The sequence below is a fragment of the Amycolatopsis sp. H20-H5 genome, from assembly GCF_035828755.1.
GTDB lineage: Bacteria > Actinomycetota > Actinomycetes > Mycobacteriales > Pseudonocardiaceae > Amycolatopsis.
This window is the reverse complement of sequence record NZ_JAYMZS010000051.1, coordinates 7,003-60,559: the sequence shown is the minus strand read 5'-3', so window position 1 is coordinate 60,559 and position 53,557 is coordinate 7,003. Positions and strand designations below refer to the sequence as shown.

The following is a 53,557-nucleotide window of genomic DNA, read 5'->3' as shown; positions in this document are numbered from 1 at the left end:
AAGGGTTCGGGAGCGTTCCGGCCGGTGAGCACCCGGCCGGACCACCCACGCGTCCGAGCGGGTTCCGTCGGTGCGCCGCGGCATCTGCCACGGGTTGTTCTCGCGCAGCGGCTCGGGCAGCAGCGCGTCGGGGAAGCCCTGCCACGCCACCGGGCGCAGGAAGCGCTCGATCGCCGAGGTGCCGACCGAGGTGGTCGCCGGGGCGGTGGTGGCCGGGTACGGGCCGCCGTGCTGCTGGGCCCAGCTGACCGTCACCCCGGTCGGCCAGTCGTTCCACAGCAGCCGTCCGGCCAGCTTGGCCAGCGACGGCAGCAGGTTGCGGACCAGTTCGGTCTCGTCCTCCTCGCCCTGCACGGTGGCGGTCAGGCCGGGCTCGAGTCCCTCAAGGACGTCGACGAGCTCGGCTTGGTCGGTGTAGGTGACTACCAGCGACGCGGGGCCGAAGCACTCCTCGCGCACCTTCTCGTCGCTCTGCGCGAAATCCTTCGCCGTGGTGGCCAGCAGGGTCGGCGTGAACACCGGCCCGTCCGGCTTGCCGTCGGCCAGCACCTCGACGCCCGGGGCCGCCGACAGCTCGGACAGCCGCCGGGTGAAGCCCGCGGCGATCTTCTCGTTGAGCATCGGCTGACCGGCCACGCCGGTCACCGCCTCGCGCAGGGTGTCCTCGAGGCCGTGGCCCTCGGGCAGGAACAGCAGGCCCGGCTTGGTGCAGAACTGCCCGGCGCCGAGGCTGAACGAGCCCGCGTAGGCCTTGGCGATCGCCTCGCCGCGCGCGGCGAGCGCACCCGGCGTGACGACCACGGGGTTGACGCTGCCGAGCTCGCCGTAGAACGGGATCGGGTTCGGGCGCGACACCGCGATGTCGAACAGCGCCCGGCCACCGGGGACCGAGCCGGTGAACGCGGCGGCGGCGACGCGCGGGTCCTTCAGTGCCTGGACACCGGCGTCGATGCCGTGGATGACGGCGAAGAAGCCGTCCGGGGCACCGGCGGCGAGGAGCGCGTCACGCACGATCTCGCCGGTCCGGGTGGAGAGGCCCTCGTGACCGGGGTGCGCCTTGAGCACGACCGGGCAGCCCGCGGCCAGCGCGGACGCCGTGTCGCCGCCCGCGACGCTGAACGCGAACGGGAAGTTGCTGGCGGCGAACACCAGCGTCGGGCCGATCGGCACCAGCACCCGGCGGATGTCCGGGCGGGGGCCCATCGGCCAGTTCTGGTCGGCGTGGTCGACGGTCGCGCCGAGGAACTCGCCGTCGCGCAGGACCTCGCCGAACAGGCGCAGCTGGAACGTGGTCCTGGCCAGCTCGCCCTTGAGCCGCGGCGCGGCGGGCAGGTGGGTCTCCTCGACCGCGAGCGGGATCAGCTCGTCCGCGGCCGCGTCGAGCGCGTCGGCCACCGCCGCCAGCCAACCTGCCCTCTCGGCGGGCGTGGTCGCCGCCGCGGGCCCGGCCGCGGCCGCCGCGGCGGTCAGGACCTGGTCGAGGGTGGCCGAGTCGGTTTCGGTGCTCATGTCTGACTGTCTCCTTGAAAAGTACTGGGACTATCCGCCCTGGACCACACTATGTGCGCCGTCCGAGGCTGCGTGCAGGTCCGGCCAGCGGGCGGGCCCGGCCAGGCCGAGGTGGTAGAGGTGCAGCTCGGCGGCCCCGGCTTTGCCGAGCTCCGCGACGTAGGCCTCGATGTCGGGCACGGGGTTCGCGGCCACCGCGGTGATGTAGCTGCCGACCGCCACCCGCTCGGGCAGCTGCGCCCTGGCCGCGGCTACAGCGTCCACACTGGCCTGCCCTGGTGCCCAGTTCTGCAGCACCACGGCGTCGACGTCGTCCGGCGCGGCCGGGGTCAGGCCCGGCAGCGCGCCGGTGACCCAGGGGTCGAGCGCGCCGTGCAGCACGATCCTGGCGCCCGGCGTGAGCTGGGCGAGCACGGCCGCGCGCAGGGCGTCGGTGGCCCGTTGCCGGGTCGCCAGGAGGATCTCGCGCAGCGACCGCGGCAGCTCGTCCTCGGTGACGGCGAGGTCACCGGTGCCGAGCAGCCTGCGCACCTCGGCCCGCAGCTCGCCCCGCACGGTTTCCGCGTCGAGACCGGCTTCGCTCCAGCCCGCGGCGCAGGCGTCACAGCAGCAGACCGACAGCAGGCGAGCCACCGCGGGCGCCCACACGCCGTCGGTCTTCTCGTGCTGGTGCTGGTGGACCGCGCCGAGCGGGCCGCAGGCCTCCAGGATCACCGACGAGAACTCGAGCCCGCTGACGCACTCCGCGGTCAGCGTGGCCGCGTAGTCCCGCACGGCGGGCTGGGCCGGGCACAGCGCCCAGGGGTAGCTCTCGTCGAAGCAGTTGGTCACCGCGAGGTAGGGGAAATCCGTGCCTAGCAAGGAACTGTGCGTGAGCACCAGCCAGGCGGCGGCGGGGATCCCGGCGGCGTTCAGCAGCCGGACCGCGTCGCCCGCGCTGTCGCGGCCGTCGACCCACTCCGGCTCGGCCGGGACGAGCTTGTGCCAGACCTCCGCCCGCACGGGCCGGTACAGCGCCGCGTGCCGGGCGACGACCGAGGTGCCGTCGGGCGACCAGGGCGTCGCCGCGCGGGCGCTGTGGTACGACACGGCGACGGCGACCTCGTCGACGCCGAGTCCGCCGGCCCGCTCGGCGAAACCGGGGGCGAGGACGTCCCACGGGTAGGCGTATCCGACCACCTTCATCGCGTCACCACCTTGCCGTGTTGGGTTCGAAATCGCCGACGTAGCGCCGCATGTAGGTCACGTCGTCCCGTTTCGTCTGTCCACATCGGACATAATCCTCGTGCGCCTTCGCCAGCGCGTCCGGGTCGAGCTCGACGCCGAGGCCAGGCTTGTCCGGCACCGCGACGGCGCCACCGCGGAACTCCAGCGCGCCCGGCGCGATGACGTCGGCGGTCTTCCACGGCCAGTGCGTGTCGCAGGCGTAGGACAGGTGCGGAGTCGCGGCGGCGACGTGCACCATCGCGGCGAGGCTGATCCCGAGGTGGCTGTTGGAGTGCATCGACAGCCCGACGCCGAACGCCTCGCAGGTGACCGAAAGCGCCTGGGTGTCGCGCAGGCCGCCCCAGAAGTGGTGGTCGGACAGCACGACGCCGACGGCGTTCGCGCGGAACGCCGGGGCGACGTCGGCGAACCGGACGACGCACATGTTGGTCGCCAGCGGCATGTTCGCCCGCTCGGCGACCTTCGCCATGCCCTCGATGCCGGGCGTCGGGTCCTCGAGGTACTCCAGGACGCCTTCGAGCTCCTCGGCGACGCGGATCCCGGTTTCCGGGGTCCACGCGGCGTTCGGGTCGATGCGCAGCGGGTGGTCCGGGAAGGCTTCGGCGAGCGCGCGGACGCCCTCGATCTCCTGGTCCGGCGCGAACACGCCGCCCTTGAGCTTGATCGAGCCGAAGCCGTATTCGTCGATCATCCGCTTGGCCGCGCCGACCAGCGCGTCCGGCGTGGTGACCTCGCCCCAGGAGTCTTCCCCGGCACCGACGTGCGCGCCGTACTTGTAGAACAGATACGCGGAGAAGTCGACGGCGTCACGGGCCTTGCCGCCCAGCAGATCCACCACCGGGCGGCCGAGACAGTGGCCCTGCGCGTCCAGCGCGGCGACCTCGAACAGCGCGTAGACGCTGGCGACGGTCTTGCTGACGGAGAAGCCGCCGGTCAGCCCGTGGGCGTCGGCGAAGACGACCTCGCCGAGCGTGGTGGCCACCTTGCGGCGCAGTCCTGGCAGGTCGAACACGTCGTGCCCGGCCAGCTCCGGCAGTACTTTGCGTACCTGGTCGAGGAACGCGAGGTCGCCGTAGGACTCGCCGAGACCGACGACGCCGTCCTCGCACTTCAGCTGCACGATGCCGCGCAGTGCGAACGGCTCGTGCACGCCCATCGCGTTGAGCAGCGGCGGATCCGCGAACGCCACCGGCGTCAGCACCACGTCCAGGATCTTCATCAGACGGCCTCGATGCTCTTGAGCACGGTGAAGCCCTGCTCGACGATCTGGCCGAGCCGGTCGATCTGCTCGGGCGTCGGCTCGACGAGCGGCGGGCGGACCGAACCGACCTTGTCGCCGCGCAGCCGCGCCGCGGACTTCACCAGCGACACCGCGAAGCCCGGCGTCTCGTCGCGCAAGGCCACCAGCGGCAGGTAGAACCCGGCGAGCAGCGCGTCCATGACCGCGACGTCGCCCTCGGCCAGCGCCCGGTGGAACCGGTGTGCGATCTCGGGGGCGAAGCAGTGCACGGCGGAGGAGTAGCGCGCCACGCCGATCGAGGCGTACGCCTTCGCCGACACCTCGGCCGTCGGGAGGCCGTTGAAGAACAGGAACTCGCGTGCGCGGTCGGAGTCGATCGAGCGGATCGTGGTGACGATGCGGGTCATCAGCTCGATGTCGCCGAAGCCATCCTTGAGGCCGACCACCGACGGGATGTCCAGCAGCGTCGCGGCCGACGCGGGGGTGAACACGCCGGGCGAACGGTGGTAGACGATCACCGGGATCGTGGACTCGCCGATGGCGAAACGGACGTGGTCGACCAGCCCGGCGGGCGGCCCGGACACGAGATAGGGCGGCAGCAGGAGGACACCGTCCGCGCCACCCTCCTGCGCCGCCGCGATCCCGGCCCGCGCGGTCGCCGCGCCACCCCCAGCGCCCACCCAGACCGGCACCCGCCCGGCCGTGACCTCGCGGGCCCTGGCGAGGATCGCCGCGTGTTCACCGGCCGCGAGCGCGCTGAACTCACCCGTGCCGCAGGCGACGAACAGCGCGCCGGCGCCGGCCGCCACGTGGCTCTCGACGTTCTCCGCGAACGCGTCGAGGTTGAGTTCCAGGTCCTCGGTGAAGGGGGTGAGCGGGAACGCCAGCAGGCCGTCCAGCTCGATCTTGGGCAGTGCCATCAATTTTCAGCTCTTTCGTTCTTGTGGTTTCGGGACCCGGCGGAGTCCGCTGCTCAGGAGCCGCGCTTGCGACCCATTGTCCCGTCGATCACGTACACCGTTGACCCCTTCCACTGTTCACATCTGTGAACGAAGTCTGTTATAGTGATTATGTTCATCCATAAGAACGTTGTTCGGGACGCTAATATGGCCGGAGTCACAAGTCAACGGCCGGTTGGAGGAGCGCGACATGCCACAGAAGGTGGATATGCCGGCCGCGGGCGCGAACGGTGCCGGCAGCACGGAACAGGCGGGCGTGAAGTCGGCGCGGCGCGCGATCGATCTCATCGAGACCTTCGCCGCCAACGACGTCTGGCTGTCCCTGTCGGATCTGCACGCGCGGACCGGTTTCCCCAGGTCCAGCCTGCACGGACTGCTACGCACGCTGCTGGAGGCTGGCTGGCTGGAGGCGGACGCGAACACCGCCCGCTACCGCCTCGGCGTCCGCGCGCTGATCTGCGGCACGGCGTATCTGGACCGCGACGCGATCGTGCCCTACGCGACCGAGGCGCTCGAACTGATCCGCGAGAAGACCGGCTTCACCGCCCACTTCGCCCGGCGCAACGGCACCGAGGTGGTCTACCTGGAGACCCGCGAGTCGATGCGGTCCACCCACCTGGTCTCCCGCGTCGGCCGCACGCTGCCCACCCACGCCACCGCGCTGGGCAAGGCGCTGCTCGCCGAACTCACCCACGACGAGATCGACGCGCTGCTGCCGCACACGCTGTCGCCACTGACGCCGAGAACCATCACCACCCTGGAGGCGCTGCACGCCGAGTGCGCCGCGACCCGCGAGCGCGGGTTCGCCTCCGAGATCGAGGAAGGCACCCTCGGCGTCCGCTGCGTCGCGGCGGTGATCCCGTACCGGATCCCCGGCACCGACGCGATGAGCTGCTCGATGCCCATCGACCAGGTGACCGACGCCGAGGCCCAGCACGTCGGCGAACTGCTCGCCCAGACCACCGCCGAACTCGGCCAGCGCCTGCGCCGGGCCGGGATCCGCTAACTGTTTCCCGCTCCCTCCCTACCCTCCCAGAACGGGGATTCGTTCCATGGCAGTACAGCGCGTCCTGATCACCGGCTCGGCCGGCATCGTCGGCAACCTGATGCGCTCCCGGCTCCGCCGCCCGGACCGGGTGCTGCGCCTGCTCGACCTCGCCCCGCAGTCGGCCGCCGAGCCCGGCGAGAACGTCGAGCTGGTCACCGCGTCGGTCACCGACTCCGCCGCGATGGCCGAAGCCTGCGCGGGCGCGGACGCGCTCATCCACCTGGGCGGCCACAGCCGGGAGAACTCCTGGGAGGCCACCCTAGACGTCAACGTCAACGGCACCCACACGGTCCTGGAAGCCGCCCGCACGGCCGGTGTCCCCCGGGTCATCTTGGCGTCCAGCAACCACTCGGTGGGCTTCCGGCGCAACGACGAAGGCGGCGAGAACGGCGTCCCCGCGGACTCCACCCCCCGCCCCGACACCTATTACGGCGTCAGCAAAGCGGCGATCGAGGCGCTGGGCAGCCTCTACCACTCACGCTTCGGCATGGACGTCATCGTCGTCCGCATCGGATCCTGCTTCGAGACCCCGATCCAGCTGGGCCCCCGCGGCCTGACCACCTGGCTCTCCCCGGACGACGCCGCCCGGCTGTTCGAAGCCTGCCTGAGCTGCCCCTCCCCGGGCTACCGCCTGATCTGGGGCGTCTCCGACAACACCCGCCGCGTCTACTCACTGACCGAAGCCGAGGCACTGGGCTACAAATCCCTCGACAACGCCGAGACCTACGCCGAGCAGGTAGCTGCCATGCCGACCCCGGCGGGCATCGCCGGAGAGCACCTCGGCGGCGGCTTCTGCACAGCCCCCCTTGGCGAATTCAACCCACTCTGACCCCCACGCTCACCCCGCGCTGATTATCCCTGAAGGCCACCATGACGGCGTTTAACGCCGTCATGGTGGCCTTCAGGGGCAATGCTCTGGACGCGAAAAGGGCGCGCCGCTGGTGGTTCGCTGCCACTGTGGCCTATTCCGCGCCCAGCAGCCAGGATCGCCGCGCCTAAAGCAGTTGTTCCCCCGGGTTACGACCGTTACAACTGAACACATGACCACACTCGGCGCGGTGTTCCGCCCCCAGCTCGCTCCCGAACGACTTCGTGACGTGGCCCGCGCGGCCGAGGACGCGGGACTGGAGGAACTGTGGCTCTGGGAGGACTGCTTCTTCGAAAGCGGTATCGCCGCCGCGTCCGCCGCGCTGGCCTGGACGGACCGGCTGCGCGTGGGCGTGGGCCTGCTCCCGGTGCCTCTGCGCAACGTCGCGCTGACGGCCATGGAGGCCACCACCCTGCACCGGCTGTTCCCCGAACGGGCCGTTCTGGGCTTCGGCCACGGTGTCCAGGACTGGATGGCGCAGGTCGGCGCCCGGGTCGACTCGCCCATGACGCTGCTGCGCGAGCACCTCGTGGCGATGCGGGCGCTGCTGCGCGGCGAGCGCGTCACCACGGACGGCCGCTACGTGAAACTCGACGACGTCGCCCTCGATTGGCCGCCGCCGGTCGCCCCGGCGGTGTACGCCGGAGCGACCGGGCCGCGCTCGCTGCGGTTGTGCGGCGAAGTTGCTGACGGCACCATCCTCGACGCCGCCGCCTCACCCGAGGTGGCGCGCCAAGCCCGGCAGCTCGTCGACGAAGGACGCGCGACGGCCGGTCGCACCGACCACCACGAGCTGGTCGTCTACCTCCACACCGCGACCGGACCGGACGCGGCGGCCCGCCTCCGGGGCGAGCTCGCCCGCTCCCATGACGAGTCCATCGCCGGGCTCGGGGTCGCCGGGGACGCGGACACCGTGGCGAAGGCCGTGCTCAGGCTGGTGGACGCCGGAGCCGGGACAGTGGTCCTCCAGCCGACGGCGGACGAACCCGATCCGGAAGGCTTCGTGCGTTTCGTCGCCGAACAGGTACGGCCGCTCGTCCCCTGATCAGGGCATCCCCCACGGCAGCGACGCGCCGTTCGGCGGGACCGGGCGCACCGTGATGTCCGGCCGGTCCCCCTTGCGGTACACGAACACGTCCTCTCCCCCGCCGAGTTCGATGCGGAGGTCGCCGTTGGCGAGGCGCTGCCAGCGCTTCGCCCGGCCGCGGGCGTCGCGCACCACCAGGTCGCCGTCGAGGTCCGTCCGCAGCACGCACGGCGCGCCTGCCTCGCTGTGCACCTTGATCCAGCGGGTCTTCCCGCCCGCCCGGGACGCGGTGAGCAGGAACGCGCCCTGCGTGCGGAGTCCTGCAGCGCGATGTCGCCCCAGCTCGACGGCACCGCGGGGAACACCCGGAGCACACAGCGCATAGGTGTCTCCGTCGCGGTACGCGGGCGGGACGGACAGCTCGAGGTTGGGTGGTCGCGCCGGAAAGTCGCGGTCACCGCGTCCAGCTCGGGGTGGTTGCTGCTGTTGACGATCGGGTAGGTGACCTGGACGTTGAGGTTCCACCAGACCGCGGTCCAGCTGTTGCCGACCTCGGGGAACCAGGGGCCCCATTCGGACACGACCGGCCCGTCGGCCCGGGTGGCGGCGGCGATCTTGTAGAGCTGGATCCAGTAGAACCGCTGGACGAGCTTGTCCGGCACCGAAACGAGACTGCGCCGGTAGTAGGCGTTCCACCAGCGGCGGTGGACCGCCACCAGGACGTCCGGGTTCACCCCGAGCACCAGCCTGATCCGGCGGAGCGCGTCCGCGGTGTGCGTGGGCTCGGGGAAGCTGTAGGCGATGGTCGCGGCGAGCAGCCGCCTGGCACCGACGGTCTTCTCGCGCCACGCCGTGGTGTAGCCGCCGCCCGCGAGCAGCGGCTGCTCGGTGTACTGGATCCCCGCGTCGGTGGCGAGCGTGGGCGCGGGATTGGCGACATACTCCGGGGGCTTGCGGATCGTGCGGGTCGTGGCCGACTCCAGCGGCTGGAACGCCCAGGCCGCGCCCGCCTCCCCCGCGGTCGGGGTCAGGGAGACCAGCAGGACGCCGAGGTCGTTGTGGACGAGCGCGGAGAACGCGATCGAGCCCTGCGTGGTGGTGATCGTGCCTGCCAGCTCGGCGTTGTAGAGGTCCAGTGCCCAGTCGACGGCGGTGATCGCCCCGGCGAAGGTGAGCGTGAGGTAGCCGATCGGCAGCCGGGCCAGCCCGATGCCCGCCTCCCACTGGCCGCGCTGGTCCTGGACCTGGGAGTGGCTCACCATCAGCTTGAGCACCTGGGGCCGGGCGCCCGCGTAGACCTGGACGCCGAGGAAGCCGTTGGCCAGGAACGGGGCCTGCTGCCAGCCGGTCGGCAAGCGCGTCCAGACCATCCGGGCGTCGTCGGCGACACCGCGATGAACGTCGCCTGCCGCCGACGACGGCGGGGCGGCCTGAGCCCACAGTCCACCGAGCGCGGCGGTTCCCACCGCGGCCGAAGCGGTGCGCAGCATCGCTCTCCTGGACAGCTCGACCATGAGCAGCCTCCGGATTCATATTATGTTTCGCTGACATCAAGAACCGGCGACAGACATGTTTCCAGATATGGTGGGGTTTTGGCCAACCTCTTCACCTGGACGGAGGCATAGACATCCGATGTTTATGGAGTGAGTGAGGACGAGACCGAAGACGCCTAGAGTTGACGCGTGTCTTCCAGGGAACTGCCCGCGCGGGTGTACGGAGGGCGTTCGGCGGCCGATCGCCGGGCGGAACGACGGGAGCGGCTGCTCGCCGCCGGCCTCGAGCTGTTCGGCAACGACGGCTACGCCGCGACCTCAATCGAAAAGCTCTGCGCCACCGCGACCGTGTCCACCCGCAACTTCTACGAGGAGTTCGCGAGCCGTGAAGCACTGTTGGTGGCCCTGCACGACGAGGTCATCGAGCGGGCCGTCGGCGCGGTGGCCGCCGCGTTCGCCGACGCCGCGGACGCCGTACTAGCGCCGCGGATCGAACTCGCGGTCCGCGCGTACATCACCACCACGGCCAAGGACCCGCGCTGGGCCCGGCTGTCCTATGTGGAGATCATCGGCGTCAGCGACGCGGTGGAGCGGCACCGGCTGGACTGGCGCGCGCGCTGGGTCGCGCTGCTCGAAGCCGAGGCCGCCCGCGCGGTCGCCAGGGGTGAGGCCCCCGAGCGGGACTTCCACCTCGGCTGCGTCGCGCTGATCGGCGCGGTCAACGAACTGGTCTACCACTGGTCGATCGGCGGCAACCGGATCCCGCTCGACGAGGTCATCGCCGAGGTGGTCCGGCTGGCCACCGCGGTGATCAAGGCGCCGTGACACGGGCGTCCACCCGCGGTCCATCCGTGGGTGGATGTGCGGAGGGCGACCGGGTGGAACACTCGACCCGGTGATCGTGACGGACCTGTTCACCAGCCGGTGGACGCATCTCGCCGTCCAGTGGGGTGTGATCGCCATCGCGATCGGCACCGTGCTCAGCGGCGGCTTCGTCCCGGGCTCGGACCGGCCTTGGCAGCTCGTGTACGCCGTCGTCGCCGTGTGCCTCGCGGGCGAGTTGGCGTGCTCGGGCGCCGGCACAGCGCGCCGGTACTTGCTCGGGATGACCGCCATCACCACCGGCTCGATCGTCCTGGCCTCGGTGGGCGCCGACGGCTGCGGGGCCCTGCTCGCCTGCCAGGTCGCGTTCACGGCCGGGTTCAGCCTGTCGATCCGGGCCTCCCTGCCACTGATCGTCTACGCCTCGGCGGGGATGATGATCGCCGAGTACGCCTACGGCCAGCCCTGGTCGGGGGTGCTGGGTGTCGGTGGCGCGATCATCGGCATCTGGCTCTCGGGCAGCGGCCGCCGTCAGTACCTGCACCGGGTCATCCAGACCGAGGCGCTGCTGGCCGAAACGCGCCGGGCGGCCGACTCCGACCGGCGGGCCGCCGCGCTAGGCGAGCGCGCCAGGATCGCGCGCGAGATCCACGACATCCAGGCGCATTCGCTCTCGGCGCTGTCTCTCCAGCTGGAGGCGGCGGGCGCGATGCTGCAGTCCCTGCCGCCCGGCGACCCGAAGCTCGTCAAGATCATGAGCTGCGTGGATCGGGCCAGCGGGCTGGCCAGGGAAGGGCTCATCGAGACCAGCCGGGCCGTGCAGACGCTGCGGGAGGACGCGGTGGAGCTGCCCGGTCTCGTCGATTCGCTGCTGGCCGGACACACCTGCGACGACGACCGGCCGGTACGCATCCGGGTGCACGGGCAGCAGCGCGACCTGCCGCCGGGCCCGGGGCTGGCGTTGTACCGCGCGATCCAGGAGGGCCTGACCAACATCCGCAAGCACGCTCCCGGCACGACCACCGAGATCGACCTGGATTACCACGAGGACGAGGTGACCGCGACCGTGACCAACTCCGCGCCCGACCGGCCCGCGACGCCGGAGGGCAACCGCCGCGGCTACGGCCTGACCGGTATCCGGGAGCGGGCGGAGCTGGCGGGCGGCACGCTCGAAGCGGGCCCCGCCGACGGCGGCTGGCGCCTCCACGTGCGGATTCCGGCATGACCGACGGCCCCGCGGTGCGGGTGGTGGTGGCCGACGACCAGTCCGCGGTGCGGGAAGGGCTCGCGCTGCTCATCGAAGCGCTGCCGGGGATCACCGTGGTCGGCCAGGCGCCGGACGGGCTGATCGCGGTGGAGCTGGTCGCCGAGTCGGCCCCGGACGTCGTGCTGATGGACCTCGCCATGCCGCGGTGCGACGGGGTGACCGCGACCCGGCGGATCCGCGAGGAACACCCGGGGACCACCGTCGTCGTGCTGACCACCTACGCGGACGAGGACTCGATCCTGCGCGCGCTCGACGCAGGCGCGCTCGGCTACCTCACCAAGTCCGCCACCCGGGCGGAGATCGGCCGGGCGGTGCACGCGGCCGCGGCCGGGCAGGCGGTGCTGGACTCCGAGGTGCAGCGGCGGCTGGTCGCGGCCGCCGTCAAGGCTCCCCCGCCCGTCGCCGAGCCGGACGGCGGTCCGTCCGAGCTGACCGCGCGCGAAACCGAGGTGCTGCGGCTGCTGGCCGCCGGGCGGTCCAACCGCGAGATCGCGCGCGACCTGTTCGTCGGCGAGGCGACGGTGAAGACCCACGTCAACCGGATCTACGCGAAGACCGGCAGCCGCGACCGCGCCCAGGCGATCCGCTACGCCTACACCAACGGTTACGTCGTCACCTGACAGTGCGGGGCAACGGCGGCAGCGCGAAACGCTCGAGCCAGGCCTCGAAGAACTCCCACAACGACCGGCCCGCGAACCGCTCGGCCAGCTCGACGAACTGTGCCGTCGTCACCGTCGCGTGCCGGTGCTCGGTGCCCCAGGCCTTGATCAGCGTGAAGAACGCGTCGTCGCCGATCTCCGCGCGCAGCGCATGCAGCGTCAGCGCTCCGCGCTTGTAGACGACCTCGTCGAACATCCGCGCGACGCCGGGGTCGGCCACCACGATGTCCGCCGGTTTGGCGGCGACCTTGCCGTACCAGTACTTCGCGAGCTCGTGCGCGGACTGCCCGCCGGACTCCTCCGACCACAGCCATTCGGTGTACGTCGCGAAGCCCTCGTTGAGCCAGATGTGGCGCCAATCGGCGACGGTGAGGCTGTTGCCGAACCACTGGTGCGCGAGCTCATGCACGACGAGCCGCTCGTAGGTGCGCCTGCCGTCGACGTGGTTGGCGCCGAAGATCGACATGCCCTGCGCCTCGATCGGGTCGTCGAGGACGTCGTCGGCGACCACGATCACGTACTCGCCGAACGGGTAAGGCCCGAACAGCCGCTGCAGCACGTCCATCATCCGGCCCTGCCGCCCGAAGTCCCGGGCGAACGGCTTGCGCAGCCGCGGCGGCAGCGCGGCCCGTTGCGGCACCGTGGCCACCACGGACTCGAGCGCGCCCTCGCCGAACCCGAGGCTCATCCGGAACGCCGTGGCCTCCGGGTGGCTGACCCAGCCCGCGTCGGCGCCCGCGACGAGTTCGACGTCGTCGTACTGGCCGATCTGGACACTCATCAGGTACGTCGGCGTCGGCTCCGGGCGCTCGTACACCCAGGTCGTGGTGCTCGCCCTGGTGTAGCGCGAGACCAGGTTCCCGGTGATCAGGACGTCGTAGGGAGAGGACGTCGTCAGCGTCACCCGGTAGGTCGCCTTGTCGGCCGGGTGGTCGTTGCACGGGAACCACGAGGGCGCGCCGACCGGCTGGCTCGCGACGAGCACGCCGTCGGTGAGCTCGTCCCAGCCGATGTCGCCCCACAGTCCCGAAATCGGGTGCGGGTTGCCGACGTAGCGGATCTCGACCCGGAACACCGTCCCGGCAGGCACCGACCTCGCCGGCTTGACGTGCAGCTTGTGCGCGCGCCGGCTGAACTGCGCGGCCTGGCCGTCGACGAGCACCCGGCTGATCCGGAAGTCGGCGAAGTCGAGGCTCAGCCGTGACAACGCCTGCGTCGCTTCGACGGTGATCACCGCCGAAGCGGACAGCCGGTTCGGGCCGATCTTGTAGTCGAGGTCCAGCTCGTAGTGCCGGACGCGGTAGCCACCGTTGCCATGGCTTGGAAGATAGGAATCACCGGAGGTGTCCGCGCCCGGTGCGGGCGCGGAGCCCTTCGAAATCAAAAGTGTCAGCCTCGCCAAGTCGAAATCGGGTTACCCAGCCAGCGCGAATCGGCGGGCACCGCGTCGCCGCGGGTCACCAGCGAACCGGGACCGACGGTCGTGCGCGCGCCGATGCTCGCACCAGGCAGCACGATACCGTGCGGGCCCAGCGTGGCGCCCTCGTCGAGGGTGACCTTCGACATGCTCATGATCCGGTCGTGGAACAGGTGCGTCTGGACCACGCAGCCGCGGTTGATCGTGGCGCCGTCACCGAGCTCGACGAGGTCCGACTCGGGCAGCCAGTACGTCTCCAGCCACACGCCGCGGCCGATCTTCGCGCCCATCGTCCGGAGCCAGGCGGCGAGCAGCGGGGTGCCGCCGAGCGAGCCGATCAGCCACGGCACGGCCAGCGTCTCGACGAAGGTGTCGGCCAGCTCGTTGCGCCAGACGAAGGAGCTCCACAGCGGGTGGTCGACCTCGCGGAACCGGCCGACCAGCAGCCACTTCATCGCGGACGCGGTGAGCGCGGCGACGATGCCCGCCACCAGCAGAACCGGCCCGGCGAGCAGCGCGGCGAGCCAGAACCCGGCCACCGACGCGAGCGCGGTGAGCGCGGCGGCGACCAGCACCAGCAGCGCGACCCCGCATATGACGGGGATGATCCGGCACAGCTCGACGGCCGCACGGGCGGCCTTGAGCCGCAGTGGCGGCGTGTACGTCCGGCTCGTGTCGGCGTCGCCGACGGCCCGGCGGACCGGGAGCGGCGGCATACCGAGGTACGAGGAGCCCTTCTTGGCCTTCAGCGGCGTCGAGGACAGCACGCCGACCAGGCCGCGCTTCGGCACCGAACGGCCGGGCGCGGTCATGCCCGAGTTGCCGAGGAACGCCTGCTTGCCGATGCGCGCCGGGGCGACGTGCAGCCAGCCGTGGCCGAGCTCGTAGGTCGCGACCATGGTGTCGTCGGCGAGGAACGCGCCATCGCCGACCTGGGTCATCTTGGGCAGCGCGAGCACGGTCGACGCTTCGACGTCGCGGCCGATCTTCGCGCCGAGCAGGCGCAGCCACACCGGGGTGAACAGGCTGGCGTACAACGGGAACAGGCCTTCGCGGGCCATGCCCATCAGCCGCTCGGTCGCCCAGACCTGCCACGCCACCCGGCCGTGGATCGGGTGGTAGCCCTCGACCATGCCGACGCTCAGCGCGCGGACACCGACGAGCACCAGCAGCGCGTAGGTCCCGAAGTAGGCGAGCGTGGCCAGCGGCACGAACACGAGAGCCTGGCCGAGCGCGGCACCGAGGGTGGCCGAACCGGCGACGGCGGACCCGAGGATCGCGACGCCCGGCAGGGCGGCGACCGCGGGGAGCAGGCCGAGTGCGACCGAGGTGGCGCCGTAGACCGAGGACCAGAACCGGGTACGCGGCGGGCGGCTCGCGGGCCACCGCAGCGACTCCTTGACCGTCTTGGCCGCGGGCGAACCGGCCCAGTGCTGGCCGGGGGGCACCACGCCGCGGACGGTCGAACCGGCCGCGATCTGCGCGCCCTTGCCGACACGGGCACCGGGGAACAGCGTGCTGCGCGCGCCGATCCGGGTGTCCGCGCCGATGCGGATCTTGCCGATGTGCACGAGGTCGCCGTCGACCCAGTGGCCGGACAGGTCCACCTCGGGCTCGATGGCGGCGCCGCGGCCCAGCTTGAGCATCCCGGTGACCGGGGGCGGCGAGTGCAGGTCGACGTCCTTGCCGATCTTCGCGCCGAGCGCCCTGGCATACGTCGTCATCCAGGACGCGCCCGCGACACTGTCCGCGCCACTGAACTCGGCCAGCTTCTCGGCCGTCCAAAGCCGCAGGTGGACGTTGCCGCCCCGCGGGTAGCTGCCGGGACGGAGCCCGCGCAGCAGCAGCCGCGCGCCACCGGCGGCGATGGCGATGCGACCGGCCGGACTGAACAGCGCCAGCCAGGCCAGCACGATCCACGCCCAGTTGAGCGTGGGCGCCCAGGCGAAGCCGACCAGCGACAGGACGTTCGACAGCGCGGCGGCCAGCGTGACCCAGCGCAGGCCGACCAGGCCCATGAGCGGGACGGTCAGCAGGCTCTGGATCACTCCGGCGCGGCGCGGCGTCGGCGCGATCTCACGGCGCTCGGTCGCCTGGCTGCTCAGCGCGTCCAGCATCGACGCCAGCACGCCCAGCTTCGGGTGCGAGTAGATGTCGTTGACCGACACCTGCGGGTGGCGGGTGCGGATGCGCGCGATGAGCTGGGCAGCGGTCAGGCTGCCACCGCCGTGGTTGAAGAAGTCGGCCTTCGGGTCCTTGACGGACACTCCGAGGATCTCCGCCCAGCCTTCGGCCAGCCAGGTCTCGGTAGCGGACATGCCGGAGGTCGCGGCGTCCACAGTGGACAGCGGCCACGGCAGCGCGGTGCGGTCGACCTTGCCCGAGGTGCGGGTGGGCAGGTCCTCGACCAGCGCCAGCAGCGGGACGAGCGCGGCGGGCAGCTGCTCACGCAGCAGCGTCGCGGCGTCGTCGTGGTCGAACGAGGCACCTTCGGCGGGGACGACGTAGCCGACCAAGACCTGGTTGCCGGCCTTGGTGCGGCGAATCGCGGCAGCGGCACCCTGGACACCGGGCAGCGCCTGCAGTGCGGCGTCGACCTCGCCGAGCTCGATGCGGCGGCCGCCGAGTTTGACCTGCTCGTCGAGCCTGCCGAGGAACAGCAGCCCCTCGGACTCGGCGCGGACCATGTCGCCACTGCGGTAGGCGCGCTGCCAGCCCAGCGAGGGCAGCGGCGCGAACTTCTCGGCGTCCTTCTCGGGATCGAGGTAGCGCGCGAGGCCGACACCGCCGATGACGAGCTCACCGGTCTCCCCCATCGCGACGGGGTCACCGGCCTCGTTGACGACGGCCAGCTGCCAGCCCGCCAGCGGCAGGCCGATGCGGACGGGACCCTCGCCGGTCATCTGCGCGGCGCAGGCGACGACGGTGGCCTCGGTGGGGCCGTAGGTGTTCCAGACTTCGCGGCCTTCGACGGCGACGCGCTCGGCGAGCTCCGGCGGGCAGGCTTCCCCGCCGAAGATCAGCAGGCGGACGTCTTCGAGCGCGTCGGCGGGCCACAGCGCGGCCAGCGTCGGGACCGTGGAAACGACGGTGATGCCCTGCGCGACGAGCCACGGGCCGAGGTCGACACCGGTGCGCACCAGCGAACGCGGGGCCGGGACCAGGCAGGCGCCGTAGCGCCAGGCGAGCCACATCTCTTCGCAGGAGGCGTCGAAGGCGACGGACAGACCGGCGAGCACCCGGTCGCCGGGGCCGATCGGCTCCTCGGTGAGGAACAGCTGTGCCTCGGCGTCGACGAACGCGGCGGCGGAAGCGTGGGTGACGGCGACGCCCTTGGGCTTGCCGGTCGAGCCGGAGGTGAAGATGATCCAGGCGTCGTCGGTGCCCGAGGGCATGCCCTCACGACGGCCGGGGGTGCCGGTGACGGCGATCGTGCCGCCGTCGGTGACGACAGCGGCGACCTCGGCCTCGCCGAAGACCAGCTCAGCCCGCTCTTCGGGGTCGTCCGCGTCGACCGGCACGTAGGCGGCGCCGACGGACAGGACCGCGAGGATCGCGACGTAGAGCTCGGCGGTGCCCGAGGAGATCCGGACGCCGACGCGGTCACCCACGCCGATGCCCTGCTCACGCAGGCGAAGGCCGTAGGCGTCGATCTCGTCGACGAGCTTGCGGTAGGACAGGGTCGCCGTGCCGTCGTCGAGGGCGGCCGCGTTGGGGTGCGTGGCGGCCGTCTCGGTGAGGATGTCGAGCAGGGTGCGCTCGGTGGCGCCGAGGCCGGACCAGAACAGCGCGCGGTCGGCGACGGGGGCCGCTGACGGCCGGACGATGACGTCGGCCACGGTCAGGGACCGGACGGTGAGGGGGCGGTGATCCGCGGTGAGGGTCATCGGGCTGACACCTCGAAAGAGCATGAGAAGGGGACGTGCTTGTACAAAGCGCGGGCGCGCAAGCCCATCACTCAACCTTTCAGTGGAGCGTCACTCGGGCTTGCTCTCCGAATGAGGCGCCCGCTGCAGATTCGTTACCTTACCCCAGGTGAATGGCAGCCTGGGGTATCCCCCCGCGTTCGTGTCGCGAATCACCAGGTCAGGACCACCTGCTGACGGGGCCTTCCACGCCTTGGAACGCGCGGAAGGCCCCTTTGCGGCACGGAACGTGATCGTGGTTACTTCATCTTCGAGGGCTTGGTGGAACGTGAAGGCTTTGTCTGCTTCGACGTGGAACGGGGCTTCTTTTCGCGAATACGGACGTTGATCCGCACGGGACTGCCTTCGAACCCGAACGTCTCGCGGAACCTCCGCTCGATGAACCGGCGGTAACCGGCCTCGAGGAAGCCCGTGGTGAACAGCACGACCGTCGGCGGCCGGATGCCCGCCTGCGTCGCGAACAGCACCTTCGGCTGCTTGCCGCTGCGCACCGGCGGCGGCGTCGCGGCGATGAGGTCCGACAGCCAGGCGTTCAGCTGACCGGTCGGCACTCGCTGGTCCCACGACTTCAACGCGGTCCGCAGCGCGGGCGCGAGCTTGCGCACCGAACGCCCGGTCAGCGCCGAGATGTTGACCTTGTCGGCCCACGGCACCCGGACGAGACCGCGTTCGAGCTCGCGGACCATCTGGTAGCGGCGTTCCTCGTCGACGAGGTCCCACTTGTTGAACGCCAGCACCAGCGCGCGCCCGGCCTCGACGACCATGGTCAGCACGCGGAGGTCCTGCTCGGACATCGGCTCCCCGGCGTCCAGCAGCACGATCGCGACCTCGGCCGCGTCGATCGCGGTCTTGGTGCGCAGGGAGGCGTAGTACTCGGCGCCGTTGGCCGAGTTGACCCGCTTGCGCAGGCCCGCGGTGTCGACGAACCGCCAGGTCTCGCCGTCCAGCTCGACCAGGGAGTCGACCGGGTCGACGGTGGTGCCCGCGACCGAGTCGACCACCGAGCGCTGCTCGCCGGTGAGCTTGTTCAGCAGGCTCGACTTGCCCACGTTCGGCTTGCCGACCAGCGCGACGCGCCGCGGCCCGCCGGTGATGCGGTCGCCGTCGCGCGGGGCCTCGGGCAGCGTCTTGATGATCGCGTCGAGCAGGTCGCCCGAGCTGCGGCCGTGCAGCGCGCTGACCGGGTGCGGCTCGCCGAGGCCGAGCGACCACAGCGACGCCGTGTCGGCGAGCAGGCGGTCGTCGTCCACCTTGTTGGCGGCCAGCAGGACCGGCACCTTCGAGCGGCGCAGCACGCGCGCGACGGCTTCGTCGGTCGTGGTCGCGCCCACCGAGGCATCGATGACCAGCAAGATCGCGTCGGCCGAGGCCATCGCGAGCTCGGCCTGCGCGGTGATGGAGGCCTGCAGCCCGGTCGCGCCGGGCTCCCAGCCGCCGGTGTCGACCATGGTGAACCGGCGGCCGCTCCAGTACGCGTCGTAGGCGATGCGGTCGCGGGTGACGCCGGGGACGTCCTGCACCACGGCCTCGCGGCGGCCGAGGATCCGGTTCACCAGCGTGGACTTGCCCACGTTCGGGCGGCCGACGACGGCGAGCACCGGCTGGGACAGGGCCGCTTCTTCGGCCGCTTCACCGGCCTCGATCTGCGCGTCGAAGGAGGCGAACTCCGATTCGTCGCTCCAGGTGCCGTCGATCTCGCCGGCGGCGCCGTCGTCTGGCTCAGTCATTCCTTCTCATTCCTCTACTTACAGCGGCCTGACACGCGGTCGCGCGCGAAACCGCCTTACGACGCCTGGAACCCATGTTCCACGCGCCACTCGTCCAAAGTCTTCACGAGGTCGGCGAGTTCGCTGCGCAGCAGCTCGGTGCCCTCCTCGAGGCCGGTCTTGCCGCGGCCGATCGCCGGGGTGAACGGCTCGCCGACCAGCAGGTCGACCCGTGGCCGCCAGCGCCGCTTGCCGTCCTCGGGCTTCAGTGTCCCGCGTGTCGCGACCGGTACCACGGTCGCACCCGCCGAGCGCACCAGCCAGGCCGCACCCCGTTCGGCACTGCCGACGTCGCCGCTGCCCCGGGTTCCCTCGGGGAAGATGCCGACCACGCCGCCGTTCTTGAGCACGTCGACCGCGGTCAGCAGCGGCTTGCGGTCGAACTCGCCGCGCTTGACCGGGATCTGCCCCAGCTGGGGGAAGAACCAGCTGGTGAAGCGGCCGCGGAACATCTCCTGCTTGACCAGGAACGCCGACCGGCGCGGCAACATTCCGAAGATGAGCTGCGGTTCGATCATCGAGCTGTGGTTGGCGATCACCACGACGGCCCCGGTGGCGGGCACGCGCTCGCGGCCGTGCACGCGCACCTTGAAGGCAGGCCGCAGCGTGTACCGGCCGATCAGCCGCCCGACCTCGTGGATCCAGCCGGTGGCTCCCTCGGGGAGCCCCTCTGCGGTCACCGCGAAGCCTCGGCGGCGGCGGTGCAGGGCGCGAGCATGCCACGCTGACTGGCGAGCTCACAGAGCGCGACGATGGTCTGGTCGATGCTCAGCTGCGTGGTGTCGACCCGCACAGCATCATCAGCCGCACGAAGCGGCGAGGTGGCGCGGGTCGAGTCCAGGTGGTCGCGGCGCTCGACGGACTCGCGGGCCTGGTCGACGCTGGACTTGCGGCCGGCGGCGGTGTCCTGGCTGCTGCGGCGGGCGGCGCGGACCGCGGCGTCCGCGGTCAGGAAGATCTTGAGCGGCGCGTCCGGGACGACCACGGTGCCGATGTCGCGGCCCTCCACCACGATGCCACCGGTTTCGCCGAGCACCCGGCCGACAATCCGGCGCTGCTCGGCGACAAGCAGTTCGCGCACCTCGGGCACCGAGGAGACGGCGGACACAGCGCTCGTGACGTCCCCGGCGCGGATGGCGGCACCGACGTCCTGGCCGTCGAGGGTGATCTCGGGCTGGCCGGGGACCGTGCCGATGCCAAGGCCGACTTGGCTGGCGAGCTCGGCGACCGCGGCGGAGTCCGCCGGATCGACGCCCGCGCGCAGGACGGCGAGCGTGACCACGCGATACATCGCGCCGGTGTCGAGATAGCCCGCGCTGAGCCGGTCGGCCAGTTTGCGGGCGACCGTGGTCTTCCCGGTGCCGGACGGGCCGTCCATCGCGACCACACCACTTAGGGCTCCCGCCACCGAAACACTCCTCAGCTACTCGTCCCGCTCCCAGATCAGCGTCCATTCTGCCTGGTTACCCGTCACGCGAGTCAGTCGGCCGTGCCCAGCCGCGTGCTAGCGACGCTAGGCAAGCTAGCGTCAACCTCGGGCCCGGGATTCGGCTCTGTTGATCACCGCGCGCGCCCGAACCGCCCGAAACGCCCGATGGGTTACCGTGGCGGAGTGAACGTCGAAGTGACTCCGCTGCCCGGAATCGGTGTGCGGAAGGATTTTCCCACCCGCCAGGGCCGCCGCATCGGGGTGGTGACGCATCGCGACGGCCAGATCGAGCTGATCGTGTCGAAAACCGACGATCCGGACGCTTGCCTGGCGGCGCTCCCGCTGACCGCGGACGAAGCGGGCACCCTCGCCAACCTGCTGGGCGCGCCCCAGCTCGTCGCGCAGCTGAACGAGGAACACCGGGACCTGCCCGGCATCAACACCCGGCAGCTGCCGATCAAGGCGAGCGGCCCGTTCGACGGGCGCACCCTCGGTGACACGGCGATGCGGACCCGCACCAGCGTGTCGGTGGTCGCCGTCATGCGAGCGGGCCAGGTGCACCCCTCCCCCACGCCGGACTTCACCCTCACGGGTGGCGACCTGCTGGTCGCGGTCGGCACCTCCGAAGGACTGGAAGCCGCCGTCAAGATCCTGAAGTACGGCTGAGGCTGGCATGGACCACACCGCACTGTCCCTGATCGAACTTGGGGCGGTCTTCTTCGTGCTGGGCGCACTCGGCCGCCTGGCCGGGAAGATCGGGCTCTCCCCCATCCCGCTGTACCTGATCGGCGGCCTCTGTTTCGGCCAGGGCGGGCTCATCCCGCTGACCGACATCGGCGGCTTCACCCACCTGGCCAGCGAGATCGGTGTCGTCCTCCTGCTGCTCCTGCTGGGCCTGGAGTACTCGGCGGCGGAGCTGTTCACCGGCCTTCGGCGTTCGTGGATGGCGGGCGTGCTCGACATCGTGCTCAACGCCGCGCCCGGTGCGGCGGTGGCGCTGATCCTCGGCTGGGGCCCGCTCGGCGCGCTCGTCATGGCGGGCGTCACGTACATCTCGTCGTCCGGGATCATCGCGAAGGTGCTCGGCGACCTCGGCCGCCTCGGTAACCGCGAGACGCCGGTGGTGCTCTCGATCCTGGTGTTCGAGGACCTGGTGATGGCCCTCTACCTGCCGATCCTCACCGCGGTGCTGGGCGGGGTGAGCCTGCTCGGCGGGCTCAAGGCCGTCGGGATCTCCCTGCTGGTGATCACCGTGGTGCTGGTGATCGCGCTGAGGTTCGGCCGGTACGTCTCGGCGGCGGTGGACAGCCCCGACCGCGAGGTCTTCCTGCTCAAGGTGCTCGGCGCGGCGCTGCTGGTCGCGGGCCTCGCCTCGGCGATGCAGGTCTCGGCCGCGGTCGGCGCGTTCCTGCTGGGCATCGCGATCTCCGGCTCGACCGCGGAGAACGCCACCCGCATGCTGGAGCCGCTGCGCGACCTGTTCGCCGCGGTGTTCTTCGTGGTGTTCGGCCTCAACACCAACCCGGCGACCATCCCGCCGGTCCTCGGCTGGGCGGTCGTGCTGGCGGTGGCGACGACACTGACGAAGGTCGGCACCGGCTGGTGGGCCGCGCGGAAACAGGGGGTCGGGAAGATGGGCCGCGCCCGCGCCGGAGCGGCGCTGGTGGCCAGAGGCGAGTTCTCGATCGTCATCGCCGGGCTGGCCGTCTCCGCGGGCGCCGTCAACGAGGAACTGGCCGCGCTGGCGACGGCGTACGTGCTCCTGATGGCGATCCTCGGCCCGACGGCCGCGCGGGTCGTCGAACCGGTGGCCAGAGCGTTGCAGCGCAAGAAGAGTCCCGCGAAGGCGGCCACCTCACCCGCCGGTCCCTGAGCGGCCCATGCGCCGCAGCAGCCGGTCCTGCCGTGACGCGGCAGGGTCGGCCGGGCCTTCGGGAGCGGCGAAGAAGCGATGGGTCGTTTCAAGGGCGGCCGGGGTTTCGGGCAACCCGGCGTAGATCTCGTCGAGGTTCTCGTCGATCCACACGACCAGATCGGGCTCCAGCCGCTCGTCGGCCCCGAGCGCCCGAGCGAGGTCCCACGTATGGATGACACTGTCCGTGGTCCGCACGGCGAGCGCCTGCCGCCCGGTCACCCGGCCCAGTGGGTAGTCGAGGACCCGTTCGAGTGCACCGGGCGCGGCGAAGGCCTCGGCGCATACCCGCACGGACTTGGCATACGCGCCGACCGGGTCGTCGCCGAGCGCGTCGACGTCCCGCAGCCGCACGAACTCCGCTCCAGTACCACCCTCGAGTAACCGCGCATAGCCGAGGTTGCCGCGGGTCATGTGGTTGACCAGCAACCGGACGTCCCACTCCGCACACGGTGTCGGTGCGGCCCACTGATCGGGCCGCACCCACCGCGCGAGCCGGTCGAACCCGGCACCGGCCGCCGAGAACCGGTCGAGAATTCCCTCGAACGTGTCACCCATGCGGACCAGCATGACCACCGCCGACAACCGGCACCGGCGGTTTTCGGACGTCCACTCAGTCCAGGAACCGCCACAGGTGGTCGGCGGTCCCGTTGTCGTCGAACTGGACGGCGATCGCCGAGTCCGCGGTGGACATGAGGTCCACGCCGAGCACCTTGCCCGAGTTCTTGTTCTGGACCCGGAACCAGCCGTCCCCGTCGTCCAGCAGGCGCCACAGGTGGTCGTCCGAGCCGCTGTCGTCGAACTGCACGACCCTGGCCGAATTCGCCGTCGACATCCCGTCCACGCCGAGCACCTTGCCGGAGTGGCGGTTCTGGACCCGCAGCCAGCCGTCGCCGTGGTCGATCGTGCGCCAGAGGTGGTCGGCCGTGCCCGTGTCGCCGAACTGGACGACCTGCGCGGAGTCCACAGTAGACATCCGGTCGACGCCGAGCACCTTGCCCGAGTTCTTGTTCTGCACGCGTACCCACCCGGTCTTCCACTCGCGCGTGCCGCCGGTCTGCGGGAACGACGTGAGGCGCAGCCGCGCGGCGCCCATCGGGATGAGCTGGACCCGCTCGACCGGGGTCGTCGCTGCCACCGGGCCGTCGGCAAGCTCCGCGATCACGTTCTGTTCGTCGGCCTGCCAGGCGTCGAGGCGTTGCACCGAGGCGGTGATCCGCACGGGGCTGTTCGCCGGGGTGAACGGGTCGGCGACGTCACCGCCGGACGCGACGACGTCCATCGCCGCCCCGGGAACCAGTCCGTAGTTCCAGGCCGAGCCGGGTTTGACCTCGTACTCCGGCCACTGCGCGCTGCCCGCGACCTGGCTCCAATCCTCCTTGATCGCCAAGGAGAACGTGAGCGGGCCGCGGTCAACGGAGACGGAGCTGTGGTTGCCCGTCCAGGTCCTGGTGCGCGTCGCCATCGGGAGCCGCAGCGTGACCCGGTCGCCACCGCGCCAGGTCCGCCGCACGGTCGCGTACCGCGGGCCCGCGCCGGAGGACACCGGCTGCCCGTTGACCGTGAGCCGCGGATCCGGGCACCAGCCGGGAATCCTGATCACCAAAGGAAACTCGACCGGACTGGCGGGGTTCACCGCGAACGTGATGGTGTCGTCGAACGGATAGCCGGTGGTCTCGGTGACGGTCACGCGGACACCGGGCCCGACGTTCGCGGTGACGGTCGAGGCGCCGAACAGTGCCGCGCACAGGCCACCGTCGGGCGTGGCCTGCCACATCTCTTCGACGTAGTAGGGCCAGCCCATGCCGTAGTTGTGGGGACAGCAGCGGTAGTTGTCGATGCCGGGCTGGTATGCCTGCATGGCGAAGTCGTTGTCGAACTGGCTGAGCGTCTTCACCTGCCGGTCCAGCTGGATGCTGTTGGCCGCGGTGACGTAGTGCGCCGCGCGCCCGGCCGGGTCGAGCGCGGCGGGGAGCAGGTTGAACGCGAGCTCCTCGACGCGGTCGGCCCACACCGGGTCGCCGGTGGCCCTGCCGAGGATCTCGTGGCTCATCATGTACTCGACGATCCCGCAGGTCTCGAAGCCCTGCCGTGGGTCGCCGTACCCGGGCCGGGCGTTCTCGTCGCCCGCGAAACCGCCGCCCGCGAACTGCCCGTAGCGGCCCTGGATCCGGTCGTAGTTCGTGTAAGCGGCGGCCTGGTGCGCGGGATCGCCGGTGAGCACCCAGTACTGGCCGGGCTCGCGGAAACCCTGGGTCAGGTTGACGTTGTGGCCGGTCGGCAACGCGCTGCCGAGCCAGTTCGCGGAGCCCGCGTGGATGGTCCGGACGAGATCGAGCAGGAAACCCTCACCCGTCTGGTTGTACAGCCAGAAGACGACATCGATCGTGTCACCCCACCGGGTGGCACCCCAACCCTCGCTGAACACCCCTTTGGGCTGTGCGGCCAAGAACCGGAAGAACCGGCTGAGGAAGGTGGCGACCCGGCCGTCACCGGTGTACTCGGCGTACGAACGCACCACGTGCAGCATCGGCATGTGCGGCCAGAGGTCCGCGTGCCCGTTGAGCGAGGACCGGTGCGCGTTCGGCCCGAAGTACCCGTCCGGCGCCTGCGTCGCGAGGATCGCGTCGATCCAGCGCCGAGTGTCGGCCAGCACCCTGGCGTCGCCGGTGACGTACCCGAGGTCGCCGTAGCCGCGCAGCCAATAGGGCACCTCCTCCCAGCCGTAGAGGTCCGGGTGCACCCAGCCGGTGTTGTCGAACTTCAGGTAGTGCGAAATCTCCTGGTAGCGGCCGTTCAGCCCGTCGAGCTGCTTGCCGAGCTGGGTGGCGAGCCAGCCCTGCGCCCGGACCGCGCCGGGCGGCAGCCGCAGGAACGCGGCCGGACGCAGCGGCGCGCGGTTGCCAGGGTAGAGCGGCGCGGCGACCGAGGCGGCCGAGGTGGACGCAGCGCCCAGCGCGATCCCGCCGGTGGCGGCGACCGTGGCCTTCAGGAAACTACGACGTGCGAAGGACATGAGGGACTCCTCTTCGATCTTACGGAGGTATCGGAGGGGATGCTCAGAGGAAGCGCCAGAGGTGGTCCGGGGTGCCGTTGTCCTCCCACTGGGTCACCTGCGCTCCATCCACTGTGGACTGCTGGTCCACGGCCAGCACCTTGCCACTGCGCACGTTGACGATCTTCGACCAGCCGCCGCCCGCGTCGACCACGCGCCAGAGGTGGTCCGGGGTGCCGTTGTCCTGGTACTGCTGGGCGTGCGCGCCGTTGTCGAGGCTCTGGTCGTGCACGGCGAGGACCTTGCCGCTGTTGCGGTTGACGATCCGCACGGCGCCGTCACCGTTGTCCACCAGGGACCACAGGTGGTCGGCGGTGCCGTTGTCCTGCCACTGCGTGACTTCCGCGATGTCGGCCAGCGACATGTCCTGCACCGCGAGGAGCTTGCCGGACCGCTGGTTCTGGATCCGCCGCCAGAGGGTGGTCGACGCCGCCGGGCGGGTCAGCAGCGCGAGGTATCCCCCGGCGACGGGCCGGGCCTGGAAGCCGCGCTGCGTGGCGTCCGCGACCACGTACCAGTCGGTGAACGGCACCCGCTGCGGTGTCGTGTTGGCGAAGCTGTAGACGCCCTCGACCAGGGTGGTGCGGATGTTCGGCTGCCCGGCGAGCCAGGCCGCGGTCCAGAGCTCCCAGTCGGCCTTGGTGTAGTTGTTGCGCGGGTCCAGCAGGACGCCGTGCGCCCCGGCTTTCGACTGGTACCAGGCGGCTTCCTGCGCGGCGACGCCGGACGGCACGAGGTCGAGGCCCAGGACGTGGTCGGCGAAACCGTTGTACTTCAGGCTCCACGTGCCGGGCTGGTCGTAGGCCAGCTTGAGGTGCTGGTTCGACGAGTCCTGTGCCAGCGTCACCCACTGGCTGATGTAACTGCGGGAGATCGAGGTGTAGCGCTGCACGTCGGCGGTGTGCCCGGTGGCACTGGCGATGACGCCCATCGCACCGACGCCGATGATGCCCTTGAGCGCGAGGTTGGCGCTGTGCGCGATGAACCCGGTGAAGTCGTCGGTCTGGTTCTGGTAGCCGGGGTCGAGGGTGTTGCCCACCAGGTACTCGGCCCACTGCCGCAGGATCGGGTAGTGCGCCGCCGCGAACGCCGCCGAGTCCGAAGAGGACAGTCGCTGGACGAGCGCGGCGGACATGATCAGCATGTTGGCCGACTCCTCGACCGGCATGCTCTCCTCGTTGCCGTCGTTGTGCCCGGTGGCGTCGGGGTAGTGGGTGCCGAGGTCGTGCTCGGCGAACTCCTTCGGCCAGCCGCCGCGCTCCGCGTAGTCGAACAGCGGCTCCAGCACCAGCCGCAGGTACGCCGGGGAAAGCTCTAGCAGGCCGGGGAACGCGGGATAGATGACGTCCACAGTGGACATGTTGCCGTTGGACGAGATCTCCTTGAGGAAGCCCCACGGCGAGCCGCCCCGGTCGACCAGTTCCGTGCCGCCGAAGGCCTGGCGCAGTGCGAGCGCGCAGATCCCGGCGTAGTGCTCGCCGGTGGTCCCGCCGCCCGCGGCGGTGACGGCGTCGTCGTGGAGCCGCTGGTCGAGTGCGGTCGCGGCGGCCAGCGCGGCCGGGTAGTCCCCGTCGAACCACACGACCATCTCCGCCCAGGACGCCCAGTAGTGCGTCCACCAGGGTTTGAGCTCGGCGCCGAGGTACCGCACGGCGGGCGTCCGGACGTGCCCGAGCGACAGCGTGAACGGCGCCGGGGCAGCCCCCGGCGAAACCGTGCCGAGGTTCTTGTTGAAGCCCAGCACCGGCCAGCGGTCGCTGATCGCCCGTGGCTGCGCGGAATCGCTGGTGTTGCCCAGCCCGCCCTGGCCGGCCGAGGCGGCGCGGACGACGGTGTCCTGGCCGATCTGCCAGGTCACGCCGCCGGTCGGCGCGGCGAGCACCACGGAACCCCAGCTCGCCTGGTCGCCGTTCTCCCCCAGCACGCCGGGGCTGGCCGGGGTGAAGCTCAGCATGGTCATCCCGCCGGATTGCTGCTGTGCCCAGGTGACCCGCGCGGTGTTGTCACCGTGCGCCCATTCCGCCGAGATGTCGAAGTGCAGGTCGACGCTGTGCGCGCGGCCGTCGGAGCTCGCGGCCTGGATGCTCACGTACCCGAACGGCACGCTCTGGCGTCGCAGGTCGCCGGGGTCGACCGGCGACAGGAAGGTGACCGTGAGGCTCACCCCGCCGCCGGTCAGCACGTAACTCGAACGGGTGCCGGTGACCTGCAGGGAGGTCTGCGTCATGACGCTGAGCGCCGGTCCCGACGGCAACGCCGGAGCGCCCGCGAAGACGTACGCCACGCCGTCGACGCGCGCGATCCCGCACAGCGCGGTGATGTGGCCCGCCCAGAACGTCGACCAGCTGCCCGCCAGGTTGTCCGCGCCCTGCCACGTGCTCAGGTACGGCGACCGGACCAGCAGCGGCGTGGCGGGCGGGCGGATCGGGCTGAACGTGCCCGCCGGCGCCGCCGAGGCGTACGCCGGTAGCCAGGAGCTCGCGGCGAACGCCGCCGCGGTGACACCGGCCAGGCGCAACGCGCCGCGGCGGGACAGGGAGGTCGGGTTCTCGCGGTCTTCGACGGACATCAGCGGCCCCTTCGATGGCGGCCGCCGGAACGCGACCCTGCGCAGGTCACTTTTTACATCGTTGATACAACGTTGTAAATCCGCCGTTCGTTGGATGACCACCGGTCCGGGTTATCCGGTTGTCGGCGGCGGGGGTCCTCGTTAACGTCCACCCGTGCTGATCCGGGAGTTCACCGAGGCCGACTGGCCCGCGCTGTGGCCGATCGTGCGTGCGGTCGTGCGGGCGGGCGAGACGTTCACCTACGACCCGGCGATGTCGGCCGAGCAGGCCCACGAGCTCTGGGTGGAGCGGCCGCCGGGGCTGACCGTGGTCGCGGTCGGCGACGGCCGGCTCCTGGGCACCGCCAAGATGGGCACCAACCGGCCGGGCCCCGGCGCGCACGTCTCCACCGCGAGCTTCATGGTCGCCGCGGCCGCCAGGGGCCGCGGCGTCGGGACGGCTTTGTGCCGCTTCGCCCTGAACTGGGCCGAGGACCACGGCTACGCGGGAATGCAGTTCAACGCCGTGGCCGAGTCGAACCACGCCGCGGTGCGGATCTACCGGCGTGAGGGCTTCGACGTCGTCGGAACGGTTCCCGGCGCTTTCGCGCATCCCGCTCTCGGCCGGGTGGGCCTGCACGTCCTGTACCGCACCCTCGGGACGCCCTCAGCGCCGGACGCGGGTGGAGTCGCGGACCACCAGCTCGGGTGAGTAGACGACCGCCTGGTGCTCGTGCGACGGCAGACCGTTCTCGGGCTCGACGGTCTCGGCGATGAGCAGCTCGGTGGCCGTGCGGCCCAGCCGGGCGGCGGGCTGGCGGACCGAGGTGAGCGGGACGGCGGCGGCCGCGGCGAACTCGATGTCGTCGTAGCCGACGATCGCCATCTCGTCGGGCACCCGCACCCCCGCGGCGACCATCGCCTGGAGCACGCCCAGCGCCAGCAGGTCGTTGGCGCAGAACACCGCCGTCGGGCGCGGGCTGATGCCGAGCAGCCGGGCACCGGCGTCGCGCCCGGAAGCGACGTCCAGCCCGGAAACCTCGACCACGGACAGCGTCCGTCCGGGTGCCGGGGCCTCGGCGAGCGCCTCCCGGACACCCCGCTCGCGATCGCGGCACTGGACCAGCAGCGAGGGGCCGTTGACGAACGCGATGCGGCGGTGACCCGCTTCGACGAGGTGGCGCGCGGCGAGCGTGCCGCCCGCGACGTCGTCGACCGAAACAGAGCAGGCCTCCGCCGTGGGCACCGAACGGTCGACGAACACGTACGGGATCCCGCTGCGGCGGAGGTCCTTGAGGCCGCGGCCGGAGTTGTCCACCGGGCTCAGCAGCACTCCGCGCACCCGCTGCTCGGCGAGCATCGCCAGGTGCGCGGCCTCGCGATCACCGCGCTGGCCGCTGTTGCAGGTGATGACGTTGAGTCCCTCGTCGTACGCCGCTTCCTCGGCACCGCGGGCGATGTCAACGAAGAAGGGGTTGCCGAGGTCGAGCACGAGGAGCGCGAGTGTGCGGCTGCGCCCGGCGCGGAGCTGGCGCGCGGACTCGTCCCGGACGTAGCCGAGCTCCTCGATCACCGACTGGACGCGCGAGCGGGTCGCCGCCGAAACCACGTGCGGGCGGTTCACCACGTTCGAGACCGTGCCGATGGAAACCCCGGCCACCCGTGCCACGTCCTTGATCCCGGCCATCCCCGCCCTCACTCTTGCCTTCAGCAGGCACGAACCCTACCATGCACCTGAAACGTTTCAAAACGTGAGCGGAGACCCTGATGACCGCCTTCGCGGCCGCCCTGAGCACCGTGGACCAGCTACTCGCCCGGTCGAACCGGCTGGGCGCCGATCCGGCGAACACGAACTTCGCCGGCGGCAACACCTCGGCGAAGGGCACGGCCACCGATCCGGTGACCGGCGAACCGGTGGACCTGTTGTGGGTCAAGGGATCCGGTGGCGATCTGGGCACCCTCACCGAAGCGGGGCTGGCCGTGCTCCGGCTCGACCGGCTGCGCGCACTGACCTCCGTGTATCCCGGCCCGGACCGCGAGGACGAGATGGTCGCGGCGTTCGACTACTGCCTGCACGGCCGGGGCGGGGCGGCGCCGTCGATCGACACGGCGATGCACGCGCTGATCGACGCCCCCCACGTCGATCACCTGCACCCCGACTCCGGGATCGCACTGGCGACAGCGGCCGACGGGGAGGACCTGACCCGTCGCTGCTTCGGCCGCCGCGTGGTGTGGGTACCGTGGCGACGGCCGGGATTCCAGCTCGGCCTGGACATCGCGGAGATCGCGAAGGCCCACCCGGACGCGATCGGCTGCGTGCTGGGCGGACACGGGATCACGGCCTGGGGCGACACCGCCGACGACGCGGAGGCGCACTCGCTGGAGATTATCCGCACCGCGGCCGAGTTCCTCGCCGAGCACGGCCGCGCGACGCCGTTCGGCCCGGAAATCGAGGGCTACCAACCACTTCCCGAGGCCGAACGCCACGCCCGCGCGGCCGCGCTCGCCCCGGTGATCCGCGGTCTGGCGTCCACCGACCACCGCCAGATCGGCCGCTTCACCGACTCGCCGCCGGTGCTCGAATTCCTGGCCCGCGCCGAGCACCCCCGGCTCGCCGCGCTCGGCACGTCGTGCCCGGACCACTTCCTGCGCACCAAGGTCCGGCCCCTCGTGCTGGACCTGCCCCCGTCCGCGCCGATGGACGAGGTCGTCGACCGGCTGCGTGAACTGCACTCCGCCTATCGCGAGGACTACCGCTCCTACTACGAGCGGCACGCGACCCCGGACTCCCCCGCGATGCGCGGCGCGGATCCCGCGATCGTGCTCGTGCCGGGCGTGGGCATGTTCTCCTTCGGCGCCGACGCCCAGACCGCGCGGGTGGCGGGCGAGTTCTACGTCAACGCCATCAACGTCATGCGCGGCGCGGAAGCCGTGTCGGCCTACTCCCCCATTGACGAGCGCGAAAAGTTCCGCATCGAGTACTGGACGCTGGAGGAGGCGAAGCTCCAGCGCCGCCCGAAGCCCAAGCCGCTGGCCACCCGCGTCGCGCTCGTCACCGGCGCGGGGTCCGGGATCGGCAAGGCGATCGCGCACCGGCTGGCGGCCGAAGGCGCGTGCGTGGTCGTCGCCGATCTGAACGCCGAGGCCGCGCAAGAGGTCGCACGCGAGCTCGGCGGGGCGGACCGGGCTGTCGCGGTGACCGCCGACGTCACGGACTCCCGCCAGATCGCGGCCGCGATCGACGCGGCCGCGCTCGCGTTCGGCGGCGTCGACCTGGTGGTCAACAACGCCGGGCTGTCGATCTCGAAGCCGTTGCTGGAGACCACCGAACAGGACTGGGACCTACAGCACGACGTGATGGCGCGCGGCTCGTTCCTGGTCTCGCAGGCGGCCGCGCGGGCGATGATCGCGCAGGGCATCGGCGGCGACATCGTGTACATCGCCAGCAAGAACGCCGTGTTCGCGGGCCCGAACAACATCGCGTACAGCGCCACGAAAGCCGACCAGGCGCATCAGGTCCGCCTACTCGCGGCGGAACTCGGCACGCACGGCATCCGCGTCAACGGTGTCAATCCCGACGGCGTGGTGCGCGGCTCCGGCATTTTCGCGGGCGGCTGGGGCGCGCAGCGGGCGGCCGTGTACGGCGTCGAGGAGGAGGAACTCGGGGTGTTCTACGCCCAGCGCTCCCTGCTCAAACGCGAGGTGCTGCCCGAACACGTAGCCAACGCCGTGTTCGTGCTGACCGGCGGGGAACTGAGCCACACCACCGGATTACACGTGCCGGTCGACGCCGGGGTCGCCGCGGCGTTCCTGCGATGAAGCTGTTCGCCGCGGTCGACCTCGGGGCGTCGAGCGGGCGGGTGATGCTGGGCGAGGTCGGCGAGGGAACGCTGAAACTCACCGAGGCGTACCGGTTCCCCAACCGGCCCGTCCTGGTGAACGGCACGCTGTACTGGGACATCCTGGGCCTGTACCGGGGAGTGCTGGACGGCCTGCGGGCCGCGGCCGCCGTGCACGGGCGGCTCGACGGCGTCGGCGTCGACTCCTGGGCCGTGGACTACGGCCTGCTCGGCGAGCACGGGTCGTTGCTGGGCAATCCCGTGCACTACCGCGACCAGCGGACCGCACGCGGCGTCGAGCGGGTTCTCGCGAAGACCACCGCCGAGCAGCTCTACGCGGCCACCGGCACCCAGTTCCAGCCGTTCAACACACTGTTCCAGCTCGCGGCGGATCCCGATCTGGGCCGGGCGGCACAGGCCGTGCTGGTCCCCGACCTGATCACGTACTGGCTCACCGGCCGGCTGGGCACCGAACGCACCAACGCGTCCACCACGGGCCTGCTCGACCCGCGCACCGGGGACTGGTCCGCGGCAGCGCTTTCGGCGGGTGACCTGTCCGCCGGGCTGTTCCCGCATCTGCGCGACCCCGGCGAACCCGCGGGCAGGCTGCTGCCCGCGGTGCTCGACGAGATCGGACTGCACCACGACGTCCCGGTGTTCACCGTCGGCTCCCACGACACGGCCTCCGCCGTCGCGGCCGTGCCCGCCAGGGACGAGCACTTCGCGTACGTCTCCTCCGGCACGTGGTCATTGGCCGGGCTCGAACTGCCCGAACCGGTGCTCACCGCCGAGGCCGGCCAGGCCAACTTCACCAACGAACGCGGGGTGGACGGGCGGATCCGCTTCCTGCGCAACGTGATGGGCCTCTGGCTGCTGCAGGAGTGCCAGCGGCGGTGGGGCGACACGGACCTGCCATCGCTGCTGTCCGCCGCGGAGCACTTCCCCGGCCTGCGCAGTGTCGTGGACGCCACCGACGGCCGGTTCCTCGCTCCCGCGGACATGCCGTCGGAGATCGCGGCCGCCTGCCGCGAAACCGGGCAGCCCGAACCCCGCACCCGCGCCGAGATCACCCGCTGTGTGCTCGACAGCCTCGCGCTGGCCACCCGTGACGCCGTCTCCGACGCGCTGCGGCTGTCGGGACGGCACGCGGACGTGGTGCACGTCGTCGGCGGCGGGGCCCGCAACGAGCTGCTCTGTCGGCTGACCGCGGACGCGTGCGGACTGCCGGTCGTCGCCGGTCCGGTCGAGGCCGCCGCACTGGGCAACATCCTCGTGCAAGCCAGGGCCGCCGGGGCGCTCAGTGGCGACCCGCGTGAGCTGATCCGCTCCACCCAGCCGTTGCGGCGCCACGAGCCGCACGGCGATGCAGGGCCATGGACGGCGGCCGCCCGGCGGTGCCGCCTTTGATACGTTTCACGCCCGCAAATCGTCCGCGCCGGGGGAAGCGTCAGCCGCGGTCGAGACCGGCCATCGTGGACGGCGTCAGCTGGAACGGCGCGCCGGGCAGGGAGCCCGCCGCAGTGAACGACGGCGCCGGGCCGTCGACCGGCAGGGTGGCGAAGGTCTTCGCCAGGTCCAGTGTGATCTTCGGCGACTGGGCCGGAGCCCCGACGAAACCCGCGTCGGTCCCGCCGATGATCAGCGCCAGCTGGTGGCCCTTCGGCACGATCTTGTCGGTGCTCGCCAGCCGGAAGGTCATCGTGTACGCCTGCCCCGGCGTCAGCGTGGACTCCTGGCTCAGCGACTTGTAGTTCGCCAGATCGGCCCAGCCGCGGCTGAAGATGTGCAGCCCGACGTTCGCAGTGTCCGCACTCGTGACCTTGTAGCAGGCGTCGTCGCCGGTGGTGCTCGCTCCCCAGCAGGTCTCGGTGGTGCCGGTCTTGATGCCTTCACCGGAGCCGCCGTAGTTGCGGATGGTCTGCTGGCCGTAGTCCACGAGCACCGCCGAGACCCGCGCGGACGAGGTGCTCGGCGTCGCGTTCACGGTCACCGTGCCGGTGCCGGACAGGTGGAGATCCTGCGCCAGCGGGCCGGTCGTGTAGAGCACCCGGGACGACGAGGACTGCGTCGGCTGTGCGGCCCAGGTCGTCTCACTCTGGCGCGGGTTGTCGGTGAACGAGACCTTGCCCGCCACCGCCGCCCCCGAGCTCAACGTGCCGACGCCCGCCACCGAACCGGCGCGCGGCCGCATCGGGGTCGGCGTGCTGCCCGCGGCGGGCCACGCGGTCTGGTCGGCCCAGACGTCCGGCTGACGCTCCACGCTGACGCGGGCGGTCTTCTCGACGCCGTTGTCGATGCCCAGCAGGTAGTGGTCGAACCATTGGTGCAGCGCGTCGACCCACTCGGCGCGCCGATAGTCGAACGGGTCGACGTGGCCGGTCTGGGACAGCCAGAGCTTGCGGTCGACGCCGGTCGACGCGAGCGCGGTCCACCACTGGCCGAAGTTGATCGTCTTGACGTTGAGATCGTTCACGCCGTGCGAGGCGAACACGCTGGCCTTCACGTTCTGCGCCTTGGCCACGTAGTCGCGGTCGGCCCAGGTCGGCGAGTAGTCGCCGTTCGCGGGCACGCCCTGGGTCAGCGTGCGGTTCGCCGCCGAGCAGTCCTGGCCGAGGTTGTTCGACTCGACGGTCTGCGCGAGCCCGGCGGGACCGCCCGCGTTGCCGACCGCGCCGTCGGAGCGGTAGTAGTCGTACCAGCTCGAGATCGCCGAGATCGGCACGATGGTCTTGAGCCCGTCGACCCCGGTCGAGGCGACGCCGTTGGCGATCGTGCCGTCGTAGGACTTGCCGATCATGCCGACGTTCCCGCTCGTCCACCCCGCGCTCACCACGCTGCCGCCGCTGGCCTGCGAGTACCCCCGCGCGCGGCCGTTGAGCCAGTCGACGACGCTCTTTGCCGAACCGACGTCCGACGGCCCGCCGATGTCGGCGCAGCCGCGGGACTTGTTGGTCCCGGCCAGATCGACGAGCACGACGGCGTACCCACGCGGCACGAAGTAGTTGTCGTAGAACAGCGGGAAGCCCACCGGCCGCCCGGACCCGTCGTAGGTCTTCAGCTCGCTCTCGTTGCCGCGTCCGCAGCACGAGTAGTACGGGCTGGCGTCCATGATGACCGGAACCTTGATGCCCTGGTCCGCGGCTTCCTTCGGCCGCACGATGTCGGCGGCGACCCGGTCGGATTTCCCGTCCCCGTCACCATCGCGGCCGATGTCGACCCAGACCGTCTCCCGCACCGCGGAAGCGAAGTCGTACACCGGCTCACTACCCTTGACCCCGGCCGCGGCGCTCGCCGCCACCGGCGCCAGCCCGGCCACCACGGCGACTACCGCCGCCAGCACACCCAACGCCCTCAAGCGCATGGTCCCGCCTTCCCACCGATTCCCGTGGGCTCCAGCTTCGGCCAAGATCACCAGCGGCAGTAGAGCGGAAAGTGGGGACTCGGCCCCTGAGTGTCATGAAAGGGTCGTTCAGGGCAAAAATTGCCCTGAACGACCCTTTCATGACACTAGAAGCTTAAAGACCGACGTTCCGGTAGAGCGACCCGACCTCGCCGCGGTTGAGCCGCCGGATCGAACCCGGACGCTGAGCGCCCAGCTGGACGTCGCCCAGCGCGGTGCGCACGAGCTTCCGCACCGGGAACCCGGTGGACGCCATCAGGCGGCGGACGATGTGCTTGCGGCCCTCGTGGATGACCAGCTCGATGAGCGTGCGCCCGGCCTGCATGTCCTTGACGCGGAACTGGTCGACCTTGACCGGGCCGTCGTCGAGCTCGATGCCGGCGCGCAGCTGCTTGCCGAGTCCGCGCGGGACCATGCCCTCGACCTCGGCCAGGTAGGTCTTGAGGACCTGGAACGAGGGGTGCATCAGGCGGTGGCCGAGGTCGCCGTCGTTGGTCAGCAGCAGCAGGCCCTCGGTGTTCTCGTCGAGGCGCCCGACGTGCACGATGCCGGGGGTCTCCTCCCAGCGGCCGCGCAGGTAGTCGCCGACACAGGGGCGGCCCTTGTCGTCGCTCATCGTGCTGTGCACGCCCTTGGGCTTGTTCAGCACCAGGTAGACGAGGTCTTCGCGCAGGTTGACGCGGGTGCCGTCGACGTGGATGACGGCGTCCTCCGGGTCGACCCGGCGGCCGAGCTCGGTGACGATCTTGCCGTCGACCTCGACCCTGCCCTGCGTGATCAGGTCCTCGGCGGCGCGCCGGGAGGCGATACCGGCCTGCGAAAGCACCTTCTGCAGGCGTACGCCGTCGGGGTGCGGGTCAGATGTCATCGATGGAATCCACTTCGGGTAGCAAAGGAGCGATGGGGGGCAGATCGGTCAGTGACGACAGCCCCAGTCGCTCCAGGAACAGCTCGGTCGTCACGTAAAGCGTGCCACCGGTGTCGGAGTCGGTACCGGTCTCCTCGATCAGGCCGCGCGCGAGGAGCGTCCTGATCACGCCGTCCACGTTGACCCCGCGGACGGCGGCGACCCTGGCCCTGGTCACCGGCTGCCGGTAGGCGATCACGGCGAGGCTCTCCAGCGCGGCCCGCGTCAGTTTTGAACGCTGGCCGTCGAGCAGGAGCTTCTCGACGAACGGGGCATAGGTGTCCCTAGTGTAGAACCGCCACCCTTCACCCACTCGACGCAGGTCGATTCCGCTCGCCCGATCGGTGAATTTCTGGGCCATCGTGCGCAGCGCGACGGTGACCCGGGAGGCGGGCTGACCGACCGTGTCCCCCAGCGCCTGCTCGTCGATCGGCGAGTCCACGACCAGCAGCAACGCCTCGAGCGAGGCCTCCAGCAGCTCGTCGGAGGTCACGTCCGGCAGCACGCCGGGGTCGCCCGCGGCGACCAGTTCGGACTCGGCGTCCATCTCGGCCATGGGCTCGCTCTCGGTGGCCTCGGGCTCATCTGCCCGGGGCGCTGCCTCCGGCTCGTCCACGTCGATGGCCGTGACGTCCAGCGCGTCCAGGTCCACCGGCTCTTCGCTGTCGCTCACCCGTACTCCTCCTCGTCCGCCGCGACGAGGTCCTGCTCGGCCGCCACGGAAGCCACTTCCTTCGATCCGCCGATCCAGCGGACGTGCAGTTCGGCCAGCGCCTCGAACTGCTCGAACTGCACCGCGGCCTCCCGGTACAGCTCCAGCAGCGCGAGGAAGCGCGCCACGACCTCGACGGTGTGCTCGCAGTCGGTGATCAGCTCGGCGAACGTCGCCTCACCGAGCTCGGCGAGCCGCAGCCGCAGCACGGCGGCGTGCTCGCGCACCGAAACCTTGCCCATGTGCAGGTGATCGAGCGAGACGATGGGCGGTGGCTTGGGCCGGAACACCGCGAGCGCGATCTCGGCGAACTTCCCCTTGTCGACCCCCAGCGTCACGTCCGGCAGCAGCCCCATGAACCGCTCCTCCAGCGCCACCGAGCGCGGGTACCGCCGCAGCGCCCCCGCCTCCAGCTCGCCGAACAGCGCCGCCACCTGCTTGTACGCCCGGTACTGCATGATCCGGGCGAACAGCAGGTCACGGGCTTCGAGCAGGGCGAGGTCGTCCTCGTCCTCGTCCTCCACCTCGGCCGAGGGCAGCAGCCGCGCCGCCTTGAGGTCGAGCAGGGTGGCCGCGATGACCAGGAACTCGGTCGTCTCGTCGAGGCTCCACTCCGAGCCCAGCGCCCTGGTGTAGGCGATGAAATCGTCGGTGACCGTGTGCAGCGCGACCTCGGTGACGTCGAGCCGGTGCTGCGAGATGAGCTGCAGCAACAGGTCGAACGGCCCCTCGAAGTTGGCCAGGCGCACCTTGAACTTCGACGAGCCTGCCGCTTCTTCGGGGACCATCCCGCCGTGGACGGTTTCGTGTTCCCGCGGGATCAGCTCGACCGGCGGCTCGGCTGCTGGCTCGGCCGATACCGGTTCGTCCATCAGTCGTCGGCCTCGTCGCCTTCGGCGTCGACACCGCCCGCACGCAGCCGCTGGACCAGCACGGATTCCTCGCCACGCTCGTCGAAGTCGGCCAGCAGCACGGCGACCGCCTCGCGGACCAGGCGGCCGCGGTCGAGGATGAGGTCGTGCCGGGCGCGCAGGTTCAACCGGGTCTGCTCCATCGCGAGCAGCTCGTCGCCGGAGACGTACACGGTGATCTTGGCGTCGTGCTTGGTCCGCCCGGATCCCCGGCGCGCGGCGGCGCTCTGGCTCAGCTGTGCGGAGTTGCCATTGCCATCGGAACCGCCATTGGAGTTGCCATCGGAACTGCCATTGCCGTTGCCCTGGCCGGTCCCGCTTCGCCCGTTACCCGAACCGCTGCCGCCCCGCGTGGGTGCGGCGGGTGGCTGCGCGACCGCGGGCGGGAGGTCGAGGGCGGGGCTGGAGGTGATGCGGAACAGTTCCGACGCTCCGGGCAGGGATGCTCGCCTGCTCACCGAGCGATCACCTCACGGGCCAGCGCGCGGTAAGCCAGCGCGCCGGCGGATTTGGGTGCCCAGGTCGTGATCGGCTCCCCGGCCACAGTGGTTTCCGGGAACCGCACGGTCCGGTTGATCACCGTGTCGAACACGATGTCGCCGAATGCCTCCACCACGCGAGCCATGACCTCCTTCGAATGCAGGGTTCTCGGATCGAACATGGTGGCGAGAATCCCCGTGATGTCCAGTTTGGGGTTGAGCCGCTCCTGCACCTTCTCGATGGTGTCGATCAGCAGTGCAACCCCACGAAGACTGAAGAACTCGCACTCCAGTGGGATGATCACGCCGTCCGCAGCGGTCAGCGCGTTCACCGTCAGCAGGCCGAGCGAGGGCTGGCAGTCGACAAGAACATAGTCGTAGTCGTTGATGACCGGACGAAGGACCCGTAACAACGTGTGTTCGCGTCCTACCTCAGCGACTAACTGGACCTCCGCGGCGGACAGGTCGATGTTGCTCGGCAGCAGGTCAACGCCCGGCACGCGGGTTTTGCGGAGCACGTCGACGATGCTGACCGACCGCTCCATGATCACGTTGTAGACGGTCTGGTCCAGTTCGTGCGGCTGGATGCCGAGGCCGACCGAGAGCGCGCCCTGCGGGTCGAAGTCGACGAGCAGCACCCGCCGGTCGCATTCGGCGAGCGCGGCTCCCAGGTTGATCGTGGACGTCGTCTTGCCGACGCCGCCCTTCTGGTTGCACATCGCGAGGACCTTGGCCGGGCCGTGGCGCTCGAGCTTGGGCGGATCCGGGATCTCGCGCAGCGGACGGCCGGTGGGGCCGATGCCGCTCTGCTCGCGTTCCCTGGCCCGCTCCTGCGCCCGTTCCTTGGCCTTGGCCCGCGCTTTCGCCTTGCGGCTGCGCGGGACCTCGGCCTCGCCGGGTTCATCGCCGTCGTGGACGGCGGGGGTGGCGATGACGGCGTTGGTGAGGCTCGCCGCGGCCGAACCGGCGGACGCGGCCGGTCGGGCCGGCTCGTTCGGTGTCGACATGACGGGAAGTCTCCTTGCTCGGCAGGGTCTCCGGCAGCCTATGCGGGGAAACGGAGCGCCGCCAAAGCGGCTCGCCGGGCCCGCGACGGCGATCTCGGTCTCCGTCAGCCCAGTGCGCGCGGATGGGCGGTGGCGTAGACCTCGCGCAGGGTGGTGACGGTCACGAGGGTGTAGACCTGGGTGGTGGTGACGGAAGCGTGGCCGAGCAGCTCCTGCACGACCCGGACGTCCGCGCCGCCCTCGAGCAGATGCGTAGCGAACGAATGGCGCAGGGTGTGCGGCGAGACCGTGGCCCTGATCCCGGCGCGCTCGGCCGTGTCCTTGAGGACCTGCCACGCGCTCTGGCGGGAAAGCCTGCTCCCGCGGGCGTTGAGGAACATCGCCGAGGTGCCGCGCCCGTGGGCGGCGAGCCCGGGTCTGGCCCGCACCAGGTAGGTGTGCAGTGCCTCGACCGCGGGCCTGCCGATCGGCACGATCCGCTGTTTGCCGCCCTTACCGTCGAGCAGCACGGTCCGTTCGACGTCGTCGACGTCGTCGACGTCCAGCCCGACGGCCTCGGAGATCCGGGCGCCGGTCGAGTACAGCAGTTCCAGCAGCGCGCGGTCGCGCAGCGCGCGCTCGCCTTCCGGCGCCGGGGTGCCGAGCAGCTTCAGGACGTCGTCCACCGGCAGCGCCTTGGGCAGCCGTTTCGCCGGGGCGGGCGGGCGGACCTCGCGGGCCGGGTCGTGCTCGGTGATGCCGTCGGCGTGCGCGAACTTGTGCAGCCCGCGCACCGCGACCAGCGCACGGGCCGCCGAGGAGGCCGCGAGCGGCTGGTGTTCCTCGTCCCCTTCGCGCAGGGCGGCGCCGAAAGAGGTGACATGCGCGGGGGTGATCTCGGGGAAACCCGCCACCCCGGAGTGTTCGAGGTGCGCGGTGTAACGGCGCAGGTCGCGGGAGTAGCTGTCCAGCGTGTTGCGCGCGGTGCCGCGCTCGACCACGAGGTGATCGAGGTACGCGGTGACCACCTTGGCCACGCCGGTGCTGCCCGCCCTTGCCACACCGACACTGTAGGGCTACTGGCCGCTGGACGGCCTCGCCGCGCCCAAGGGCCCGTGTGTGGCGACTCCGGCTGGATCCGGCCGCCGCCACTCACGAGCCCTTCGGCTCCTACCCGATTTCGCGACGTGCGGCGAACCTCGTCGGCCGGTCCGGCCACGGGGCGTCGGCGGCCCGGCTGGCCGCGACCCCGGAGAGCACGGCCTGCGCGGCGAGCACGCCGGACACGGTCGCACCGTTCACCAGCTCGCCCGACAATGCCATGCGGACGGCCTCGGCCAGCGGGAACTTCCGCGCGACGAGGTCGGCTTCCTCGTCCCCGAGCACCTCCCTGTCCACTTCGGACAGATCACGGGCCAGGAACACCCGGACGACCTCGTCGGTGAACCCCGGCGACGCGGCGACGTCGACGAGGGTCTCCCAGCGCGCCGCGCCGAGCCCCGCCTCCTCGACGAGCTCACGCCGGGCGGCCTCCACCGGGTCCTCGGCCGGATGATCGATCAGCCCCGCGGGCAGTTCCCACAGCCGGTGCCCGAGCGGGTGCCGGTACTGGTGGATCAGCGTCACGAGACCCTCTTCGTCCAGCGCGAGGATGGCGACCGCGCCCAGATGCTCGATGACCTCGCGCAGCGCAGTACCGCCGCCGGGCATCACCACCTCGTCGATCCGCAACGCGACGACCCGTCCGATGTGGACGTCCCTGGTGGACGCGACGGTGAACTCGTGACTTCCCGGCTCGGTCACCGGGCCGCCACGACGGGCGTCTCCGGCAGCTCCACCGGGAGCCGCTCGGCCAGCTTGCGGTCCACGACCGCCCTGACGAACGCGATGAACAGCGGGTGCGGCCGGGTCGGCCTGCTCTTCAGCTCGGGATGCGCCTGCGTGCCCACGAAGAACGGGTGCTTGTCCGCGGGCAGCTCGACGAACTCGACGAGGTGGTCGTCGGGCGAGGTGCCCGAGAAGACCAGCCCGGCGTCGGACAGGCGCTTGCGGTAGGTGTTGTTCACCTCGTAGCGGTGCCGGTGCCGCTCGGAGACCTCGGTGGTCCCGTACGCCTTCGCCACCTGCGAGCCCGCCTTGAGCTTCGCCGGGTACGCGCCGAGCCGCATGGTGCCGCCCATGTCCCGCTCACCGGCGACGACGTCACGCTGGTCGGCCATCGTCGAGATGACCGGGTTCGGGGTGGCGTCGTCGAACTCCGCCGAGTTGGCGTCGGTGATGCCCGCGAGGTTGCGGGCGGCGTCGATCACCATGCACTGCAGGCCGAGACAGAGTCCGAGCAGCGGGATGCCGTGGGTGCGGGCGTAGGCGATGGCGCCCACCTTGCCCTCGATCCCGCGCACGCCGAACCCGCCCGGCACCAGCACACCGTCCACATCGGACAGCGCGGCGGCGGCGCCTGCCGGGGTCTCGGCGGTGTCCGAGGCGACCCAGACGATCTCGACCTTGGCCCGGTGGGCGAACCCACCGGCACGCAACGCCTCGGTCACCGACAGATAGGCGTCCGGCAGGTCGATGTACTTGCCCACCAGCGCGACCCGCACCGTCTCGGCCGGATTGTGCACGCGGTCGAGCAGGTCGCCCCACACCGTCCAGTCGACGTCGCGGAACGGCAGCCCGAGCCGGCGCACGACGTAGGCGTCAAGCGCCTCGGAGTGCAGCACCTTCGGGATGTCGTAGATCGACGGCGCGTCCGGGCAGGCGATGACGGCCTCGTTGTCGACGTCGCACATCAGGCCGATCTTGCGCTTGAGCTCCTCGGGAATCTCCCGGTCGGCCCGGCAGACCAGCGCGTCCGGCTGGATGCCGATGTTGCGCAGCGCCGCGACGGAGTGCTGGGTCGGCTTGGTCTTGAGCTCGCCAGAGGGGGCGAGGTACGGCACGAGCGACACGTGCAGGAAGAAGCAGTGATCACGGCCGACGTCGTGGCGCACCTGGCGGCACGCCTCGAGGAAGGGCAGCGACTCGATGTCGCCGACCGTCCCGCCGACCTCGGTGATCACCACGTCCGGCGCCTGGCCCGGCTCGGGCGTGGCCGCCGCCATGATCCGCGACTTGATCTCGTCGGTGATGTGCGGGATGACCTGCACGGTGTCGCCGAGATACTCGCCACGGCGTTCCTTGGCGATCACCTCGGAGTAGACCTGGCCGGTGGTGACGTTGGCCTTGCCGTCGAGATCGCGATCGAGGAAGCGTTCGTAGTGCCCGATGTCCAGGTCGGTCTCGGCACCGTCGTCGGTGACGAAGACCTCGCCGTGCTGGAACGGGTTCATCGTGCCTGGATCCACATTCAGGTAGGGATCCAGTTTCTGCATCGTGACCCGGAGCCCACGTGCGGTAAGGAGCTGACCCAGGCTGGAAGCCGTGAGTCCCTTACCCAGAGAGGAGGCAACGCCTCCGGTGACAAAGACATACTTGGTAGCCCGCGACTGAAGTCCCACGGGCTTCCACCCTATCGCACGGCGGCCGTGGCGCTCGGTGGCCACGCCCGAAGCGTCCGATGGAGTGGAAACATCCGTGTCGGCGGACCGGCTAGGCTCTCCAACCGTGACAGATCCGAGCACGCTTGACGGCAACTGGACGGCACCGGTGGCCGCGGAGCCGCTCGACGCGGAAATCCGCGTCCCCGGTTCGAAGTCGATCACCAACCGGGCCTTCGTGCTCGCCGCCCTCGCCACCGCGCCGACCCGTGTGCGCCTCCCGCTCGATTCGCGGGACTCGCGGCTGATGCTCGGCGCGCTGACGGCGCTCGGCGCGCACTCGCAGTCGACCACTGACGGTTTCCTCGTCCACCCCCTCGGCCCCGGCAGACTGCACGCCGAGGACACGGTCAACGTCAAACTCGGCAACGCGGGCACGGTCGCCCGGTTCACCCCGGCGCTGGCCGCGCTCGGCTCGTCGCCGGTGCTGTTCGACGGCGACGAGGCCATCCGCCGACGTCCCATCGGCCCGCTGCTGGGCGCGCTGCGCGACCTCGGCGCCCGGATCGACGACGACGGCCGCGGCGCGCCCCCGTTCACCGTGCACGGCGAGGGCGGCCTGCGCGGCGGCCAGGTGGACCTCGACTCCTCGGCGTCGAGCCAGTTCCTCTCCGCGCTGCTGCTCGTCGCCCCGGCGACGGAAAAGGGCGTGACGGTGCGGCTGGTGGGCGACGCGCCACCGAGCGAACCGCACATCGCGATGACCCTGGACATGCTCCGCCGCTACGGGGCCACGATCGAGCGCGAGGGCACCCGGTTCCATGTCGCGCCCGCCCGGCTGTCCTGCCCGGAGTACATCGTCGAGCCGGACCTGTCCACGGCGGCGCCGTTCGTGATCGCCGCGGCGGCGACCGGTGGCACCGTGCGCATCGCGGGCTGGCCCCGCACCACCACCCAGCCCGGCGACTGGCTGCGCAGCCTGCTGCCCGCACTGGGCGCTAAGGTCACGCTCGACGAGACGGGCCTGACCGTGACCGGCGGCGACAGTATCCCCGGCATCGAACTGGACCTGCACGAGGTCGGCGAGCTCACCCCGGTGATCGCCGCGCTGCTCTGCTTCGCCGAAGCCCCCTCGGTCATCACCGGCGTCGCCCACCTGCGCGGCCACGAGACCGACCGCCTGACCGCACTCGCCACCGAGCTCTCCGGGCTGGGCGGCCAGGTCGAGGAGACGCCCGACGGCCTGCGGATCACCCCGGCCCCGCTGCACGGCGGCGTGTTCCACACCTACGAGGACCACCGCCTGGTGATGGCCGCCGCGGTGCTCGGCCTGCGCGTCGAGGGCGTCGAGGTGGAAAACCCGGGCACGGTCGGCAAGACCTTCCCCGGCTTCACCGACGCGTGGACCTCGATGCTGAACACCTGACCCGGCTGCCATAAACGGTCCGTTCATCGCGCGTTCGGCTACCCGGCGGCGGGCTCAGTCTTGCCGTCCGGGAAAAGGGCCCGCAGCGTCACCTCGCGGTTCACCCGGACGTGCTCGACGGCGAAGGCCCGCGCGCGCTCGGACTCGCCGGAGGTGATGGCCTCGAAGAGCCGCCGGTGCTCGTCGAGCAGCTCACCGAAATGCTCGTTCTGGCTGGTCAGCCAGCGGAGCCTGCCTTCGAGCGGGCCGAGCACGGTCATCAGCAGCGAGTTGCCCGCGATCGCGACGATCTCGTCGTGGAACCGCGTGTTGAGCGTCGTGATGCGCGCCGGGTCACCGCCTTCGGTCGCGCGCGCGGCGTCGGCCAGCAGCCGCTCCAGACGGCGCAGGTCCGGCTTGGTCGCGCGTTCGGCGGCCAGCCCCGCGGCCAGCCCCTCCAGCGCCTCACGGACGTCGAACAGCTCTTCGACGTCCGCGTGCGCGAGCTGCCGGACGATCACCCGGCGCGGCGAGGTGACCATCAGGAAGCCCTCGGCCTCCAGACTGCGGATGGCCTCGCGCACCGGCACCCTTGACACCCCGAGGCCCTCGGCGAGCTCGCGCTCGACCAGCCTGTCCCCCGGCTTCAGGCGCCCGGTCAGTATCCGTTCCCGCAACTCGTCGCGGACCCGCTGCCGGGTCGCCGCCAACGGCTGCCGAGCCTCCGCACTGGCCACCGAACCCCCTCCGCCACACACGGCCGTAACCGGCCGTAACACGAGTTTATCGTCGCGGCCCTTGACGCGGGCGGACCTCGGGGCGATATTTGGGATACCAATTTTTGGGATACCAAATCGCCGTCGCCGCCCGTGGACCGGAGGCATCCATGACCGCCACCCCGCTCGCCGAAACCGGTACGCCAGCCACCGGGAAGCCTGATCCCCGGCTCTGGAACGAAGACCTCGCCCCGGCCACCGACCGGCGCTGGAAGGTTTACGACATCTTCGCGCTGTGGATGTCCGACGTGCACAACCTCGGCAACTACACCTTCGCCGCCGGCCTGTTCGTACTCGGGCTCTCGGCCTGGCAGGTGTTCACCGCCCTGCTGTTCGGCTTCGTGCTGATCTACTTCGGGATGAACCTGATGGGCCGGATCGGGCAGCGCACCGGCGTGCCGTTCCCGGTGGTCGCGCGGATGAGCTTCGGCACGTTCGGCGCCAACCTGCCCGCGCTGATCAGGGCGATCATCGCGATCTTCTGGTATGGCATCCAGACCTACCTGGCCTCGGTCGCCATCACACTGCTCGTGCTGACCATCGACCCCGGCCTGAAACCCTTGACCCAGCACGGTTTCCTCGGCCTGCACGCGCTCGGCTGGATGTGCTTCATCGCACTGTGGCTGGCACAGGCACTGATCCTGACCCGCGGCATGGAGTCGATCCGCAAGTTCCAGGACTGGTGCGGACCGGCGATCTGGGTGGTGATGATCGCGCTCGCCGTCTGGATTCTGGCGGCCGGGCACTGGAGCATCTCACTGACCGGCAACCCGAAGTCACTGTCCACAGGGGAGCAGTTCCGGCAGTGGTTCGGCGCCACCGGCCTGATCCTGTCCACCTACGGCACGCTGATGCTCAACTTCTGCGACTTCTCCCGCCTGGCCCCCGACCAGAAGACCGTGCGGCGCGGCAACTTCTGGGGCCTGCCGATCAACTCGACGGCCTTCGCGCTGCTGTCGGTGATCGTCACCGCGGGCAGCCTGCAGGTCTTCGGCGAGGCGATCACGGACCCGGCCGAACTGCTCGCCCGCGTGCACAACACCCCGGTGCTGATCATCGGCGCACTCACGTTCGCGATCGCCACGATGGGCGTCAACATCGTCGCCAACTTCGTCTCCCCCGCCTACGACCTCGCGAACATCTGGCCGAAGCGGATCACCTTCACCATCGGCGGGATGATCAGCGCCGTCGCCGCGTTGTGCGTCCTGCCGTGGAAGCTGTACTCCTCGCCCACGGTGGTCAACTACTTCCTCGGCGGTCTCGGCGCGTTCCTCGGCCCGCTGTTCGGCATCATGATCGTGGACTACTACCTCATCCGGCGCGGCGAGGTCGACGTCGACAAGCTGTTCGTCGCCGGGCCCGAATCCCCGTACCACTACCACCGCGGCGTCAACCCGGTCGCGTTCGGCGCGTTCATCCCGACCGCCGCGCTCGCCGCCGTCATCGCGCTGGTCCCGGCGTTCGCCCCGGCGGCGCCGTACTCCTGGTTCCTCGGCACCGGATCGGCCGCGCTGCTGTACCTCGCCCTTTCCAGGAGGGCCCTTTCCAGGAAGCAGCGGGCGGCCTGATGCGGATCCTCGTCACCAACTGCAACACCACCGCGGCGATGACCAAGGAGATCGAAGCGGGCGCACGGGCCGCCGCGAGCCCCGGCACCGAAATCCTCGCGCGCACGCCGAGTTGGGGACCCGAGTCCGCGGAAGGCTGGCTGGACAGTTTCCTCAGCGCCGCCGCGGTCCTGGACCTGCTGAACGGGCTGGACGAACCGTTCGACGCGCTGGTGATGGCCGGGTTCGGCGAACACGGCCGGGAGGGCGCGCGCGAACTGCTCGACGTCCCGGTCGTCGACATCACGGAGGCGGCCGCGCACCTGGCGTGCCTGCTGGGCCGCCGCTACGGCGTGGTGACCACTTTGGACCGGACCTGCGGGCTGATCGAGGACAGCCTGCACTCCGCCGGGGTGGCGCAGAACTGCGCGGCCGTGGTCGGCGCCGGGCTGGGCGTGCTCGAACTGACCGACGAGCGCCGCACCGAGTCCGCGCTGCTGACCGCGGGCCGCCGCGCCAGGGACGCCGGCGCCGAGGTCCTCGTGCTCGGCTGCGCCGGGATGACCGGGCTCGACCGGAAGATCGCCGCGATGCTGGACATCCCGGTGATCGACGGCGTCGCAGCAGCCGTTCGCCTCGCGGAGTCCCTGGTCGCGCTCGGCCTGTCCACCAGCCGCGCGGGCTCCTACGCCCGCCCGCTGGCGAAACGCCGTACGTGGCCTACCGGATTCTCGCGGCCGCCTCGATGAGGCGCGCGATGCCGAGCAGGCTTTGGTTGCGACTGTAGGCCGTCCCGTCCTCGCGAATGGCCTCGTAGGTCAGCCGGGACTCCAGCTCGTCGGCACACGTGGTGACCAGCAGCCCCTGCTCGGCGTCGAGCCGACCGTCTGTTTCGAGGAACACCGTGAGGCAGCCGTCCAGCTCGGCCACCGCCCGGTCGCCGAGCGGCAGCACCAGACCACGCCGCGCCCTGGTCCGCCGCCAGTGCTTCACCGCGTACACCGCTGCCTCCACCGGCGCGCCGTACCCGTAGCGCGGCCACGCGGGATTGGGCTCACCGGCAGGCGGGAGGCGCTGCCCGCGCCGCTTCGCCGCCGACCGCCTCGCCGCGTACTGCCGCGCGTCCTCCTGCCACCGTTCGCGGCTGGCCACGACCAGGTCGAGCGCCCACGCAATACCGGAGGGCCACCACCCGATGCGCATAGGGCAGCGACGGATCCCGCGTCCTGGCGGCGGAGACGCCGAAAGTCATGCGAGCACTCGCCCATCATCGGGCCGGCCGCGGTCGGCGTCCTGGACGAACCAAGCGACCCTCAGCAAGTGCCGGTCGCGAAGGGAGACTCCTTCGGTTTGACGGGTTTCGAGCTCGCCGAGGCAAGCGCCCAGCACCTGCTGCTCCTCGGAGGTGAGCCGCCCACCCGTCGCGACGCAGGCTTCCACGCAGCCCGCCAGGTCCGTCGCGATCCGGTCGTCCGGCTGGATCAGGTCGTCGAAACGGTGCTGGCGCCAGAACCCCGCCGCGTACAACGCACCCTCCCGCCGGGCGCCGTACCAGTAGCGAGCCGGGGCCGGGTCGATCTCGTCCGGAAAGCGCTGGGAAAGACGCTTCGCTTGCTTCCGCGCTTCGCGGTAGCGCCGCACATCCGCCGTCCAGAGCGCGTGGCTGGTTTCCATCAGCTCGACCGCCCGCAGCAACCCGTCCTCGCTGGAGAGCCGCCCTGCCTGCTTCTCCAGGAAGCTCACCGTGGCGTCGAAACCCAGGGGGTGGTAGGCGCGCACACAACGGCGCAACGCCGTCAGACGTCGCGACGCCGTAACGCGATGGTCGTAGCGCAGGTCTTTCCACCGCACGTCACGCACCAAACCTCGGAACCCCATCCGCGGACTTTAGCCAGCGACGCGGGTTGCCGTCACGCGCTTTCCACCCCGGCATCACGACCGCTGACCAGCTCGGCGGTCAGGGCTCGAGTGAGGACTCGGCGGGCGCGGTCGACGGTGATCGAGCCACTGTGCCAGCGTTCACTGAGTCCTTCGACGAGGGCGGTGAGGTGTTCGGCAGTGAGGGCGGGGTCGAGGTCGGCGGTCACGGTGCCGACGGCCTGGGCTTGGCGGAGGAGCGCTTCGACGTCGGCGTTCCACGCACCGGTGGTGGCGCGCAGCGCTTCGCGAAGGTCCTGGTTGAACACCGCACTGGCGCGGAGTTCGCCCCAGGCGATGCTGTTTTCGCGGACTTCGTCGGTGTCCTGGAGTTCGAGCAGCAGCAGCTGTTCGAGTTGGGCCAGCGGGTCGCTGCCTGCGGCGAAAGCCGCATCGGTGTAGTTCTCGGCGCGGTGGTTGATGTGTTCGAGCGCGGCGTGCAGGATCCCGGCGCGGTCTTTGAAGTGGTAGTAGATGAGCGCGGTGGACACACTCGCTTCGGCGGCGAGCTTCTCGACGCGCAGCCCGCGGACGCCGTCCTGGGCGATGACGCGGACCGCGGCTTGCAGGATCTGGGTTCGACGCTCCGGCATGGCACCTCACTCGAGTCGGGCATGGCGCCCTAGGCGGCCGGCTCCTGCTGGGTAGTGCAGTGGATTCCGCCGCCGCCCGCGGCGATGGCGTCGATTTCGAGCTGCACGACCTCCCGGCCGGGGAACAGGCGCGACAGGGTGGCCTTGGTGGCCGAATCGGTGTTGGGATCACCGAACTCGGGGGCGATGACCGCGCCGTTGCAGACGTAGAAGTTGATGTAGCCTGCCGCGAAGTCGGCCCCGGCGCCCTTGGCCCGCAGCTCCGCCGGGCCGACCAGGGTTTCGACCCGCAGCGAGCGGCCGTGTGCGTCGGTGGCGGCGTGCAGGAGGTCGAGATGGCGGCGCGTGACGTCGTGGTCGAAGGAGGCCGGGTCGTCGTCCCGGCCCGCGACGACCACGCCGGGGCCGGCGAAGCGAGCGTAGAAGTCGGTGTGGCCGTCGGTGATGTCGTGCCCGGCGATACCGGGCAGCCAGATCACCTTCTCGATGCCCAGCAAGCGGCGGAGTTCAGCCTCGACGTCGGCCTTCTTCCACCCTCGGTTGCGGTTGTCGTTGAGCACGCAGGACTCGGTGATGATCGCGGTGCCCTCGCCGTCGACCTCCAGGCCACCGCCTTCGAGGACCAGCTCGGTACGGACGGCCCGGACGCCGGCGCGGCCGGTGACGAACTGGGCGACCTCGGCGTCGCGGCGGTGCTCCTGTTTGCCGCCCCAGCCGTTGAAGTTGAAGCCCACCCCGGCCAGGCTGCCGTTGCCCTTGACGAACACCGGGCCGGTGTCACGCATCCACAGATCGTCTATGTCCGCGGCGACGAGTTCGACATTCGGGCCGACCAACGCCCGAGCCGTGTCGATCTCGCCGGGCCGCACCAGCATCGACACCGGCTCGAAGCGCGCGATGGTGGTGGCGATGGTGGCCAGGTTCTGCCGCACCCGAGGCAGGTGGTCCGGACCCCAGATTTTCTCGCTGGCCCCGAACGCCATCCAGGTCCGCTTGTGCGGCTGCCCCTCGTCCGGCATCGCGCCCGGACTGGTGTTCGGGCTCGTGTCCGGAGGTGTGGTCGCGGACGTGCCGCCGACCGGCGACGAGGCCGAGTCGTCGCAAGCGGCCATCAGCAGGCCGGTCATCGTCACCAGGCTCGATTGCAGGAACCGTCGTCGTCGCATCACGTCCCGCTTTCCGATCTTGTGGTCCACTGAGACTAATCCTGACTGATTTTTCAGTCAAGTCCGGCGAGCTCAGTCATGACCGAGCTCACGGGCGGGTCACGTCAGACCGAGTCCAGGAGTCGCTTGTCGAGCTCGCTGAGGTAACACCGTCCGTAAAGGCCGTTCTCAAGCCATACACACGAGCGAGTCGGGCAGGTCCTGGCCGTATTCGGCCGAACGCGACACCGCCGCGACCGCCAGTGCGACGGCCTGAGCCGCTTCGACCCAGGCCAGGGTGTTGTGCGTGATCCGCGCCTGCACCCCGGTGTGGTGCAGGACGTCGGCCACGGACGGCAGCAGGCCGACCGGCGCGGCCCGCATGGCGGCGCCGCTCTTGTCATTGTCCGGGATGAGCCGCTCCAGCAACTCGTCCCCATCCCGGGCGTCGCCGAGCAGTTGCTGGAACCGGGGAGCGTAACCGTCGTGCGGATCCCGGTGGTACACCTGCACGATCCGGGCGGCCAAGCGCCGCAGTGTCCACGGCTCGCCCGAGAGCAGGACCTCGGCGATGGCCAGGGTCATCTGCGCGTCGTCGGTGTAGGTCCCAGGCAGGATCCCGCGCTGCGGGGTCAGTTGCCGGTGGGCGCGGAAACCCCGGGAGCGGGCGCCTGCGCGCTGCCCGCGATGCCGTAGCGGCCGGAGGCGCCATCGAGCTGTTCCTTCAGCGCCAGGATGGTGCTGATCCGGCCGGCCGAGGAGTCCACGTTGTCCACAGTGGACAGGATCGAGGTGGCGGCGGTGTCGGCGCGCACGACGCCGATCGCACCGGTGCCCTCGGCGGAGCCCGGGTCACCGGCGAGCACGGTGCCCGCGCCCGAGCGGTCGAGCTGCGTGGCCATCCTGGCCAAAGTGGACGCACGGTCGCCCGCGCCGTCGCCGGTGGACTGCGTGCCCATCAGCACCACGGCCAGCTGACCCGGCTTGACGTTCTGGCTGGGCTTGACGAACCCGCCGTCGGTGAGCCCGCCCAGCGCGGCCGCCAGCTCGACCGGAGTGGACTGCGGCTTGGCCGTGTCCTTGTTCAGCAGCAGCGTCGAGCCGAGCAGAGCCCCGGCCAGCGTGCCGGGATCGCCCGCGGTCGGGAACGTCGAACCGGCGGGCTGCAGCCGGGTCACCACGTCCCGGAGCTGGTCGGCCTTGGCCGGGTCGGAGAACGCCTCGGTCAGCTGCAGCTCACCGGTGACCGTCGCACCGGCCTGCCCGATCAGCTGCTTGAGCGCGTCACGGTCGGACGGCTTCGCGTCCTCTGTGGTCACCAAGATCACCGACCGCTTGTCCAGCTGGCCCGCGACGATCTTCTGCCCCATCGCGCCGGAGAACGAGTCGGCGTCGGCGAGCCGGGCGTTGAGCCCATTGCGTTGCGCTTCGAGGTCGGACACCTGGGTGCCGAGGTCCTTCTTCTGGTCCGACAACCCCGACAGCAGCGTCCCGTTCAGCGCGGTCGAGCCGAGGACGACCCCGATGGCGAGTGCCAGGAAGCAGGCGGTGATGGAAATGATGTGGTAGCGCAGAGAAATCACGTGAAAAGCCCCTTGACCCAGGCGGTGAACGAGTTCCAGGTGGAGTGGATCCAGTCGAGGTAGACCGACCCCACGTCGGAGACGAGCAGCGCGGCGACGACCACGACGATCGCCGCCAGTACGAGCAGCGCGACGGCCCCGATCGACACGCGGCTGCGGTGCAGGGTGGCGACGGCCTTGCCGTCCACCAGTTTCGTGCCCAGCTTGAGCCGGGTGAGGAAGGTCGACGGGTTGGACCCGGACCGGCCGTGGTCGAGGAATTCCCGCAGCGTGGCCTGGAAACCGACGGTGACCACCAGACTCGCGTCGTGCGCGTCGGCGAGCAGCAGCGCCAGGTCCTCGGAATTGCCCGAAGCGGGGAACGTCACCGCGCCGATGCCGAGGTCCTGGATCCGTTCGACACCGGGCGCGTGGCCGTCCGGCTGGGCGGGCACGACGACCTCGCCACCGCTGCGCAGCGTCTCCGCGCCGATGCCATGCGGGTCGCCGACGATGACGTCGGGTTTGTAGCCCTGCACGCGCAGGGTGTCGGCACCGGCGTCGACGCCCATCAGCACGGGGCGGTGCTCGGCGATGTACTTCTTGAGCTTCTTGAGGTCTTCGGCGTGGCCGTTCCCACCGGCGACGACGAGCACGTGCCGGTCCTTCAAGGACACGCGGATGTCGGGCACGCCGACACCGTCGAGGATCAGGGTGCGCTCACGGCGCAGGAACTCGATCGTGTTCGCCGAGAAGGCCTCGAGCTGGGTGGACATCCCCGCCTTGGCCTCGATCATCTGATCGGCGACGCTTTCCTTCGTCTGCTCGATCCCGGACGCGACCTGGCGCTCGCCGACGTAGACGACACCGTCGAGCAGGCGCAGTTTCGTACCGTCCTTGATGGACCGCAGCAGCTCACCGCCGACCGAGTCGACCAGCGGGATCCCAGCGCCCAGCAGGATTTCCGGGCCCAGGTTGGGGAACCGGCCGGAGATCGAAGGCGAGGCGTTGACCACGCCCGACACCTCCGCCGCGACCAGCGCGTCGGCGGTGGCGCGGTCGAGGTCGAGCTGGTCGAGCACCACGATGTCGCCGGGGCTCAGCCGTCGCAGCAGCTCACGAGTACGCCGGTCGACCCTGGCGACGCCGATGATCCCGGGCAGGGCCTCGTGGTTTCGCGTGAGCAAGCCGGTGAGCTTCATGCGACCGATAGTGACAAATTTGGCGACGCCGATGCGTATGCCACGCCGAAGGAAAACCTGCCACTTACGCCACACCCGAACCGGTGTCGCCGACTCCGGAGCGTTATTTGGCCCGCTTACGAGGGGTCTCGGCGACCTTCTTCTTGCCCCCTCGAGCACCTCGTGCCGGCTTCGCCTCGTCCGCGGCCTTCTTGTCGGCGTCGGCCAAAGCGAGCAGTTCTTCCGCGTGCGCGCGGCCCGTGTCGGTGCTTTCCATTCCGGCGAACATCCGCGCGAGCTCGACCACCCGCTCGGCCGGTTTGAGCACCCGGACCCCGCTGCGGATAATGCCGTCGGCGGTGCCCTTGTCCACCACCAGATGCTGGTCGGCGAACGCCGCGACCTGAGAAAGATGGGTCACCACGAGCACCTGGTGGCTGCGGGCCAGCCGCGAGAGCCGCCTGCCGATCTCGATCGCGGCGCGGCCGCCGACCCCGGCGTCGACCTCGTCGAACACCAGCGTCTGCACCGTGTCGGCGTGGGCGA

The 53,557-nt window shown here is 70.8% G+C and carries 44 protein-coding genes and 2 pseudogenes; 14 read left to right on the top strand and 32 right to left on the bottom strand.

Going from position 1 to position 53,557, the window contains the following annotated elements:
* The 4 genes from QMK34_RS25885 to QMK34_RS25870 all read right to left on the bottom strand — a co-directional run.
* Positions 1 to 1,509: aldehyde dehydrogenase (NADP(+)) (locus QMK34_RS25885; protein ID WP_326416976.1), on the bottom strand; the 1,509-nt coding region annotated here is incomplete at its 3' end.
* 30 nt (positions 1,510 to 1,539) lie between these two features.
* Positions 1,540 to 2,694, bottom strand: coding sequence for a hypothetical protein (locus tag QMK34_RS25880; RefSeq protein WP_326416974.1), 1,155 nt, complete (start codon positions 2,692 to 2,694; stop codon positions 1,540 to 1,542).
* Positions 2,695 to 2,698: 4 nt separating this feature from the next.
* Positions 2,699 to 3,955, bottom strand: coding sequence for a glucarate dehydratase family protein (locus tag QMK34_RS25875; protein WP_326416972.1), 1,257 nt, complete (start codon positions 3,953 to 3,955; stop codon positions 2,699 to 2,701).
* Positions 3,955 to 4,896 (bottom strand): 5-dehydro-4-deoxyglucarate dehydratase, encoded by a 942-nt coding sequence (locus QMK34_RS25870; RefSeq protein ID WP_326416971.1) that lies wholly within the window; start codon positions 4,894 to 4,896, stop codon positions 3,955 to 3,957. Before QMK34_RS25870 ends, QMK34_RS25875 begins: the two co-directional genes overlap by 1 nt.
* A 229-nt stretch (positions 4,897 to 5,125) precedes the next feature.
* Here QMK34_RS25870 and QMK34_RS25865 point away from each other — a divergent pair, with 229 nt between their 5' ends.
* The 3 genes from QMK34_RS25865 (at position 5,126) to QMK34_RS25855 (ending at position 7,896) form a co-directional block, all read left to right on the top strand.
* Positions 5,126 to 5,941: an IclR family transcriptional regulator gene (locus QMK34_RS25865; RefSeq protein WP_326416970.1), complete on the top strand. Its 816-nt coding sequence runs from the start codon at positions 5,126 to 5,128 to the stop codon at positions 5,939 to 5,941.
* A gap of 46 nt (positions 5,942 to 5,987) precedes the next feature.
* Positions 5,988 to 6,812 (top strand): NAD-dependent epimerase/dehydratase family protein, encoded by an 825-nt coding sequence (locus QMK34_RS25860; RefSeq protein ID WP_326416969.1) that lies wholly within the window; start codon positions 5,988 to 5,990, stop codon positions 6,810 to 6,812.
* 211 nt (positions 6,813 to 7,023) lie between these two features.
* On the top strand, positions 7,024 to 7,896 hold the full coding sequence (locus QMK34_RS25855) for an LLM class flavin-dependent oxidoreductase (RefSeq protein ID WP_326416967.1): 873 nt from the start codon (positions 7,024 to 7,026) through the stop codon (positions 7,894 to 7,896).
* Between the two features lie 297 nt (positions 7,897 to 8,193).
* Here the strand turns inward: QMK34_RS25855 and QMK34_RS25850 are convergent.
* Positions 8,194 to 9,392: pseudogene (locus QMK34_RS25850) on the bottom strand (glycosyl hydrolase family 95 catalytic domain-containing protein); the annotation flags it as partial.
* A gap of 168 nt (positions 9,393 to 9,560) precedes the next feature.
* On the opposite strand from QMK34_RS25850, the gene QMK34_RS25845 reads away from it, so the two are divergent.
* The 3 genes from QMK34_RS25845 (at position 9,561) to QMK34_RS25835 (ending at position 12,080) form a co-directional block, all read left to right on the top strand.
* On the top strand, positions 9,561 to 10,196 hold the full coding sequence (locus tag QMK34_RS25845; RefSeq protein ID WP_326416965.1) for a TetR/AcrR family transcriptional regulator: 636 nt from the start codon (positions 9,561 to 9,563) through the stop codon (positions 10,194 to 10,196).
* 70 nt (positions 10,197 to 10,266) lie between these two features.
* Positions 10,267 to 11,418, top strand: a complete 1,152-nt coding sequence (locus QMK34_RS25840) for a sensor histidine kinase (RefSeq protein ID WP_326416964.1) — start codon at positions 10,267 to 10,269, stop codon at positions 11,416 to 11,418.
* Positions 11,415 to 12,080 (top strand): response regulator transcription factor, encoded by a 666-nt coding sequence (locus tag QMK34_RS25835; RefSeq protein WP_326416963.1) that lies wholly within the window; start codon positions 11,415 to 11,417, stop codon positions 12,078 to 12,080. Before QMK34_RS25840 ends, QMK34_RS25835 begins: the two co-directional genes overlap by 4 nt.
* Here the strand turns inward: QMK34_RS25835 and QMK34_RS25830 are convergent.
* The 5 genes from QMK34_RS25830 to cmk form a co-directional block, all read right to left on the bottom strand.
* On the bottom strand, positions 12,073 to 13,503 hold the full coding sequence (locus QMK34_RS25830; RefSeq protein WP_326416962.1) for a M1 family metallopeptidase: 1,431 nt from the start codon (positions 13,501 to 13,503) through the stop codon (positions 12,073 to 12,075). The two genes, QMK34_RS25835 and QMK34_RS25830, sit on opposite strands and share 8 nt — an antisense overlap.
* 5 nt (positions 13,504 to 13,508) lie before the next feature.
* Complete coding sequence (locus QMK34_RS25825; protein ID WP_326416961.1) at positions 13,509 to 17,423, bottom strand: Pls/PosA family non-ribosomal peptide synthetase; 3,915 nt, start codon at positions 17,421 to 17,423, stop codon at positions 13,509 to 13,511.
* Between the two features lie 278 nt (positions 17,424 to 17,701).
* On the bottom strand, positions 17,702 to 19,189 hold the full coding sequence (gene der, locus QMK34_RS25820) for a ribosome biogenesis GTPase Der (protein ID WP_326416959.1): 1,488 nt from the start codon (positions 19,187 to 19,189) through the stop codon (positions 17,702 to 17,704).
* Between the two features lie 56 nt (positions 19,190 to 19,245).
* The gene (locus QMK34_RS25815) at positions 19,246 to 19,908 is read right to left on the bottom strand and encodes a lysophospholipid acyltransferase family protein (RefSeq protein ID WP_326416958.1); all 663 of its coding nucleotides are present in this window, start codon (positions 19,906 to 19,908) and stop codon (positions 19,246 to 19,248) included.
* Positions 19,905 to 20,615, bottom strand: coding sequence for a (d)CMP kinase (gene cmk, locus QMK34_RS25810; RefSeq protein WP_326416980.1), 711 nt, complete (start codon positions 20,613 to 20,615; stop codon positions 19,905 to 19,907). Before cmk ends, QMK34_RS25815 begins: the two co-directional genes overlap by 4 nt.
* Before the next feature lie 225 nt (positions 20,616 to 20,840).
* On the opposite strand from cmk, the gene QMK34_RS25805 reads away from it, so the two are divergent.
* Both QMK34_RS25805 and QMK34_RS25800 read left to right on the top strand, forming a co-directional pair.
* Positions 20,841 to 21,323, top strand: a complete 483-nt coding sequence (locus QMK34_RS25805; RefSeq protein WP_326416957.1) for a cation:proton antiporter regulatory subunit — start codon at positions 20,841 to 20,843, stop codon at positions 21,321 to 21,323.
* A 7-nt stretch (positions 21,324 to 21,330) separates the two neighbouring features.
* Entirely contained in the window at positions 21,331 to 22,530 is a 1,200-nt protein-coding gene (locus QMK34_RS25800; RefSeq protein WP_326416956.1) for a cation:proton antiporter, read from the top strand.
* On the opposite strand, the gene QMK34_RS25795 is transcribed toward QMK34_RS25800, so the two are convergent.
* From QMK34_RS25795 to QMK34_RS25785, 3 genes are read right to left on the bottom strand one after another with little or no spacing between them, the layout of a single operon-like run.
* Complete coding sequence (locus QMK34_RS25795; RefSeq protein ID WP_326416955.1) at positions 22,513 to 23,127, bottom strand: TIGR03086 family metal-binding protein; 615 nt, start codon at positions 23,125 to 23,127, stop codon at positions 22,513 to 22,515. The two genes, QMK34_RS25800 and QMK34_RS25795, sit on opposite strands and share 18 nt — an antisense overlap.
* Positions 23,128 to 23,182: 55 nt before the next feature.
* Positions 23,183 to 25,585: a beta-L-arabinofuranosidase domain-containing protein gene (locus tag QMK34_RS25790; protein ID WP_326416954.1), complete on the bottom strand. Its 2,403-nt coding sequence runs from the start codon at positions 25,583 to 25,585 to the stop codon at positions 23,183 to 23,185.
* 43 nt (positions 25,586 to 25,628) lie between these two features.
* Positions 25,629 to 28,193 carry a glutaminase domain-containing protein gene (locus QMK34_RS25785; protein ID WP_326416953.1) on the bottom strand — a complete coding sequence of 855 codons (2,565 nt, stop codon included), beginning with the start codon at positions 28,191 to 28,193 and terminating at the stop codon, positions 25,629 to 25,631.
* Positions 28,194 to 28,347: 154 nt separating this feature from the next.
* Here QMK34_RS25785 and QMK34_RS25780 point away from each other — a divergent pair, with 154 nt between their 5' ends.
* Positions 28,348 to 28,884 (top strand): GNAT family N-acetyltransferase, encoded by a 537-nt coding sequence (locus tag QMK34_RS25780; RefSeq protein WP_326416951.1) that lies wholly within the window; start codon positions 28,348 to 28,350, stop codon positions 28,882 to 28,884.
* Here the strand turns inward: QMK34_RS25780 and QMK34_RS25775 are convergent.
* The gene (locus QMK34_RS25775; protein ID WP_326416949.1) at positions 28,840 to 29,859 is read right to left on the bottom strand and encodes a LacI family DNA-binding transcriptional regulator; all 1,020 of its coding nucleotides are present in this window, start codon (positions 29,857 to 29,859) and stop codon (positions 28,840 to 28,842) included. The genes QMK34_RS25780 and QMK34_RS25775 overlap by 45 nt on opposite strands.
* Before the next feature lie 80 nt (positions 29,860 to 29,939).
* Here QMK34_RS25775 and QMK34_RS25770 point away from each other — a divergent pair, with 80 nt between their 5' ends.
* Both QMK34_RS25770 and QMK34_RS25765 read left to right on the top strand, forming a co-directional pair.
* Complete coding sequence (locus QMK34_RS25770; protein WP_326416948.1) at positions 29,940 to 31,991, top strand: bifunctional aldolase/short-chain dehydrogenase; 2,052 nt, start codon at positions 29,940 to 29,942, stop codon at positions 31,989 to 31,991.
* Positions 31,988 to 33,418, top strand: coding sequence for a rhamnulokinase (locus tag QMK34_RS25765; protein ID WP_326416946.1), 1,431 nt, complete (start codon positions 31,988 to 31,990; stop codon positions 33,416 to 33,418). Before QMK34_RS25770 ends, QMK34_RS25765 begins: the two co-directional genes overlap by 4 nt.
* Before the next feature lie 40 nt (positions 33,419 to 33,458).
* On the opposite strand, the gene QMK34_RS25760 is transcribed toward QMK34_RS25765, so the two are convergent.
* The 9 genes from QMK34_RS25760 to QMK34_RS25720 form a co-directional block, all read right to left on the bottom strand.
* A complete protein-coding gene (locus QMK34_RS25760) occupies positions 33,459 to 35,372 on the bottom strand; it encodes a Xaa-Pro dipeptidyl-peptidase (protein ID WP_326416944.1) in 1,914 nt (637 codons plus the stop codon).
* Positions 35,373 to 35,526: 154 nt separating this feature from the next.
* Positions 35,527 to 36,279 (bottom strand): pseudouridine synthase, encoded by a 753-nt coding sequence (locus QMK34_RS25755; protein WP_326416942.1) that lies wholly within the window; start codon positions 36,277 to 36,279, stop codon positions 35,527 to 35,529.
* Positions 36,269 to 36,940 (bottom strand): SMC-Scp complex subunit ScpB, encoded by a 672-nt coding sequence (gene scpB / locus QMK34_RS25750; protein ID WP_442785217.1) that lies wholly within the window; start codon positions 36,938 to 36,940, stop codon positions 36,269 to 36,271. Before scpB ends, QMK34_RS25755 begins: the two co-directional genes overlap by 11 nt.
* Positions 36,941 to 36,987: 47 nt before the next feature.
* Positions 36,988 to 37,902, bottom strand: a complete 915-nt coding sequence (locus tag QMK34_RS25745; protein WP_326416939.1) for a segregation and condensation protein A — start codon at positions 37,900 to 37,902, stop codon at positions 36,988 to 36,990.
* Positions 37,902 to 38,399: a cobyrinic acid a,c-diamide synthase gene (locus tag QMK34_RS25740; protein ID WP_326416938.1), complete on the bottom strand. Its 498-nt coding sequence runs from the start codon at positions 38,397 to 38,399 to the stop codon at positions 37,902 to 37,904. The genes QMK34_RS25745 and QMK34_RS25740 overlap by 1 nt, the downstream gene beginning before the upstream one ends.
* Entirely contained in the window at positions 38,396 to 39,427 is a 1,032-nt protein-coding gene (locus QMK34_RS25735; RefSeq protein ID WP_326416937.1) for a ParA family protein, read from the bottom strand. Before QMK34_RS25735 ends, QMK34_RS25740 begins: the two co-directional genes overlap by 4 nt.
* 104 nt (positions 39,428 to 39,531) lie before the next feature.
* Positions 39,532 to 40,434, bottom strand: a complete 903-nt coding sequence (xerD, locus tag QMK34_RS25730) for a site-specific tyrosine recombinase XerD (protein ID WP_326416979.1) — start codon at positions 40,432 to 40,434, stop codon at positions 39,532 to 39,534.
* 142 nt (positions 40,435 to 40,576) lie between these two features.
* Positions 40,577 to 41,209, bottom strand: a complete 633-nt coding sequence (locus QMK34_RS25725) for an NUDIX hydrolase (RefSeq protein WP_326416935.1) — start codon at positions 41,207 to 41,209, stop codon at positions 40,577 to 40,579.
* Positions 41,206 to 42,906: a CTP synthase gene (locus QMK34_RS25720; protein ID WP_326416934.1), complete on the bottom strand. Its 1,701-nt coding sequence runs from the start codon at positions 42,904 to 42,906 to the stop codon at positions 41,206 to 41,208. The genes QMK34_RS25725 and QMK34_RS25720 overlap by 4 nt, the downstream gene beginning before the upstream one ends.
* Positions 42,907 to 43,012: 106 nt before the next feature.
* Between QMK34_RS25720 and aroA the strand changes: the two genes are divergently transcribed.
* Positions 43,013 to 44,311, top strand: coding sequence for a 3-phosphoshikimate 1-carboxyvinyltransferase (gene aroA, locus QMK34_RS25715; RefSeq protein WP_326416933.1), 1,299 nt, complete (start codon positions 43,013 to 43,015; stop codon positions 44,309 to 44,311).
* Between the two features lie 38 nt (positions 44,312 to 44,349).
* Here the strand turns inward: aroA and QMK34_RS25710 are convergent, their stop codons facing one another.
* Positions 44,350 to 45,027, bottom strand: a complete 678-nt coding sequence (locus QMK34_RS25710) for a GntR family transcriptional regulator (protein ID WP_326416931.1) — start codon at positions 45,025 to 45,027, stop codon at positions 44,350 to 44,352.
* Between the two features lie 149 nt (positions 45,028 to 45,176).
* On the opposite strand from QMK34_RS25710, the gene QMK34_RS25705 reads away from it, so the two are divergent.
* Complete coding sequence (locus QMK34_RS25705) at positions 45,177 to 46,634, top strand: NCS1 family nucleobase:cation symporter-1 (RefSeq protein WP_326416930.1); 1,458 nt, start codon at positions 45,177 to 45,179, stop codon at positions 46,632 to 46,634.
* Positions 46,634 to 47,362, top strand: a complete 729-nt coding sequence (locus tag QMK34_RS25700) for an aspartate/glutamate racemase family protein (protein ID WP_326416929.1) — start codon at positions 46,634 to 46,636, stop codon at positions 47,360 to 47,362. Before QMK34_RS25705 ends, QMK34_RS25700 begins: the two co-directional genes overlap by 1 nt.
* Here QMK34_RS25700 and QMK34_RS25695 read toward each other — a convergent pair.
* The 8 genes and pseudogenes from QMK34_RS25695 to QMK34_RS25660 form a co-directional block, all read right to left on the bottom strand.
* Positions 47,334 to 47,816 (bottom strand): hypothetical protein, encoded by a 483-nt coding sequence (locus tag QMK34_RS25695; protein WP_326416928.1) that lies wholly within the window; start codon positions 47,814 to 47,816, stop codon positions 47,334 to 47,336. The genes QMK34_RS25700 and QMK34_RS25695 overlap by 29 nt on opposite strands.
* 45 nt (positions 47,817 to 47,861) lie before the next feature.
* Positions 47,862 to 48,491, bottom strand: coding sequence for a hypothetical protein (locus QMK34_RS25690; RefSeq protein ID WP_326416927.1), 630 nt, complete (start codon positions 48,489 to 48,491; stop codon positions 47,862 to 47,864).
* A gap of 32 nt (positions 48,492 to 48,523) precedes the next feature.
* Complete coding sequence (locus QMK34_RS25685; RefSeq protein WP_326416925.1) at positions 48,524 to 49,123, bottom strand: TetR/AcrR family transcriptional regulator; 600 nt, start codon at positions 49,121 to 49,123, stop codon at positions 48,524 to 48,526.
* A gap of 29 nt (positions 49,124 to 49,152) precedes the next feature.
* Positions 49,153 to 50,319, bottom strand: a complete 1,167-nt coding sequence (locus QMK34_RS25680) for an agmatine deiminase family protein (RefSeq protein ID WP_326416923.1) — start codon at positions 50,317 to 50,319, stop codon at positions 49,153 to 49,155.
* A gap of 138 nt (positions 50,320 to 50,457) precedes the next feature.
* Positions 50,458 to 50,883, bottom strand: coding sequence for an ADP-ribosylglycohydrolase family protein (locus QMK34_RS25675; protein WP_326416978.1), 426 nt, complete (start codon positions 50,881 to 50,883; stop codon positions 50,458 to 50,460).
* A 17-nt stretch (positions 50,884 to 50,900) separates the two neighbouring features.
* Positions 50,901 to 51,851 (bottom strand): copper transporter, encoded by a 951-nt coding sequence (locus QMK34_RS25670; protein WP_326416922.1) that lies wholly within the window; start codon positions 51,849 to 51,851, stop codon positions 50,901 to 50,903.
* Positions 51,848 to 53,032 (bottom strand): putative cytokinetic ring protein SteA, encoded by a 1,185-nt coding sequence (steA, locus tag QMK34_RS25665; RefSeq protein ID WP_326416921.1) that lies wholly within the window; start codon positions 53,030 to 53,032, stop codon positions 51,848 to 51,850. The genes QMK34_RS25670 and steA overlap by 4 nt, the downstream gene beginning before the upstream one ends.
* A 103-nt stretch (positions 53,033 to 53,135) precedes the next feature.
* Positions 53,136 to 53,557: pseudogene (locus QMK34_RS25660) on the bottom strand (DNA repair protein RecN); the annotation flags it as partial.

Coding starts and splice junctions, on each gene's coding strand:
- QMK34_RS25880 (WP_326416974.1), bottom strand. CDS start 2,694: ATGAAGGTGGTCGGATACGCCTACCCGTGGGACGTCCTCGCCCCCGGT.
- QMK34_RS25875 (WP_326416972.1), bottom strand. CDS start 3,955: ATGAAGATCCTGGACGTGGTGCTGACGCCGGTGGCGTTCGCGGATCCG.
- QMK34_RS25870 (WP_326416971.1), bottom strand. CDS start 4,896: ATGGCACTGCCCAAGATCGAGCTGGACGGCCTGCTGGCGTTCCCGCTC.
- QMK34_RS25865 (WP_326416970.1), top strand. CDS start 5,126: ATGCCACAGAAGGTGGATATGCCGGCCGCGGGCGCGAACGGTGCCGGC.
- QMK34_RS25860 (WP_326416969.1), top strand. CDS start 5,988: ATGGCAGTACAGCGCGTCCTGATCACCGGCTCGGCCGGCATCGTCGGC.
- QMK34_RS25855 (WP_326416967.1), top strand. CDS start 7,024: ATGACCACACTCGGCGCGGTGTTCCGCCCCCAGCTCGCTCCCGAACGA.
- QMK34_RS25835 (WP_326416963.1), top strand. CDS start 11,415: ATGACCGACGGCCCCGCGGTGCGGGTGGTGGTGGCCGACGACCAGTCC.
- QMK34_RS25825 (WP_326416961.1), bottom strand. CDS start 17,423: ATGACCCTCACCGCGGATCACCGCCCCCTCACCGTCCGGTCCCTGACC.
- der (WP_326416959.1), bottom strand. CDS start 19,189: ATGACTGAGCCAGACGACGGCGCCGCCGGCGAGATCGACGGCACCTGG.
- QMK34_RS25800 (WP_326416956.1), top strand. CDS start 21,331: ATGGACCACACCGCACTGTCCCTGATCGAACTTGGGGCGGTCTTCTTC.
- QMK34_RS25795 (WP_326416955.1), bottom strand. CDS start 23,127: ATGGGTGACACGTTCGAGGGAATTCTCGACCGGTTCTCGGCGGCCGGT.
- QMK34_RS25790 (WP_326416954.1), bottom strand. CDS start 25,585: ATGTCCTTCGCACGTCGTAGTTTCCTGAAGGCCACGGTCGCCGCCACC.
- QMK34_RS25785 (WP_326416953.1), bottom strand. CDS start 28,193: ATGTCCGTCGAAGACCGCGAGAACCCGACCTCCCTGTCCCGCCGCGGC.
- QMK34_RS25775 (WP_326416949.1), bottom strand. CDS start 29,859: ATGGCCGGGATCAAGGACGTGGCACGGGTGGCCGGGGTTTCCATCGGC.
- QMK34_RS25770 (WP_326416948.1), top strand. CDS start 29,940: ATGACCGCCTTCGCGGCCGCCCTGAGCACCGTGGACCAGCTACTCGCC.
- QMK34_RS25765 (WP_326416946.1), top strand. CDS start 31,988: ATGAAGCTGTTCGCCGCGGTCGACCTCGGGGCGTCGAGCGGGCGGGTG.
- QMK34_RS25760 (WP_326416944.1), bottom strand. CDS start 35,372: ATGCGCTTGAGGGCGTTGGGTGTGCTGGCGGCGGTAGTCGCCGTGGTG.
- QMK34_RS25755 (WP_326416942.1), bottom strand. CDS start 36,279: ATGACATCTGACCCGCACCCCGACGGCGTACGCCTGCAGAAGGTGCTT.
- QMK34_RS25745 (WP_326416939.1), bottom strand. CDS start 37,902: ATGGACGAACCGGTATCGGCCGAGCCAGCAGCCGAGCCGCCGGTCGAG.
- QMK34_RS25735 (WP_326416937.1), bottom strand. CDS start 39,427: ATGTCGACACCGAACGAGCCGGCCCGACCGGCCGCGTCCGCCGGTTCG.
- QMK34_RS25705 (WP_326416930.1), top strand. CDS start 45,177: ATGACCGCCACCCCGCTCGCCGAAACCGGTACGCCAGCCACCGGGAAG.
- QMK34_RS25700 (WP_326416929.1), top strand. CDS start 46,634: ATGCGGATCCTCGTCACCAACTGCAACACCACCGCGGCGATGACCAAG.
- QMK34_RS25695 (WP_326416928.1), bottom strand. CDS start 47,816: ATGCGCATCGGGTGGTGGCCCTCCGGTATTGCGTGGGCGCTCGACCTG.
- QMK34_RS25690 (WP_326416927.1), bottom strand. CDS start 48,491: ATGGGGTTCCGAGGTTTGGTGCGTGACGTGCGGTGGAAAGACCTGCGC.
- QMK34_RS25685 (WP_326416925.1), bottom strand. CDS start 49,123: ATGCCGGAGCGTCGAACCCAGATCCTGCAAGCCGCGGTCCGCGTCATC.
- steA (WP_326416921.1), bottom strand. CDS start 53,032: ATGAAGCTCACCGGCTTGCTCACGCGAAACCACGAGGCCCTGCCCGGG.